The 55,477-nt window shown below is 51.8% G+C and carries 58 protein-coding genes (1 of these 58 cut by a window edge); 36 read left to right on the top strand and 22 right to left on the bottom strand.

What is annotated here, in order from left to right:
- Both PsAD26_RS28140 and PsAD26_RS28135 read left to right on the top strand, forming a co-directional pair.
- Positions 1 to 349 carry the 3' portion of an energy-coupling factor transporter transmembrane protein EcfT gene (locus PsAD26_RS28140; protein ID WP_063313041.1) on the top strand. The gene continues 269 nt to the left of window position 1, outside the view, so the window shows 349 of its 618 coding nt (coding positions 270-618); its start codon lies beyond the left edge, outside the window; its stop codon occupies positions 347 to 349.
- A 5-nt stretch (positions 350 to 354) separates the two neighbouring features.
- Entirely contained in the window at positions 355 to 921 is a 567-nt protein-coding gene (locus PsAD26_RS28135; protein ID WP_063313040.1) for a biotin transporter BioY, read from the top strand.
- A gap of 99 nt (positions 922 to 1,020) precedes the next feature.
- Here the strand turns inward: PsAD26_RS28135 and PsAD26_RS28130 are convergent, their stop codons facing one another.
- Positions 1,021 to 2,229 carry an ROK family protein gene (locus PsAD26_RS28130; protein WP_063313039.1) on the bottom strand — a complete coding sequence of 403 codons (1,209 nt, stop codon included), beginning with the start codon at positions 2,227 to 2,229 and terminating at the stop codon, positions 1,021 to 1,023.
- A 200-nt stretch (positions 2,230 to 2,429) separates the two neighbouring features.
- Positions 2,430 to 3,650: an MFS transporter gene (locus tag PsAD26_RS28125; RefSeq protein ID WP_275507212.1), complete on the bottom strand. Its 1,221-nt coding sequence runs from the start codon at positions 3,648 to 3,650 to the stop codon at positions 2,430 to 2,432.
- A 147-nt stretch (positions 3,651 to 3,797) separates the two neighbouring features.
- Here PsAD26_RS28125 and PsAD26_RS28120 point away from each other — a divergent pair, with 147 nt between their 5' ends.
- From PsAD26_RS28120 to PsAD26_RS28100, 5 genes are all read left to right on the top strand, one after another.
- Positions 3,798 to 5,066: an SLC13 family permease gene (locus PsAD26_RS28120; RefSeq protein ID WP_063313037.1), complete on the top strand. Its 1,269-nt coding sequence runs from the start codon at positions 3,798 to 3,800 to the stop codon at positions 5,064 to 5,066.
- Between the two features lie 89 nt (positions 5,067 to 5,155).
- Positions 5,156 to 5,746 carry a hypothetical protein gene (locus PsAD26_RS28115; RefSeq protein ID WP_063313036.1) on the top strand — a complete coding sequence of 197 codons (591 nt, stop codon included), beginning with the start codon at positions 5,156 to 5,158 and terminating at the stop codon, positions 5,744 to 5,746.
- Between the two features lie 97 nt (positions 5,747 to 5,843).
- On the top strand, positions 5,844 to 6,371 hold the full coding sequence (locus tag PsAD26_RS28110; RefSeq protein WP_244278352.1) for an adenylate kinase: 528 nt from the start codon (positions 5,844 to 5,846) through the stop codon (positions 6,369 to 6,371).
- Positions 6,372 to 6,519: 148 nt separating this feature from the next.
- Entirely contained in the window at positions 6,520 to 7,116 is a 597-nt protein-coding gene (locus tag PsAD26_RS28105) for a hypothetical protein (RefSeq protein ID WP_063313035.1), read from the top strand.
- A 69-nt stretch (positions 7,117 to 7,185) separates the two neighbouring features.
- Positions 7,186 to 7,599, top strand: a complete 414-nt coding sequence (locus tag PsAD26_RS28100) for a hypothetical protein (RefSeq protein ID WP_063313034.1) — start codon at positions 7,186 to 7,188, stop codon at positions 7,597 to 7,599.
- A 75-nt stretch (positions 7,600 to 7,674) separates the two neighbouring features.
- Here the strand turns inward: PsAD26_RS28100 and hppD are convergent, their stop codons facing one another.
- On the bottom strand, positions 7,675 to 8,787 hold the full coding sequence (gene hppD, locus PsAD26_RS28095; RefSeq protein WP_063313033.1) for a 4-hydroxyphenylpyruvate dioxygenase: 1,113 nt from the start codon (positions 8,785 to 8,787) through the stop codon (positions 7,675 to 7,677).
- 135 nt (positions 8,788 to 8,922) lie between these two features.
- On the opposite strand from hppD, the gene PsAD26_RS28090 reads away from it, so the two are divergent.
- The 5 genes from PsAD26_RS28090 (at position 8,923) to PsAD26_RS28070 (ending at position 13,219) form a co-directional block, all read left to right on the top strand.
- Entirely contained in the window at positions 8,923 to 9,390 is a 468-nt protein-coding gene (locus tag PsAD26_RS28090; RefSeq protein ID WP_008551672.1) for an Lrp/AsnC family transcriptional regulator, read from the top strand.
- A 134-nt stretch (positions 9,391 to 9,524) separates the two neighbouring features.
- Positions 9,525 to 10,304, top strand: coding sequence for a tellurite resistance TerB family protein (locus PsAD26_RS28085; protein WP_063313032.1), 780 nt, complete (start codon positions 9,525 to 9,527; stop codon positions 10,302 to 10,304).
- An 85-nt stretch (positions 10,305 to 10,389) separates the two neighbouring features.
- Positions 10,390 to 10,857 carry a DUF1203 domain-containing protein gene (locus PsAD26_RS28080; RefSeq protein WP_063313031.1) on the top strand — a complete coding sequence of 156 codons (468 nt, stop codon included), beginning with the start codon at positions 10,390 to 10,392 and terminating at the stop codon, positions 10,855 to 10,857.
- A gap of 83 nt (positions 10,858 to 10,940) precedes the next feature.
- Entirely contained in the window at positions 10,941 to 12,551 is a 1,611-nt protein-coding gene (locus PsAD26_RS28075) for a GMC family oxidoreductase N-terminal domain-containing protein (protein WP_063303926.1), read from the top strand.
- Between the two features lie 29 nt (positions 12,552 to 12,580).
- On the top strand, positions 12,581 to 13,219 hold the full coding sequence (locus PsAD26_RS28070) for a VOC family protein (protein WP_063313030.1): 639 nt from the start codon (positions 12,581 to 12,583) through the stop codon (positions 13,217 to 13,219).
- A gap of 128 nt (positions 13,220 to 13,347) precedes the next feature.
- On the opposite strand, the gene PsAD26_RS28065 is transcribed toward PsAD26_RS28070, so the two are convergent.
- Complete coding sequence (locus tag PsAD26_RS28065; protein ID WP_084403861.1) at positions 13,348 to 14,034, bottom strand: YafY family protein; 687 nt, start codon at positions 14,032 to 14,034, stop codon at positions 13,348 to 13,350.
- Positions 14,035 to 14,178: 144 nt separating this feature from the next.
- Here PsAD26_RS28065 and PsAD26_RS28060 point away from each other — a divergent pair, with 144 nt between their 5' ends.
- Positions 14,179 to 14,667, top strand: coding sequence for a RidA family protein (locus tag PsAD26_RS28060; RefSeq protein WP_063313048.1), 489 nt, complete (start codon positions 14,179 to 14,181; stop codon positions 14,665 to 14,667).
- Between the two features lie 170 nt (positions 14,668 to 14,837).
- On the opposite strand, the gene PsAD26_RS28055 is transcribed toward PsAD26_RS28060, so the two are convergent.
- The 3 genes from PsAD26_RS28055 to PsAD26_RS28045 are packed head-to-tail and all read right to left on the bottom strand — an operon-like array spanning position 14,838 to position 16,019.
- A complete protein-coding gene (locus PsAD26_RS28055; protein WP_063313028.1) occupies positions 14,838 to 15,239 on the bottom strand; it encodes a GFA family protein in 402 nt (133 codons plus the stop codon).
- On the bottom strand, positions 15,236 to 15,700 hold the full coding sequence (locus PsAD26_RS28050) for an SRPBCC domain-containing protein (protein WP_063313027.1): 465 nt from the start codon (positions 15,698 to 15,700) through the stop codon (positions 15,236 to 15,238). Before PsAD26_RS28050 ends, PsAD26_RS28055 begins: the two co-directional genes overlap by 4 nt.
- Complete coding sequence (locus tag PsAD26_RS28045; RefSeq protein ID WP_063313026.1) at positions 15,693 to 16,019, bottom strand: metalloregulator ArsR/SmtB family transcription factor; 327 nt, start codon at positions 16,017 to 16,019, stop codon at positions 15,693 to 15,695. Before PsAD26_RS28045 ends, PsAD26_RS28050 begins: the two co-directional genes overlap by 8 nt.
- A gap of 176 nt (positions 16,020 to 16,195) precedes the next feature.
- On the opposite strand from PsAD26_RS28045, the gene modA reads away from it, so the two are divergent.
- From modA to PsAD26_RS27980, 13 genes are all read left to right on the top strand, one after another.
- On the top strand, positions 16,196 to 16,981 hold the full coding sequence (gene modA, locus PsAD26_RS28040) for a molybdate ABC transporter substrate-binding protein (RefSeq protein WP_063313025.1): 786 nt from the start codon (positions 16,196 to 16,198) through the stop codon (positions 16,979 to 16,981).
- The gene (gene modB, locus PsAD26_RS28035; protein WP_063308292.1) at positions 16,978 to 17,682 is read left to right on the top strand and encodes a molybdate ABC transporter permease subunit; all 705 of its coding nucleotides are present in this window, start codon (positions 16,978 to 16,980) and stop codon (positions 17,680 to 17,682) included. The genes modA and modB overlap by 4 nt, the downstream gene beginning before the upstream one ends.
- Positions 17,675 to 18,742, top strand: coding sequence for a molybdenum ABC transporter ATP-binding protein (gene modC, locus PsAD26_RS28030; protein WP_063313024.1), 1,068 nt, complete (start codon positions 17,675 to 17,677; stop codon positions 18,740 to 18,742). The genes modB and modC overlap by 8 nt, the downstream gene beginning before the upstream one ends.
- 93 nt (positions 18,743 to 18,835) lie before the next feature.
- Positions 18,836 to 20,665: an ATP-binding protein gene (locus PsAD26_RS28025; RefSeq protein ID WP_063303916.1), complete on the top strand. Its 1,830-nt coding sequence runs from the start codon at positions 18,836 to 18,838 to the stop codon at positions 20,663 to 20,665.
- Between the two features lies 1 nt (position 20,666).
- Entirely contained in the window at positions 20,667 to 22,034 is a 1,368-nt protein-coding gene (locus PsAD26_RS28020; RefSeq protein WP_063303915.1) for a sigma-54 dependent transcriptional regulator, read from the top strand.
- Positions 22,035 to 22,213: 179 nt separating this feature from the next.
- Positions 22,214 to 23,215, top strand: a complete 1,002-nt coding sequence (locus PsAD26_RS28015) for a DctP family TRAP transporter solute-binding subunit (RefSeq protein WP_063303914.1) — start codon at positions 22,214 to 22,216, stop codon at positions 23,213 to 23,215.
- Positions 23,216 to 23,336: 121 nt separating this feature from the next.
- Positions 23,337 to 23,969, top strand: coding sequence for a TRAP transporter small permease (locus PsAD26_RS28010; RefSeq protein WP_063290431.1), 633 nt, complete (start codon positions 23,337 to 23,339; stop codon positions 23,967 to 23,969).
- A gap of 5 nt (positions 23,970 to 23,974) precedes the next feature.
- Positions 23,975 to 25,375 (top strand): TRAP transporter large permease subunit, encoded by a 1,401-nt coding sequence (locus PsAD26_RS28005; RefSeq protein WP_057460816.1) that lies wholly within the window; start codon positions 23,975 to 23,977, stop codon positions 25,373 to 25,375.
- Between the two features lie 152 nt (positions 25,376 to 25,527).
- Positions 25,528 to 26,541: a DctP family TRAP transporter solute-binding subunit gene (locus tag PsAD26_RS28000; RefSeq protein ID WP_063313023.1), complete on the top strand. Its 1,014-nt coding sequence runs from the start codon at positions 25,528 to 25,530 to the stop codon at positions 26,539 to 26,541.
- A gap of 82 nt (positions 26,542 to 26,623) precedes the next feature.
- Positions 26,624 to 27,808 carry a citrate synthase family protein gene (locus tag PsAD26_RS27995; RefSeq protein WP_063313022.1) on the top strand — a complete coding sequence of 395 codons (1,185 nt, stop codon included), beginning with the start codon at positions 26,624 to 26,626 and terminating at the stop codon, positions 27,806 to 27,808.
- Between the two features lie 346 nt (positions 27,809 to 28,154).
- Positions 28,155 to 29,087, top strand: coding sequence for a LysR substrate-binding domain-containing protein (locus tag PsAD26_RS27990; protein ID WP_063291799.1), 933 nt, complete (start codon positions 28,155 to 28,157; stop codon positions 29,085 to 29,087).
- Between the two features lie 331 nt (positions 29,088 to 29,418).
- A complete protein-coding gene (locus PsAD26_RS27985; RefSeq protein WP_057460812.1) occupies positions 29,419 to 31,065 on the top strand; it encodes a U32 family peptidase C-terminal domain-containing protein in 1,647 nt (548 codons plus the stop codon).
- A gap of 348 nt (positions 31,066 to 31,413) precedes the next feature.
- Positions 31,414 to 32,793 (top strand): methyl-accepting chemotaxis protein, encoded by a 1,380-nt coding sequence (locus PsAD26_RS27980; protein ID WP_063313021.1) that lies wholly within the window; start codon positions 31,414 to 31,416, stop codon positions 32,791 to 32,793.
- A 136-nt stretch (positions 32,794 to 32,929) separates the two neighbouring features.
- Here PsAD26_RS27980 and PsAD26_RS27975 read toward each other — a convergent pair whose 3' ends face one another.
- Positions 32,930 to 34,012: a MaoC family dehydratase gene (locus PsAD26_RS27975; RefSeq protein ID WP_063313020.1), complete on the bottom strand. Its 1,083-nt coding sequence runs from the start codon at positions 34,010 to 34,012 to the stop codon at positions 32,930 to 32,932.
- A 531-nt stretch (positions 34,013 to 34,543) separates the two neighbouring features.
- Here PsAD26_RS27975 and PsAD26_RS27970 point away from each other — a divergent pair.
- The 3 genes from PsAD26_RS27970 to PsAD26_RS27960 all read left to right on the top strand — a co-directional run bounded on the left by PsAD26_RS27970 (position 34,544) and on the right by PsAD26_RS27960 (position 36,054).
- Positions 34,544 to 34,735: a hypothetical protein gene (locus PsAD26_RS27970; RefSeq protein ID WP_063313019.1), complete on the top strand. Its 192-nt coding sequence runs from the start codon at positions 34,544 to 34,546 to the stop codon at positions 34,733 to 34,735.
- Between the two features lie 108 nt (positions 34,736 to 34,843).
- A complete protein-coding gene (locus PsAD26_RS27965; protein ID WP_063313018.1) occupies positions 34,844 to 35,227 on the top strand; it encodes a RidA family protein in 384 nt (127 codons plus the stop codon).
- 149 nt (positions 35,228 to 35,376) lie between these two features.
- Positions 35,377 to 36,054 (top strand): carbonic anhydrase, encoded by a 678-nt coding sequence (locus tag PsAD26_RS27960; protein ID WP_063313017.1) that lies wholly within the window; start codon positions 35,377 to 35,379, stop codon positions 36,052 to 36,054.
- A 62-nt stretch (positions 36,055 to 36,116) separates the two neighbouring features.
- Here PsAD26_RS27960 and PsAD26_RS27955 read toward each other — a convergent pair whose 3' ends face one another.
- The 4 genes from PsAD26_RS27955 to PsAD26_RS27940 all read right to left on the bottom strand — a co-directional run bounded on the left by PsAD26_RS27955 (position 36,117) and on the right by PsAD26_RS27940 (position 39,779).
- Positions 36,117 to 37,556 (bottom strand): APC family permease, encoded by a 1,440-nt coding sequence (locus PsAD26_RS27955; RefSeq protein ID WP_063313016.1) that lies wholly within the window; start codon positions 37,554 to 37,556, stop codon positions 36,117 to 36,119.
- Entirely contained in the window at positions 37,556 to 38,986 is a 1,431-nt protein-coding gene (locus PsAD26_RS27950) for an amino acid permease (protein ID WP_063313015.1), read from the bottom strand. The genes PsAD26_RS27955 and PsAD26_RS27950 overlap by 1 nt, the downstream gene beginning before the upstream one ends.
- A gap of 119 nt (positions 38,987 to 39,105) precedes the next feature.
- Complete coding sequence (locus PsAD26_RS27945; RefSeq protein ID WP_063313014.1) at positions 39,106 to 39,441, bottom strand: hypothetical protein; 336 nt, start codon at positions 39,439 to 39,441, stop codon at positions 39,106 to 39,108.
- Positions 39,438 to 39,779, bottom strand: coding sequence for a helix-turn-helix domain-containing protein (locus PsAD26_RS27940; RefSeq protein WP_063300284.1), 342 nt, complete (start codon positions 39,777 to 39,779; stop codon positions 39,438 to 39,440). The genes PsAD26_RS27945 and PsAD26_RS27940 overlap by 4 nt, the downstream gene beginning before the upstream one ends.
- Positions 39,780 to 39,861: 82 nt before the next feature.
- On the opposite strand from PsAD26_RS27940, the gene PsAD26_RS27935 reads away from it, so the two are divergent.
- Positions 39,862 to 40,752, top strand: coding sequence for a DMT family transporter (locus PsAD26_RS27935; protein WP_063313013.1), 891 nt, complete (start codon positions 39,862 to 39,864; stop codon positions 40,750 to 40,752).
- A 47-nt stretch (positions 40,753 to 40,799) separates the two neighbouring features.
- Here the strand turns inward: PsAD26_RS27935 and PsAD26_RS27930 are convergent, their stop codons facing one another.
- The 3 genes from PsAD26_RS27930 to PsAD26_RS27920 all read right to left on the bottom strand — a co-directional run bounded on the left by PsAD26_RS27930 (position 40,800) and on the right by PsAD26_RS27920 (position 44,677).
- Positions 40,800 to 42,620 (bottom strand): hypothetical protein, encoded by a 1,821-nt coding sequence (locus PsAD26_RS27930; RefSeq protein ID WP_063313012.1) that lies wholly within the window; start codon positions 42,618 to 42,620, stop codon positions 40,800 to 40,802.
- On the bottom strand, positions 42,617 to 43,096 hold the full coding sequence (locus PsAD26_RS27925) for a CesT family type III secretion system chaperone (RefSeq protein ID WP_063313011.1): 480 nt from the start codon (positions 43,094 to 43,096) through the stop codon (positions 42,617 to 42,619). Before PsAD26_RS27925 ends, PsAD26_RS27930 begins: the two co-directional genes overlap by 4 nt.
- Positions 43,097 to 43,297: 201 nt before the next feature.
- Complete coding sequence (locus PsAD26_RS27920) at positions 43,298 to 44,677, bottom strand: MATE family efflux transporter (protein ID WP_063313010.1); 1,380 nt, start codon at positions 44,675 to 44,677, stop codon at positions 43,298 to 43,300.
- Positions 44,678 to 44,982: 305 nt separating this feature from the next.
- Here PsAD26_RS27920 and PsAD26_RS27915 point away from each other — a divergent pair, with 305 nt between their 5' ends.
- Positions 44,983 to 45,378, top strand: coding sequence for a VOC family protein (locus tag PsAD26_RS27915; RefSeq protein ID WP_063313009.1), 396 nt, complete (start codon positions 44,983 to 44,985; stop codon positions 45,376 to 45,378).
- Positions 45,379 to 45,390: 12 nt separating this feature from the next.
- Here PsAD26_RS27915 and PsAD26_RS27910 read toward each other — a convergent pair whose 3' ends face one another.
- Positions 45,391 to 46,314 carry an NAD-dependent epimerase/dehydratase family protein gene (locus PsAD26_RS27910; protein WP_084403860.1) on the bottom strand — a complete coding sequence of 308 codons (924 nt, stop codon included), beginning with the start codon at positions 46,312 to 46,314 and terminating at the stop codon, positions 45,391 to 45,393.
- A gap of 189 nt (positions 46,315 to 46,503) precedes the next feature.
- On the opposite strand from PsAD26_RS27910, the gene leuB reads away from it, so the two are divergent.
- Positions 46,504 to 47,625 (top strand): 3-isopropylmalate dehydrogenase, encoded by a 1,122-nt coding sequence (gene leuB, locus PsAD26_RS27905; RefSeq protein WP_063313008.1) that lies wholly within the window; start codon positions 46,504 to 46,506, stop codon positions 47,623 to 47,625.
- A 62-nt stretch (positions 47,626 to 47,687) separates the two neighbouring features.
- On the opposite strand, the gene PsAD26_RS27900 is transcribed toward leuB, so the two are convergent.
- On the bottom strand, positions 47,688 to 48,812 hold the full coding sequence (locus PsAD26_RS27900; protein ID WP_063313007.1) for a choloylglycine hydrolase family protein: 1,125 nt from the start codon (positions 48,810 to 48,812) through the stop codon (positions 47,688 to 47,690).
- 217 nt (positions 48,813 to 49,029) lie between these two features.
- Here PsAD26_RS27900 and PsAD26_RS27895 point away from each other — a divergent pair, with 217 nt between their 5' ends.
- Both PsAD26_RS27895 and PsAD26_RS27890 read left to right on the top strand, forming a co-directional pair.
- Positions 49,030 to 49,446 carry a hypothetical protein gene (locus PsAD26_RS27895; protein ID WP_063313006.1) on the top strand — a complete coding sequence of 139 codons (417 nt, stop codon included), beginning with the start codon at positions 49,030 to 49,032 and terminating at the stop codon, positions 49,444 to 49,446.
- A gap of 73 nt (positions 49,447 to 49,519) precedes the next feature.
- Entirely contained in the window at positions 49,520 to 50,014 is a 495-nt protein-coding gene (locus tag PsAD26_RS27890; RefSeq protein ID WP_063313005.1) for a hypothetical protein, read from the top strand.
- Positions 50,015 to 50,032: 18 nt separating this feature from the next.
- On the opposite strand, the gene PsAD26_RS27885 is transcribed toward PsAD26_RS27890, so the two are convergent.
- The 3 genes from PsAD26_RS27885 to PsAD26_RS27875 all read right to left on the bottom strand — a co-directional run bounded on the left by PsAD26_RS27885 (position 50,033) and on the right by PsAD26_RS27875 (position 51,872).
- Positions 50,033 to 50,542 (bottom strand): N-acetyltransferase, encoded by a 510-nt coding sequence (locus PsAD26_RS27885; protein ID WP_063313004.1) that lies wholly within the window; start codon positions 50,540 to 50,542, stop codon positions 50,033 to 50,035.
- A 70-nt stretch (positions 50,543 to 50,612) separates the two neighbouring features.
- The gene (locus PsAD26_RS27880) at positions 50,613 to 51,110 is read right to left on the bottom strand and encodes a hypothetical protein (protein ID WP_208985916.1); all 498 of its coding nucleotides are present in this window, start codon (positions 51,108 to 51,110) and stop codon (positions 50,613 to 50,615) included.
- 198 nt (positions 51,111 to 51,308) lie between these two features.
- Positions 51,309 to 51,872, bottom strand: a complete 564-nt coding sequence (locus PsAD26_RS27875; protein ID WP_208985915.1) for a murein L,D-transpeptidase family protein — start codon at positions 51,870 to 51,872, stop codon at positions 51,309 to 51,311.
- Positions 51,873 to 52,131: 259 nt separating this feature from the next.
- Between PsAD26_RS27875 and PsAD26_RS27870 the strand changes: the two genes are divergently transcribed.
- On the top strand, positions 52,132 to 52,842 hold the full coding sequence (locus PsAD26_RS27870; RefSeq protein ID WP_063313002.1) for a 2-phosphosulfolactate phosphatase: 711 nt from the start codon (positions 52,132 to 52,134) through the stop codon (positions 52,840 to 52,842).
- Positions 52,843 to 52,886: 44 nt separating this feature from the next.
- Here the strand turns inward: PsAD26_RS27870 and PsAD26_RS27865 are convergent, their stop codons facing one another.
- Together PsAD26_RS27865 and PsAD26_RS27860 are read right to left on the bottom strand one after the other, a co-directional pair.
- Positions 52,887 to 53,591 (bottom strand): hypothetical protein, encoded by a 705-nt coding sequence (locus tag PsAD26_RS27865; protein ID WP_063313001.1) that lies wholly within the window; start codon positions 53,589 to 53,591, stop codon positions 52,887 to 52,889.
- Positions 53,592 to 53,811: 220 nt separating this feature from the next.
- Complete coding sequence (locus tag PsAD26_RS27860) at positions 53,812 to 54,090, bottom strand: hypothetical protein (protein WP_063290353.1); 279 nt, start codon at positions 54,088 to 54,090, stop codon at positions 53,812 to 53,814.
- A gap of 113 nt (positions 54,091 to 54,203) precedes the next feature.
- On the opposite strand from PsAD26_RS27860, the gene PsAD26_RS27855 reads away from it, so the two are divergent.
- Positions 54,204 to 55,241, top strand: a complete 1,038-nt coding sequence (locus tag PsAD26_RS27855) for an aspartate-semialdehyde dehydrogenase (RefSeq protein ID WP_063290352.1) — start codon at positions 54,204 to 54,206, stop codon at positions 55,239 to 55,241.
- Positions 55,242 to 55,477: the final 236 nt, after the last annotated feature.

Genomic DNA, 55,477 nt, shown 5'->3' with positions numbered 1-55,477 from the left:
TGCTGTGTTGCGTCTATTGGCGATGGTGCTCCTTGCCAATTTTATTAGTATAACAACGCATATGGAGGCCTTGATGGATGCGGTGGAACCGTTGTTCCGGCCTTTGCGTGTGTTTGGCATCTCCCCAAGACGCGTCTCGCTGGCAGTAGCCTTGGTTATCCGGTTTGTTCCGGTGCTGCTGGCGGTTTATGCGTCCCTGCAAGAAGCGTATAAAGCCAGAACAGCCCACGCCAACAGCTGGCGCTTGCTTGCCCCATTTGCGTTACACGCGATTAAAATGACAGATCATGTTGCCGAAGCTTTGACAGCCCGAGGCGGGGCTGACGGCTTTGACCGTGATAAGAAATAGATAGGATGACTATGTCTAGCGATCGTTCTCTTGTTCAGATTGCATTTTATGCGGCGCTGATTGCTGCTCTGGGTTTGGTACCTAAGATTGAGTTGGGTCTTGCTGGTGGAATTCCAATTACTGCACAGTCGCTTGGCGTGATGCTGGCTGGTATGATGCTTGGTCCGGTTCGCGGTGGGCTTGCCGTTGCTTTGCTGCTGTTCCTCGTTGCGCTTGGCCTGCCGTTCCTGGCTGGTGGTCGCGGTGGCATCGGCGTGTTTTATGGCGCGACTGCTGGTTATCTGGCTGGTTACATTGTTGGTGCGATTGTCACTGGTGCGATCATGAAAGCCATGCGCAACATGAACGTCGTGTTTGGCGCGGTTGTTTCCGGCGTGATTGGCGGCATTGTTGTGGTGCATGCGCTCGGCGTGCCGGTGCTGGCCTACAAAGCTGGTATGACGCTCGACAAAGCGATTATGGTTGGCAGTTTACCGTTTCTCCCGGGTGACCTGATCAAGGTTGCTCTTGCTGCTGTTGTTGCGCACACAATTGCGCGCGGTTTGCCTTCTGCAATGCTGTCTCGCAAATAAGAGAGCTACAATGAGTTTTGAGAGAGTTGCTTCCTTTGGGACCGGCTTTTTCGTGCGTACTCTTATCCGAAAACCGGAGCCACTTTTCGGGAGTACGCCTTAATGGATCAGTGCCTCATCCAGATGCTTCAGGGCTTTGATCAATAAGCCCTGAAGGATGAAGTCTTCATCCCATGGCAGGACTTCCAGATTGACGGCATCAAGCAATGGGGTGAGAAGGCTGCTTTCCAGTCCCTTGTTCATGCCATGCTTGAACAGGTCGTAGGCTTGCATGGCTTTGCCGGTGAGGACGATGCGGCTTGGGTCCAGCAAGGAAATAGTGCGGGCGAGGCTGACGCCCAGAGCGAAGCCTGCATCTGTGAAGACCTTTTGCGCCTGCGCGTCACCTATGCGGGCTCTGGCACGCAAGTTCTGAATGTACTCCGGCCCGTAGAACATGGCGGAGGGAGAAGTTTCCTTGGGCAGCTTCTGGGCTTCACGGTAGAGCGCATAGTCGGCGATGTAAGCTTCCAGACAGCCCTTCTTGCCGCATCTGCAGGCTGCTCCATCTGGCGTAAATGGTGAGTGGCCGTATTCAGCGGCGGCTCCGGTTTCACCACGGTAGAGCGCGTTTTTGATGAAGATGCCCATGCCGACGCCGCGGTCGATATACACCACCACAAAGTTGCCGCTGTACTTCTCAGCGTCCTGCCGGTGCAGGGCCTCGGCAATCATGTTGGTGTCGTTGTAAAGCGTGCAGGTGATGCCGAGGGTCTTGGAGAGCTTGGCGGTGAGTTCCACCTGTCGTTCTGCTATGGTGGGTGACCAGATGATTGAGCCATTGCGCTTACCGACGATGCCCTGCGTTGCCACGGTGATTTCCATGACAGTGCGGGCAAGCAGCGGTTCTGTTTTCATGAGCGCTTTGATTTCGCGGGCGAGCAGGGTGATGAATGCCTCTCCACCCATATCTGAGGACTCCACCATGAACTTGGCTTCTGCATGCTGGTGACCTGTGTAGTCCACCAGCGCAAGAGAAACGCGGTCTACTGAGAGTTTAACCGTGACCACATGGGCGACATCATCACGCAGACGCAGATAGGTGCGCGGGCGACCACGGGTGTTGGCATCCGGATTGGGTTGCTCTTCCACCTCTGTGATCAGGCCGCGGTCCTTCAGGTCTGCGGTGATGGAGGTGACGGCGGCAAGAGAGAGGCCTGTTAGCCGGCCAAGGTCGACACGGGCCAGAGTGGTGTGACGCCGCAACGTGGACAACACCACGAACCGGTTTTGGCGACGAACCTGCTCTCTACTGGCTTTTTCGATCATTCGAGTACTGGCCTGCACTGTGTGTTCAAAGCATGTCCGCGTTCATTTGAATTCACGCTTCAGGCTCTGAACATTTGTTTTCTAGCGCGTTCTTTTTGTTTGACGAGATAAGCATAAGTATTTGAGGACCAGTAAATAAAGGGAGTAATCGTATAAATCAGTGTTTTCACCTGAAAGTTGAGGTGACCTATTCGTAAGTCCTAGCTCGTTTGTTGAGGTGCTGTTCCGTCATCTTTATCTGTTTGAGCCGGCAAAGTTTCCGGCATCAGGAACAGGTACATAGTGCCGCCGATGAAGGCCAGAATCGCGAGGGTGATGAAGGCAGGGGAATAGCCGAAGAACTGGACGATTTCTTCTGCCAGCAGGTTGGAAGCGGCGGAGCCGATGCCCACCACAGCGGCGAGCGCGCCTTGCACCAGATTGAAGCGGCCTGTGCCGCGGGTCAGATCTGCTGCAATGAGCAGGATAATCACGCCAAAGATGCCGTTGGCGATGCCATCCAGTGATTGCACGGAGATGAGTGCAACGGGATCTTCCAGCCACATGAACAGCATGCCGCGAATGGGCAGAATGAAGAAGGCGAGCAGGAAGAGCGGCTTGCGGCCCCATATATCGGCTCTGGCAGCGCAGATGATGGACATGATGGTCATCCAGAACTGTGCCACGACGATGCAGGTTGCTGCGAAGGCGACGCCGATGTTGACGTTGGAATTGACTGAGAGTTTTTGCCCGACCAGCGGCAGCATGGCAGCATTGGCGAAATGGAACATGAACACGCAGAGCACCAGTGTGAGCAGGCGTTTGTCTGAAAGGATGGTGCTGACGGTGGACGGTTCATCGCCATCGTTGGGAGTGTGGTGCAAGCCACCTCGTGCCGCGTTGTGGTTGATGGCCGAGCCGCTGACCATGCCGATGCTGATGGCCATGCCGACGGCCATGAGGGCAACAAGCCAGAATACGCCTTCTGCCGAGATCCACAGTGCGAGGCCTGCGCCCAGTATGGCGGCAAACACATTGCCGGAGTGGTTAGCAGCCTGGTTAGCGCCCATTTGCACGGTGAAATGGTCTGGCCCTGATATGCCCAGAGTTATGGCGGCGATGCAGGGGCCGACAAAGGCGACGGCAATGCCCATGAAGATCTGCGCAATGTAAATCACCGCCGGATACTGCGAGAACAGCAGGATCGAGATGGTTGCGAAGCCGATGAGCAAGGCGCAGGAGGCGAGGAGCAGGCGTTTTTTGCGGGTGCTGTCGATGAAGGCACCTGCTGGCGTTTGCAAGGCGACGGTTGTCAGCGAGCCAATGGCGAGGACCATGCCGATGTTGCCGGGGGACCATTGCAGGCCCGTGAGCAGGTAGATTGCAAGATAAGGTCCAATTCCACCCACGACATCGCCGGCGAAGAAGTTCGTCGAAAGCATTGCCTTGTTGAGTTTCATGGAGACCCTGGATTGTTGCGTGATCTGCGTTGAGAATAGGTGAGAGTTCTCTCCAAGCCCCCAAGGATTTTGGTCTATTGTCGAAGTGGCGGTTAAGCTGCTGTCAAACCACGGTGGCTACGGTGGGGCATGTCGGTTTCTCTTGCTGTTTCCGCCCTCATTTTCCTCGGAATTGCCGTGCGCCAGTGGCTTCCGCCCATGGTACGGATCTGGCACATCATGCTGGCGGGCGCGATTGTGCTGTTGGTGCTGGGGGAGATCAGGCCTGTGGCCGCGTTTCATGCGGTGGACTGGCAGCTGATCTTCTATCTGTTTGCCGTGTTCAGCATTGCCTCGTCGCTGTATGACACCGGTCTTTCGCAGGAAATTGCGGATATGCTGCTGAAGCGGGCCAATGCTGGCGTCGTGCTGCTGTGGTTCATTGTGGCCTCAGCGATTTGTGCAGCGGTGTTGACCAATGATGCAGCGGCGGTGATTGGGGTGCCCATTGCTATTATCCTGAGCCGTGCCTTCAGGTGGAAACTGGCGGTGGTTCTGGTGACGCTGTGCGCGGCGGTGACGGTTGGTTCCATGGTCTCACCCGTTGGCAACCCGCAGAACATTCTGGTGGTGAATGCTGCTAATTTTCAGAATATGCTGGCGACGTTCATTGTGTGGGCTCTGGTGCCCGGCGTGATCTGCCTTGTGGCTGTGTTCTTCCGCTTCCACCAGCTGGTGCAGAAGAATGGGTCAGATGAGAGTGCGTTGGTCTCTGAAGACGTAGAAACGCAGGCAGAAGCGGTTGAGGTGAGCCGGCGGCAATGGCCTGCGATGGTTTCTGTTGTGCTTCTGGTGGGCATCATAACAGGCGATAGTTTGGGGCGGACGTACTTTCACCTTGGCCCGCTGCCGTTTGGCTGGGTTGGGCTGTTGTCCTGCCTGCCGATCTATGTGGCAGGAGATGAGCGCCTGCGGGTGTTCAAGGAGGTGGACTGGGCGACGCTGATCTTTTTTGTGGTCATGTTTATCGTCACTGGCTCACTCTACCAATCCGGCTCCCTGCAATATCTTCTTGGCTCCTTGCAAGGAGAGCTGGCAGACCTAACGATAACCGCTGTTGTGAGCTTTTGGGCGAGCCAGCTGTTCTCCAACGTGCCTGTGGTGGAACTTTACCTGAAGCTGCTGGATGGCGGTGGCACCGGCACCTTCATGATGCTCTCCACCATCTCCACCGTGGCCGGAAACCTCTTCATCATCTCTGCAGCCAGCAACGTCATCGTGGTCCAACAAGCCGAGAAGTTCGGCGCCACCCCCTTCACCTTCTGGCAATTCTGCTGGTGGATGCTCCCGATTACGGTGTTCTGCGTGGTGGTGAGCTATGGATGGATTGTGGGGCTGACGTGGTTGGGTGTGGGGTGAGTTTTGGGCTTTGGTTGGGTGGCATCCTTCCAAGAAATTTGTTTATTATCTCTCCATACTTAGTGTTTTTATAGTGCTTGGGGGCGAACATGTTGAGATTGTCAGGTTTACTAGTAATTGCTGGAATTAATGCTGCTGCTGCCTGCCCGCAGCAACTGCCTGAAAGTGGACTGCGGTTGACACGAACAGCCGATGGTTATTCTGCAGTTTATAAGAAAACGTCTGCAGGGCTTGTTGAAGAGCGTGTGATGACCCGAGACGGGAAGCAAGAGAAGGTCACCACGATCTACCTTCATCCGCTGGTCACCGGTCAACGGATCAGTTCTAAGGGAACACTCTCTCTGGAATACTCTAAGTCCCTGTCAAATGTGGACTCCGTAAAACAATCCGGCCAGTGGTTCTCTGATTTTGTCTTGAAATACAATGCAAACGAAGTTGACCGTGGTGTAGCCAGATTATCTTATCTGGATGAGGGGCAAGTTGAGGTTGGTAAGTGCAGCTATGATGTTTGGCGTATTGAATCTCGCCTTGAGTTGGAAGGACGGGCAGCGCCAACCACCTTTGATAGATACTATTCCCCAAAGCTAGGTCTGGTGCTCAGAGCAATTAAGCTGACACCGGATCGCGAAACTATTAATGGTGTTGTCTTTGATAATATTGAGGTTGTTGAGCCCAATTAGCCTGGCATTTAATGGTTGGTTTGAGTGTTGAACATGATGATTTAGTTGATATGAAACGTACCCGAATTCAGGACCTCGTATTTTTAGCAATTGCTTGATGACAGAGACTCGGGAGCGAAAAGTGCAGCGGGTGATGGTTGTTGGATGTCCGGGGGCGGGGAAGTCTACGGTGGCTAAGAGGTTGGCTGCTGTTACGGGATTGCCGCTTGTGCATCTGGATTTTCATTACTGGCAGTCCGGATGGGTTCGGACTGAGAAGACTGCTTGGGCAGATAAGGTGGAGACCTTCGCTGCTCAGCCGTGTTGGATCATTGATGGAAACTATGGTGGCACCTTGGAGAAACGCATCTCCCGTGCTGATACGGTGATCCACCTCGACTTCCCGACCCGCATTTGCCTGTATCGTGTGTTCCGGCGGATGTTGGCTGGTTTGGGACAGAGACGAGAGGCTGAGTTCGTTGAAGGCTGCGAAGAGCGCTTTGACTGGAAGTTTCTCTGGTTTGTCCTCAACTACAAGCGGACAAACCGGCCACGCGACCTTGAGAAACTATCGTGTTTTGAAGGGCAAATGCTGCGATTTGAGCATCCTAAAGAGCTGGATCGGCTCTGGGGGATGGTTGGTTGAGAAGGGGAGAAAGAGTATTTTAGTTTCTGATCGAATAAGTGTGGGTTTTGAGCTAAGGGCATTTTTCTAAAGCTTCGAACGACTTACGATACTTTAAGCTACTAAATTTTTACATTGCATTTTTACTCTTCGCAGAAAGCATCGAAAGATGACCCATCCCTTAAAGTTAATTGATTATCGCGTAAACGAGCGTGGTGAGGTCTCAGGTGTTTTGTTCGAGAACCCACGGACTAGCGTTCGGCGGAATCTTTATTGGTCTGCTTGTATTGAGTTATCCCGATTCACTTATTTTGGAGAAGACTGGAAAACGATCTTAAGTTTTGACTGGCTGGTATTGCCCTCAGAGAAAACATCCTTTGAGATATCTGACCAGAATATCGATGTCGTGGAGTGCTCATGGTACTTCATTTATCAGCACATCACTGCGAAGTCGGGAACTCTTACGTTGGAACCAGTAGACGAGTATCGCGCTTTTGAGATCTCATTCTCAGTAGTTGTCGACTCCCCCGGATGGGACGATGATCCCTGTCAAGATATTGAAATCGCAGGTACAGTGAAACTCCCTTGTTCCGGGATATCACTCATGCGGAACAGTTTTTTCCCGAAACCCAACTCAGAGATTGAGGCTCGAGAGATGATTGCACCTTTCTTTCCTGAGATTGTCGATTTCACCCTTAAACAGCAGGAAGATGAAGACGGCTGGCCAATCCAAGAGAAAACTAAGTTTCATTTTGTTCCGCAATAAGTGTTTTGCTAATTTCTATCTCTGGATTGAGCGTAAGTTGATGTCGTTGAGGTTCGTGTTTGAGGGACTATGCTTCAGTTGGTTAAAATCCTCGTCAGAAGTGTTCTAGCAATAACTATTGTTTCCGGAATTACATTCTACATTCTTGTAAATCATTCCACAGATGCCATGAACCTTACCTGCAAAGGAAAATGGCTGCAGTCTGGCAAAGGTGAAACTCTGTTTGCTGCCTTTGAATTTTATCGCCCTTGGATTTTGTGGGCTGAAGCAGATGGAAATGTTAGAGTAGAAACGACCCAATTCCCATTATCTTCATACTTTTCTGAAGTAAAAACTATCGGACGAGAACCGCTGCGATTGTTTGAAATTACAGATTCTTATCGAGCAGGGATGATCGGAGGGTATCGTGAAGCTAGCAAAGAAATTGCGATAAACTTCTCAAAAGGTCTTACTTTTACGGGGAACTGTCGAGACGGGATTTGATTATCAATCCTACACAAAAAAGACCGAAAGCGCCCCCGTCGCTTTCGGTCTTTTTTCTAGCAGGTGTACTGCTAGTTATTCGGCTGCGTCGTGTTTTATGACGCCGCGTTGGATTTGGTCTTCTTCTATGCTCTCAAAAAGGGCGCGGAAGTTGCCTTCGCCGAAGCCTTCGTCGCCTTTGCGTTGGATGAATTCGAAGAAGATTGGGCCGATGACGGTTTTGGAGAAGATCTGTAGCAGGATCTTTGTCATGCCACCGCCAATGACGCCTTCGCCATCAATGAGGATGCCGTGTTTGGCCATGCGGTCGAGTGGCTCGGTGTGGCCGTGGACGCGCTCGGCGCTGCGGTCGTAATAGGTCTGTGGTGGGCCGGGCATGAATTTGAGGCCATCATCTGCCAGTTTGTCGGTGGCTTCATAGATGTCGTCGGTGCCCACAGCGATGTGCTGGATGCCTTCGCCTTTGTACTTCTTCAGGTACTCTTCGATCTGGCTGGTGTCGTCCTTGGACTCGTTCAGCGGAATGCGGATTTTGCCACATGGGGATGTGATCGCGCGGCTGACAAGGCCGGTGATGCGGCCATCAATATCAAAGAAGTGGATCTGCTTGAAGTTGAAAAGTTCGCGGTAGAACGTCCACCACTTGTCCATGTTGCCGCGATAGACGTTGTGGGTCAGGTGGTCGAGGTAATAGAAGCTCTTGCCCGTTGGTTTGGGGTCTGCTTCGCCCAGCCAGTCGAACTCTTCTGAGTACGCAGAGCCTTTATCGCCGTATTTGTCGATGAAGTAGAGCAGGGAGCCGCCGATCCCTTTGATTGCGGGTGCATCAAGGGTTTTGTCGGAGCCGGTGTAGGCCTCTGCCCCGCGGTTGATGGCATGCTCAAAGGTCTGCTGTGCATCCACAACGCGCCATGCCATGGACGGGGCGCATGGGCCGTGCTCATCGATGAAGCGGGAGGCGAAGCTGTTTGGCTCAGCGTTAAGGATGTAGTTCACATCGCCCTGACGGTAGAGCGTGATGTTTTTGCTCTTATGCTTTGCGACAGGTGCAAAGCCCATGCGGCGGAAGAGGATGTCCAGCTTTTCCGGCTCTGGGTGGGCAAATTCAACGAACTCGAAGCCGTCGGTGCCAGCAGGGTTTTCTGCTGTAATCTCAGCTGGTCCTGCATCATGCGGAAATGGGCCCATTTGTTCCTCCTCAAACAAGGCATTTGCAATTTGGAACTATTCTGAAATATCTGTGGCGCGACAGGTTTGCATTCTTACGTAAAATCACGCAGTATATGCACAAATTGTGCGTCATATATTGATTTGGTGCGAATGATGATTGAGTTAGACCAGTTTGACCTTAAGTTACTTGCAGCGCTGCAGGAAGACGCCAGCCAGACCAATCAGGAATTGGGGGAGGTGATTCACCTTTCTGCCTCTCAAGTTTCGCGCCGGCGAACACGGTTGGAGCAGGAGCGGGTGATCCGCCGATATAAGGCTGATCTTTCGCCGGAATATCTGGGGCTGGATGTGATGGCGTTTGTTGGGGTGGCGCTGGCCACACACAACAAGGAGAACGCCCGCTTGTTTCGAGATTTGGTGCGTACCATCCCAAGTGTGCAGGAAGCCTACGCCATGACGGGGGACATGGATTACATGCTCAAGATCCGCGTGAAAGATCTGAAGGCCTTGAGCGAGGTGATCAACAATGATCTGCTGCCCCATGAGGCAGTGCAGAACGTGCGCAGCTCCATCGCGATGGATACTCTGCGGGACGACAACCATTTGCCGCTTGGGCAGTAGACAGGTTGCCAAACATTACAATTTTGTCAGGTTGTGTTTTTGCGGGATGGGGCATCTTGAAGTGAAAACTTTGGGTTCCCATCTCCATAGAGATTTGACGGGTAACGTCCAAAAGCAAAGGGATAGGTTTACAGATGTTCGACAGCAAGGCACTTCTTGATCAGTTCTTAGGTTCCAACGGTGGCAATCAGGCCCGTGGTGCTTTGGACAAAGGGCAGTCGTACATCAAAAACAATGCAGGTGGCCTTGCTGGTGGTGCCGTTGCTGGTGGATTAGCCGGATACCTTCTTGGCAGCAAGAAGGGTAAGAAACTTGGCAAAAAGGCCGTGAAATACGGCGGCATGGCGCTGGTTGGTGGCCTTGCGTACAAAGCATTCCAGACATGGCAAGACGGTAAGAACAATGGCGGCGGCGGCGGTGCAGCTGCGCCTCATGGTTCTGCGCAGACGCAGGCTCAGGCAGCGCCCGCAACCGTTGTACCTGTGCCAGAACCGCTTGCCTTGCCGGACCCGACTGGTACAGCGTTTGACCCGGATGCAGGTGCTGGTGATGCCAAAGAGTTTGCTATGGCGCTGATCGTTGCGATGATCCAGGCGGCCAAGGCAGATGGCACTGTGGACGGCGATGAAATGCAGCGCATCTTTGAGAAGCTGGATGAGCTTGGTCTGGGTGCTGAAGAAAAAGCGTTTGTGCTGGATGAAATGCGTGCGCCGCTGGACATTGACCGTGTGGTGGCGTTTGCGACCTGCCCGGAAACCGCTGCTGAGATTTACACTGCATCCCGTCTTGCGATTGACCCGAACCTTCCGGCAGAGCAGGCCTATCTGATGATGCTTGCCGCACGGCTGGAGCTGGATAGCGGTTTGGTTACGGAGCTGGACAAGGCGATTGCGGCGGCTCAAGCGCAAGCCTGAATGCGCTGATATTTGAATTGCTCGCAAATCGGGTGGTTACGGTTTGCGGAAGGCCATAGGTTGCTCCCAACTTGAGGAGTGACCTATGGCTTTTTTTATTTCCGGATTGAAATCCAACGAGTTTGACGCGCTGAACGGCCTGAGCGAAGAGCAACTGGCAGAGCGTAATGTGGTTGTTTATGTGGCTGATGAGAAGCCGGGCTTTCCGTGCCGTGTCACACTGGATGATGCCGAGGTTGGGGAGCGGGTGTTTTTACTGAACTATGCCTACCAGCCCAATGACACGCCCTACAAAGCGTCCCATGCGATTTTTGTACGCGAAAATGCAGCGGATGCAATGCCCTATGAGAATGAGGTTCCGGTGTCGCTGTCCTCCCGGTTGTTGTCACTGCGCGGGTTTGATGCAAACCACATGATGATTGAAGCGGATATCGCGCAAGGGTCTGACATCAAACCGATGCTGGAGGGCTTCTTTGAGAACCCGGATGTCTCTTATATTCAAATGCATTATGCACGGCGCGGGTGCTTTGCAGCAGTGGCACATCGTGGGTGATCTAAACATATCTTACTAGTGCAAACCTCCCGCTCAGTTTCTATCCTAGGCAGCATCGAGACTTAGGGCTTGGGAGGGCCGGCATGCGCGCATTGGGAACCTGGGATTACATCGTGGTTGGGGCTGGCTCAGCGGGCTGTGTTGTTGCAAACCGACTTTCTCAGGACCCGGATGTGAAGGTGCTGCTGCTGGAAGCTGGTGGGAACGATAAACATCCGTGGGTGCATATCCCTGTCGGCTATCTGTACTGCATGGGTAATCCGCGTATGGACTGGGGGTTCCAGACCGAGGCCGAACCGGGGTTGAATGGCCGCAAGCTGAACTATCCGCGCGGCAAACTGCTGGGCGGGTGCTCTTCCATCAACGGCATGCTGTATCTGCGCGGACAGGCGCAGGATTATGACAACTGGCGCCAGCTGGGTCTGACTGGCTGGGGCTGGGATGATGTGCTGCCGTACTTCCTGAAGTCAGAGGACCATTATGCAGGGTCTTCGGAGGTGCATGGGGAAGGCGGGGAATGGCGCGTTGAAGAGCAGCGTTTGTCGTGGCCGATCCTTGACCGTTTCCGTGATGCTTGCGAGGAAGTGGGCATTCCGAAAATTGACGACTTCAACGGCGGTGACAACTTCGGCTCCTCCTATTTTCAGGTGAACCAGCGCAAAGGCGTGCGGTGGAGTACGTCCAAGGGGTTTTTGAAGCCTGCTGAGAACAGGGGAAACCTGAAGGTTCTGACCAATGCACAGGCGACTGCGCTTGTGTTTGGCGGGCGTCGTGCGACTGGCGTTTGCATGATGGTGAACGGTGAGATGACCTCGGCTGCCTGTACAGGAGAGATTATCCTGAGTGCGGGGGCTATTGGATCGCCGCAAATTTTGGAACTGTCCGGTATTGGTTCTGGAGAGCGTTTGACCCAGCATGGCATCGACATGGTGCTGGACCAGCCTCAGGTGGGGGAGAACCTGCAGGACCATCTGCAGATCCGCAGCATCTATAAGGTTCAAAACACTGTTACGCTGAACCAGCGAGCCAACTCGTTGATTGGCAAGGCGAAGATAGCGGCTGAGTATGCGCTGAGCCGGTCTGGTCCAATGTCCATGGCACCCAGTCAGCTTGGGGTGTTTACGCGCTCTGACAGCTCTTATGAAACGCCGAATATCGAGTATCACATTCAGCCGTTGTCGCTGGATAAGTTTGGCGATCCGCTGCACGAGTTTCCGGCGATTACGGCGAGTGTTTGTAATTTACGACCAGAGTCTCGCGGTAGTGTTCATATCGGGTCCGGCAATGCAATTGCACATCCCAAGATCCAGCCGAACTATCTTTCTGCTGAGAGTGATCGCCGCGTGGCGGCAGACAGTTTGCGCCTGACACGGACAATCATGGAAACCAAGGCGATGGCCGAGTTTTCGCCGGAGGAGTACCTACCAGGTGCGCATGTCGTCAGTGATGAAGACCTTGCCATTGCAGCGGGGGACATCGGCACCACCATCTTCCATCCTGTGGGGACGTGTTCCATGGGGGCGGTGGTTGATGAGCGGCTGAAGGTGAAAGGCGTTGAGGGCCTGCGCGTCGTTGATGCTTCCATCATGCCTCGCATCGTCTCCGGCAACACCAATTCTCCGACAATTATGATTGCGGAGAAGGCATCGGATATGATCCGTGAGGACCGGAAAAATGCGGTGGTTGCCTGTTAGAGAGTTCACTGGAATGGAGAGGTCTGGATTTGTTGAAACTTGACCACATAACCGTCATTGCACCAACCTTGAAGGAGGGGGTGTCCCATGTTCGGAGTTGTCTTGATCTGGATATACCGTTTGGGACGCGCCACACCTATATGGGGACGCATAATCACAGGCTCCAGCTTGGGGAGAGTGTTTATCTGGAGATCGTTGCGCTTGATCCGAATGGAGTTAAGCCGAACCGGGCGCGATGGTTTGGCCTTGATGATCAGGAAAAAGTGCGAGCGGACTGGGAGGAAGGCCGACGTCTTCGGGGCTGGGTCGCAAGTTCGGAAGATATCGGCGGAATTTCATCCAAATACACTGGGATCTTTGGTGATGAAGTTTCGCTTCCTTTTGTCGATCCTGAATTTGCATTTTCGATCCCCAAGGATGGTTCCCTGCCGCTAGATGGGGCTTTGCCTTCGCTGATTGACCACCGGGGCGTGCCAACTTCCATGTCGGAAATTCCAGATATGGGTGCACGACTGCAAAGTCTGACAGTAGAGCATTCTGATCCAACTGAGATCGAAAGGCTCTACAACGAATTTGCCTTAGACCGTCCACCGTTGGTCACTGAAGGGCCAAAAGTGCGTTATCGGGCGCAAATCGAGACGTCTACTGGTGTTAAAGAGCTGAGTTAGCAAACAAAGGAGAAGCTGCCGGTGTTTTGGTCACCATTGGTTTTGTGCAGTGGGACACATCAGCACCAAGGTGTGAGGACCAGAAAAATGCGGTGGCAGCTTAGACGTGGTCTGACTGGGCCCTGTGGTTACTCGCATTCTTTTTCGCGCTCGAAGTAATCGCGCAGCAAGCCTACTCGTTTGGGGCGGAAGGATTCCTCCAGGAACTCGACTGACTGGATCCGGTCCAGCCGGAACATGCGGAAATCTTCTCGTAAGCAGCACCAGGAGATCAGGGCCTGTACCTCGCTGAAGAAGTAGATGGTGAGCGGCCAGACTTTGCGTTTTGACAGGCGGTCCTTCAGGTCCAGATAATTCAGAGACACCGCCTGTTCATTCCAAATTGCTTCGCGAAGACCGGGGAAGTCTGCCTCGGATGTGGGCGTGTTGCGCAAGATGTGACTGCCGACTGTCGCATGCCGCAATCGCTGGCGCATACTTTGCGGAAGGCTCGCTTCCAACTTCACCAAAGCATTTTGTGCTGCATAAGTGAATTCTATGTTGCCTAGTTTAGCGACGGTATGCAGGCCAAGAGCCAATGCTTCCACCTCGTCAGCTTCAAAATGCATTGGCGGCAATGAGGGGTCTTCTGTCAGCGTAAAGCCAAAGCCTGCTTCCCCATCAATGATTGCGCCGGAGGACCGAAGGCTTTGAATGTCTCGGTAGATGCTGCGCTGGGAGACTTCCATTTCCAAAGCCAGCCTTGATGCTGTCACCGGCGAAGGCAATCGCCGCAGGACTTGCATCAGACGAATTAGGCGGTCAGAGCGGCTCACGAACAGTCTCCAGTTTCAACATGTCTACGCATGATTGAGTTTAAGTATAACCATGCTGACAAGAATTGTCAGGAGCTCTTTCGTATTTAGGTGCAGCACAGAGCTAACACATCAAGTTCCAGGAAACTGGCCATGGAGACGGGCATGTCGCACCTAAAGAATATTTTTGTAATTGGAGGACTCCTCGCAATGTCTACTAATTTTTCAACCAGCACTTCAGCCGCTGAAACTGCGGATAAACTTAGTATCGTCAATCCCCAGAGCCTTTATGATCCGTCTGCCCATGGCTACAGCGTATCCGTGGTTGCGCCAGCTGGTGCACGGGTTGCTTATGTTTCCGGGCAAGGTGGGGCCGACGACAAAGGCGCTTATTCGCCAGAGTTTTCGGTACAGGTTAAACAGGCTTATGCCAATTTGAAAAAAGTGCTTGATGCGCTTGATGCCACACCAGCTCAAGTTGCCAAGCTCACCGTTTATGTGGTTGACCATGATCCATCGAAGCTTGGCGTGCTGACACAAAATGTCATTGAGATGTTTGGAGAAACGCTGCCAGCACAGACGCTGGTTCCTGTTCCTAAGCTGGCAATTGACCCGATGCTGTTTGAAGTGGAAGCGGTTGTTATTCTTCCATAGTTTTTGCCAGGCTCGCGTTTCCTCTGGGATGCGTGAGCAACTGCGATGAGGCTCTCTGTTTCCTCGCGCTCCACATTCGGTGGTATTTGCCGTTGGGGATAGTGGCTGGCCGGAATGCCGGTGCATCGGTGGTTGACCGACCCGGAGATATAGTGCGGGTCGGGCCGGACTCATTTTGGCGCGGCTTCAAGGTTTTTTATCGGTGGGTCCCAAGGCTGAGCGGCTTCTTCGAAGACGATGACACTGGGGGAGAAGTGGCTTGGGTCGTCCAATGTGGCAGCGTGGATGTAGATGCGGTTCGGGAAGCGCTCTGTGCGGCTGGTGAGTGGGGAACCGCAGGTTGGGCAAAAGCCGGAGTAGGTTGCAGCGCCGTTGTCGCTTATGGCTTTGTGTTCGCGGACTTCCCCTTGAAACTGGATACCTGCGACATCTATTGCGAAGGCGGAGGAGTGGCCGGTTCCGGTGGAACGCTGGCATTTACGGCAGTGGCAGTTGAAGGAAAACTCGATTTCGCCCTTCGCTTCATAGCGGACGGCACCGCAGGCACATCCGCCAGTGAGTTGCTCTGTCATTCTTCCAATCTCCTTAGCCATTCGCCAAAACAGGTGATGCCGCAGCCCCAGCCGTAGGTGAGAGCTTGGGCTGCTTCCCGTGTTGGAAGTTGTTCGTGAAGGATGGTGATGCGGACGCCGCCAGCTTCTTCGGTGAATGTCACGGTTACCAGTGTGTCGCGCCCGTTTGTGAGGTGTTTGTCTTCCTCACTTTCCCACGTGAAGATCAGCGTGTTCGGGTGAGAAATTTCAACATATCGGCCTGAGTGATGAGAGGGCTTGCCAGTGTTTGGTACCATGCGAAAGCGCCAGCGACCGCCGGGGGTAAGGTTTAGCTCCAGAACTTCGGCGGTATAGCCGGGTGGGCCGAACCAACTTGCGATGGCGTGGGGATCTGTCCAGCCTGTGAAGGCGGTTTCCAGATCAGTGGCAAGCCACATGCTTTCATTGACGCTGTAGTTGCTGTCAGCAGTGCTAGCCATCACCGTCCCCCTTTTTACCGAGATAAGCGCTGAAGGAGGCCAGTTTCTGATGCCAGAAAGCTTTGTGCCGCTCTGTCCATTCCAGAATTGGGTCGAGGCCCGTGGTGGTCAACTCACAGTGGTGCTCCCGGCCTTTGACAGTGCGCTTGATCAGCTGAGCTTCTTCGAGAACCTTCAGGTGCTGTGATATTGCGCCCGGTGTCATGTTGTGATTAGTGCTGAGTTGCTTGACGGTTTTATTGCCGTGAAGCAGGTCGTCCAGCATCTGGCGACGGACTGGATTGGCAAGAGCGGCGAATGTGGTATTCAGGTTAATCATGATTTAGTTTTTTCTATACTGTTTAGTTATATCTAAACTATATGTATCTCCTAGGTCAAGACCCCGATTGATTAACTGCTTGACGAAACCCACGTGGGCCTTGATATGAGTCAGTGGTTCGGGTGGGCTAGGTCTTTATAGTTCCAGTCGGACTCGCGAAATGGAGTATTCTGGCTGTGACTGGTTTCTGGCGTTTTCTTTCTGCTGCTGTTGTAAGCTTCGCGCTGATTGTTGGCGGCGGGGCTGCATCGATTGCGCAGGAGCCGGAGCGTATTCTGGTGTTTGCAGCCTCCAGCCTGAAAGATGTGCTGGAAGATGCCGGTGCGCAGTTTGATCAGACCCACAACACCAAGACCGAATTTTCCTTTGGTGGTTCGCAGACCATAACACGCCATGTTGTTGCCGGTGCGCCTGCTGATTTGCTGGTGACAGCGGATGATGAGTGGATGGCGTATGCCGTGAAGAATGGCGTGCTGGTGGAGGGCAGTGTTGTGGAGCTGGCCTCTAACGGGCTTGTGCTGGTTGGCTCTGAAATGCTGGGCGCTGAAGAGGTTGAGCTGAAGCCGGAAGCGTTGCAAGCTGCATTGGCGGATGGGCGTTTGGCTATGGGGGAGCCGGAGACAGTGCCTGCCGGGCGCTATGGCAAAGAGGCGCTGATTAATCTCGGTTTGTGGGAGAGTGTTGCTCAGCGTGTGGCGCCGATGGAGAATGTACGCATTGCTCTGGCCGCTGCTGCACGGGGGGAAGTGCCTTTGGCGCTGGTCTACTCTTCTGACGCGAAAGTGGAGCAAGGTGTGCGGGTGCTTGCGGAAATACCGCAGGCCAGTCATCGTGCTATTGTGATTCCGGGAGCCTTGACCTTAACGCACTCCAAGAGTAGCGGAGAGTTCATGGCGTTTTTGAAGAGTGCTGAGGGGCGCAAGATCTTTCAGGCTCATGGTTTCAAGGTGAGCGGCGATTGAGCTTTTATTTGACGGATGCAGAATGGGCAGCTATCCAGCTGTCGCTGCAGGTTGCGAGCCTTGCAATTGCGATTGCGCTGCCGCCTGCGGTTCTGCTCGGCTATGCTCTCGCGCGCTGGAAGTTTCCCGGTTATACGCTGGTGAATGCCTTGGTGCATTTGCCGATTGTGCTGCCGCCTGTGGTGACAGGTTATGTGCTGCTGGTGCTGTTTGGGCGGCAGGGCATGCTGGGCAGCTTTTTTGCCGATGTATTCGGCATTGTGTTTGCCTTTCGCTGGACGGGGGCAGCGCTGGCGGCTGGGATCATGGCGTTTCCGCTGATCATCCGTCCGGTAAAGCTTTCCTTTGAGCTGTCAGATGGCCAGCTGGAAGAAGCGGCGCATTCGCTGGGCACGTCTCGACTTAAAACCTTTTTGCTGATTACGCTGCCGTTGGCACTGCCGGGTATCCTGAGTGGTGCGATCCTCGGGTTCGCCAAGGCGATGGGTGAATTTGGGGCGACGATCACGTTTGTTTCCAATATTCCCGGAGAGACACGGACGCTGTCACTTGCGCTTTATACCGAGATGCAGAGCCTTTCCGGTGATGCGGGAGCGATCCGTCTGACGGTGATTGCAGTTGTGGTTTCCATCGGTGCTCTGGTGTTCTCCGAGGTAATCTCGCGGCGGCTTTCCCGCAAGTTGGGAGGTCAGCATGATTGAGGTTGATGTTGCCAGCCGGTTGGGTGATTTCTCGCTTTCCGCCAAGTTTGCGGTGAACAGCGGGATAACGGCAATCTTCGGCAAGTCTGGTGCTGGCAAGTCCTCGTTGATCCGCATGATTGCGGGCTTGAGCGCGCCGGATAGTGGACGCATTGCGCTGGGCGAGCGTGTTGTGTTTGATCGGGCAGCTTCCATCAATATGCCAATTCAGCAGCGCGGTGTGGGCATGGTGTTTCAGGATTCCCGCCTGTTTCCGCATATGAATGTGGAACGGAACCTGCTTTACAGCCAGTGGGCGGCGGGGCGGAAATCTGCAGTTGGTCTGGGTGAGATTGCAGAGCTGCTGGGGATCGCTCATTTGCTGAAGCGGCGGCCTTATGGGCTTTCCGGCGGTGAAAAGCAGCGGGTGGCGATTGGGCGGGCGTTGCTTTCCAATCCGCAGCTGCTTGTGCTGGATGAGCCATTGGCGTCGCTGGATGCTTCCCGTAAAGCGGAGATCCTGCCGTATCTTCTTAAGCTGAAGAACGAGTTCGGCATTCCGATGCTGTATGTGAGCCATAGCCTTGGTGAGATTGAGCAGCTGGCGGATACGCTGGTGTTGCTAGACGCTGGCAATGTGGTTGCGCATGGACCGATTGCGCAGATGCTGAGCAATTTGGAACTGCCGCAACTGGCAAGCGGGCCGGATGCCGGCTCACTGCTGTTTGCCACGCTGAACACCTATGATGAGCAGTGGCAGATCACCGAGTTTGGTCTGGAGGGGCAGACGTTGCAGCTTCCGGGGTTGCTCGGCCAGGCGGGGCAGGATGCGCGTGTTCGCATCAAGGCCAAGGATGTTGCTCTTGCGCGTAAAGCGCCAGATGCAGCTTCCATCCGCAATGTACTTTCTGTCGTGATTGAAGGCATTACGGAGACCTCCGGCCCATATGCCGAGGTGGATTGCCGGGTTGGAGAGCAGCATTTGCGGGCGCGACTGACACGCCATTCTGTACACGAGTTGCAGTTGGCTGCCGGACAACAGGTATTTGCTTTGATCAAAAGTGTTGCGCTAGACCAGTGAACGAACACGGGTTACACCGTAAGTGATTAAGCGCATTTGGTGATGCCTTGAGAGGCATTGCGGCTAGCTTCTAAGTTAAATCGGACAAGCGACGTGAACAGGACAAGCAGATCTGAGCGATGGCAGCGGGTCTCCAGTGTTGCACTGGTGACGTTTGCTATATTTGCGCTCGTGGTTGCCTGGGTCGCGATGCAGTTGAGTAGTCAGTTTTATATGGCTGACTTGCAAACGCGTGGGCAGGCGACCTTATCTGTGCAGGCCGCTGGGCTTGAGAAGTATCTCGATAAGTACCGCTTGTTGCCGCCACTGCTGGCGCGGCGCTCTGATATTGTGCAGATCCTTGCCAATAATGAACATGAGCGCGGGCAGAATGTTGCCAAGGTGATTGCAGGTATGTCTGGTGCGCAGGAAGTTTGGTTCCAAAAACCGGATGGCCAGATTGTTGCTTCCAACCTGGTTGATAACGCCAGTATGGCGGAGCAGGGCATGTCCTCTTATGCGGATGCGTTGCAAGCGGCGCGGCAAGGGCGGCTTGGGCGGCAATTGGTGCTATCGCGCAGTGGCGGACCAGCCAGCTATGTGTTTATCGCTCCGGTTCGGCAGGGGGAGCACGACTACGGCTTTATTGCGGTTCGTGTGAGCCTTGAAGGGGTTGAGCAATCCTGGGCGCTTTCAAAGGATCGCCTTGTTGCTGTTGATCAAAACGGTATTGTGGTTGCCACCAACCAATCTAGTTGGCGTGGAGAGCGGTTGTTTGCACAGCGTACAACGCGACGCGGACGGGTGTCCGCTACTCTCAATGGGGTGATTGAGCAGCGTTGGTATGATCTGGATTTCCAGCTTGTGCGATTAAGCCCACCTTTCAACAAACCCAACTTCCAGATGATTGAGCAGGAGCTGCCTGTGCTGAACTGGAAGGTGGTGTTGTTTGCCGATACCTCTCAGGTTCGACAACAGTCCATCTGGGCGGCGCTGGTGGCTTTGCTGCTGTGTGTTGTGAGTGGTGGTCTGTTCTGGATGGCGGGTGAGCGGCGACGCCGGTTGCTCGAGCGTATCCGGCAGGACAAGGTTTATGCGGCGCGGCTGGAAGAGCGCGTGCATGAGCGTACCCGTGAGCTTTCCACCATGAACGCCTTGCTGGCGCAGGAAGTGAAAGAACGTGAGGCTGCAGAAAAAGGCTTGCAACAGGCGCAGGCCAGTCTGGTGCAGTCTGCCAAACTGGCAACACTGGGCGAAATGTCTGCTGCGCTTTCTCACGAATTTAACCAGCCACTGGGCGCGATCCGCACGCACTCAGAAAATGCGCAGGTGTTGATTGAGACGGGTAAGTCAGACCGGGCGTTGAAGAGCCTTGGCAAGATTGTTGCTATGGTGGAGCGCATGGCGGCGATCAGCCAAATCCTGAAAGGGTTCACCCGTAAAGCGGGGCGTGATCTTACTCCGGTGAAGGTTTCTGCCGTTGTTGGCGAGGTGCTGATGCTGACGGGCCCCCGTTGCAAACAGATGGGCGTGCACACTGAGGTGGTGCAGGACGACAAATCCATTGAGGTTCTGGCTGGGCAAGTGCGTCTTGCGCAGGTGCTGATGAACCTGATGAGCAATGCGCTGGATGCCATGAAGGAGCAAGCTGAGCCGTGTATCCGGATTTTGGTTTCTCGCCATGAGCAGCAAGTGATTATCCGCTTTGAGGACAACGGTCCCGGTGTACCAGATGATGTTGTTGCGAGCATTTTCGACCCGTTCTTCACTACAAAGGATGTGGGTGAAGGATTGGGGCTTGGCCTTTCCATTGCCTATAAGATAATCGAGGATCTTGAAGGGCAGCTGCGCTATGAGCAATCTGAGCTTGGTGGTGCATGTTTTGTGATTGTGCTGAAGGATGCCACGGAGACTTCCGGCGATCTTGAGGAAGAAGAAGTTTAGTATGGACGTATGGGCGATCGATAAAGCCACCATTCTTCTGGTCGATGACGACGAAGATATGCGTGAAGCGCTGGTGGAAGGGCTAGAACTGGCAGACTATCACGTGGTGTCGTTTTCTCGCGCTGAAGAAGCGTTGGAGCACATCACGCATGAGTTCTATGGCGTTCTGGTCAGCGATATCCGTATGCCCAAGATGGGTGGCTTTGATCTGATGAAAGCTGCCTTCGAGATCGACAGTGCGTTGCCTGTGGTGCTGATTACGGGCCATGGTGATGTACCGCTGGCGGTGGAAGCCATGCGCGCCGGGGCCTATGATTTTAAAGAGAAGCCGTTTCCGGTTAGTGGGCTGGTTGCCGTTGTGGAGCGTGGGCTGGAAAAGCGCCGTTTGACGCTGGAAAACCGCGTGCTGCGTGAGGAGCTGGGCAAGCTCTCAGGTCTGGAAGAGCGCATTGTTGGCAAATCCCCGTCCATGGAAGAGCTGCGGAGTACGATTACCGCGCTGTCTGGCACGGATGCGGATGTGCTTATTCTGGGTGAGACAGGTTCTGGCAAAGAAGTGGTTGCGCGTGCTTTGCATGAGGAAGGTTTGCGTAAAGATGGACCGTTTGTGGCGTTGAACTGCGGAGCGCTGCCTGCTGATATCATCGAGAGTGAGCTTTTTGGGCATGAGAAAGGCGCTTTTACCGGTGCAAGTGGCTTGCGGATTGGCAAGCTGGAGCATGCGCATGGCGGGACGGTGTTTCTGGATGAGATTGAGTCCATGCCGCTCGACTTGCAGGTGAAGTTGCTGCGAGTTTTTGAGACGCGGACGATTGAGCGTCTTGGGTCGAACAAATCTATTCCGCTGGACCTGCGTTTTGTGGCAGCGACCAAAGAAGATCTGGAAGCGGCCTCCAACCAAGGGCGGTTCCGGAAGGATTTGTTTTACCGCCTCAACGTGATCACACTGGCTATTCCGCCGCTGCGAGAACGGCTGGAGGATATTCCGGTGCTGTTCCATTACCTCACCCGTGGGGCGCGGGCGCGTTACCGGAAAGAAGTGCCGGAGATTTCGCGAGAGTTTCTCGGTGAACTGATGCAGCGGGAGTGGCCGGGCAATGTGCGCGAACTGCGCAACGTGGCAGACCGGTTTGTGCTGGGGCTGGAAGGTCAGCCAAAGGCAGCTGGTGCGGCGGCTGCCGTTTCGGGCTCGCAGAGCGGTACGCTGGCTGAGCGCGTAAGTACCTATGAACGCGATATTATTGCTGCCGAGCTTGAGAAGAACGACGGCAAGATTAAGCCGACGTATGAAGCGCTGTCCGTCTCCCGCAAGGCGCTTTATGAAAAGATGAAGAAGTACGGGCTTGGTAAGGACGAGATTGGTGAATAGAAATGTGTCGAATTCGACACATCTTTGAGTAGTCAATGTTACTTATTCGTAACAAATGTAATTCGAATAATTAGGTAAATATCCGTAAGTATCTGAAAATACTAATAGTATTAAAACTGGCACGCAGATTGCTTTTGGTATCGCGAGGAGCTTCGCTCCGTTCCATCTGGGAGGATACTATGAAGAAATTGGTTACTGCTGCCACAGTTGCAGCTGGCATGTTCATCGCTACTCAAGCCGTTGCTGCTGAAGCGTGTGATCCGGGTGAAGTTGTTATCAAGTTCAGTCACGTTGTGTCTGCGACCGGCCACCCAAAGGGTGACTTTGCGACTGCATTGGCAGAGCGTATCAACACTGAGATGAATGGTAAGGCCTGTATGCAGGTTTTCCCAAGCTCCCAGCTGTTTGATGATGACAAAGTGATGGAAGCTCTGCTGCTCGGCGATGTTCAGATCGCTGCGCCTTCTCTTGCTAAGTTCGAAGCTTACACACTCAAGTACCGTGTGTTTGACCTTCCGTTCCTGTTCTCCGACATGGATGCAGTGAACAACTTCACACAGGGTGAAAAAGGTCAGGAACTGCTGGGCGCGATGTCTGACATCGGCTTTGTTGGTCTCGGCTACGTTTACAACGGCATCAAGCACTTCTCCGCCAACAAGCCTTTGCTGACACCTGCTGATGCTGCTGGCCTGAAGTTCCGTGTTCAGACCTCTGACGTTGCTGTTGCGATGATTGAAGCCATGGAAGCAAACGCGCAGAAGCTTGCGTTTAAAGAAGTATACGGCGCGCTGCAGACCGGCGTTGTTGATGGTCAGGAAAACACCTGGTCCAACATCTACACCAAGAAGTTCTTTGAAGTTCAGGACGGTATTACAGAAACCAGCCACCAGCTGCTGTCTTACCTTGCTGTGACCTCTCAGGAATGGCTTGATAGCCTCGATCCAGAAGTTCGCGACCAGTTCATCACTATCTTCACTGAAGTGACCAACGATGCGAACGCTCGCTCTTCCGCTATCAACGAAGCGAACAAGCAGAAGATCATTGAATCTGGTGTAGAAGTTCGCAGTTTGACACCTGAGCAGCGTCAGCAGTGGGTTGATGTGATGAAGCCTGTATGGGGCAAGTTTGCTGATGACATCGGTCAGGATGTGATCGACGCTGCTGTCGCAGCAAACAACTAATCCAATACATCTTGATAGGTCTGTCCGGCTATTGGTCGGGCAGACCCTGAAAAACCACAATGGTTTCTTTTTCGGTGCCGCAACACACTGAGAAATGAGAGTGCTGTTGGGGGAGGGCGCTTTGTCTCGACTAAATAAAATAATAGATGCTTTCGAAGAAGGCTTTATCGCCACCATCCTTGCGGTGATGACGCTGGTCACCTTCTGGCAGGTCGTCATGCGGTACGGCTTTAACTCGGGTTGGGGTGGCGCGCTACAGTTCACCCGCGTGCTGTTTGCATGGCTTATTCTCTTCGGCATGAGCTACGGCCTGAAAATTGGCTCGCACCTTGGCGTTGATGCTTTCATCCGCCTGTTTCCTAAACCGGTCTTCCGCACCTTCGGGCTGATTGGTGCGCTGGTGACGTTGCTGTATGCGGCGCTGCTGTTTGATGCAGACTGGTTTGGCTGGTTGCTTGGGCTTGATAATCGCGGGTCTTCCGGCGGTGCGTTTGATTACGTCGCCAAGTACTACAAGCTTCCAATCGGCATGGAAGATCTGAAGTTTCCTGAGTGGTATCAGGAGATGTTTGGCGTGAAAGAGCGTGTTCCACGGTGGTGGGGCTATGTCATCTTGCCAATCGGTCTTGCCCTTCTGGCTTTCCGGTCGCTGCAAATGTGCTGGTTCATTCTGACTGGCCAACGCGACACGATGATCGCCGCGCACGAAGCTGAAGAGCTCGTTGAAGAAAACAAAGACGTGCTGAAGGACTAAGCCCAATGGAAACCGCTGTTCTCTTTTTGCTGCTCTTTGGGCTGCTTCTTATCGGGGCACCAATCGCGATTGCGCTTGGCTTGTCTTCCGTTCTCTACATCGCATTGTTCTCTCATGACTCCATGAGCTCTGTGACCATTCAGATGTTCAATGCGTCGCAGAACTTTACACTGCTCGCGATCCCGTTCTTCATTCTGGCTTCCAGCTTCATGTCTACTGGCGGCGTTGCCCGCCGTATTGTGAACTTTGCTGTCGCTACTGTTGGCTGGGTGCGTGGTGGTCTGGCTATGGCTGGCGTGCTGGCCTGTATGATCTTTGCTGCGCTTTCTGGTTCGTCTCCAGCGACTGTGGTTGCTATTGGTACCATCGCGATTGCTGCGATGCGTCAGGCTGGTTACTCCAAGGAATTTGCTGCAGGCATTATCGCCAATGCTGGTACGCTGGGAATTCTGATCCCGCCTTCCATCGTGATGGTTGTTTATGCGGCTGCAACCAACGTTTCTGTTGGGCGCATGTTCCTGGCGGGTGTCATACCGGGCATTGTTGCTGGTCTGATGCTGATGGTGACGATCTACATCATCGCGCGTAAGAAAAACCTGCCTGCGCAACCGTTTCCAAGCATCAGGGTGCTGTGGTCCACGTTTGCTGAAGCTGCGTTTGGTATGTTCCTGATTGTGATCATCCTTGGCGGTATTTACGCAGGTGTGTTTACACCAACAGAAGCTGCGGCTGTGGCAGCTGTGTATGCGTGTCTGATTGCTCTGTTCATCTATCGTGACATGGGGCCGCTGAAGGACAAGAAATGGCGTAAGTCTGGTGAAGGACTGCTTGAGGCAATTGTCCGTAACATTGGATTGAGTGTTCTTTACTTCTTCCCTGCCTTCTTCCATCGGGATACCCGCAAGGTACTGGTTGAGAGTAGTAAGACCACGATTATGTTGATGTTCATCATCGTGAATGCGCTGCTCTTTGCTCACACACTCACTGCTGAGCGTATCCCGCAGGTCATTACCGACTGGATGCTAGGTGCAGGTTTCAACTGGTTCACCTTCCTGATTGCCGTCAACATTATCCTGCTGATTGGTGGTCAGTTCATGGAACCATCCGGTCTGCTGTTGATTGTGGCGCCTGTGGTGTTCCCGATTGCTGTGGAGCTGGGCGTTGATCCAATTCACCTGGGTATCATCATGGTGGTGAACATGGAGATTGGCATGATCACACCGCCTATCGGGCTCAATCTGTTTGTGACCTCGGGCATAACGGGTATGAGTCTGGTGCAGGTGGTGCGTGCCGCTGCACCGTTTGTGATGGTTCTGCTGGTGTTCCTCGTATTGGTCACTTACTTGCCATGGCTTTCCACGGCGCTGCCGACTTATATGATGGGGCCAGAGGTTATCGTCAGGTAGCTGGCACCAAGATATGTTTTGAAAGGCCGGGGCATCTGCTCCGGCTTTTTTGTTGCGGCTTATTCGAGGCAAATGCAGAGCAATAGCTTAGGCGGATTTTGGGGAGAAACTGCGATAATAGGCGGGTACCGTAATGTTGCCGTGAGGAGCTGATGAGGAGAGCGATCACCGCTGTAACTCTTGCTTTGGGCGTTGTTTTCGCCACACTTGCGTTCGCCCAGATTGACTGTAAGCCTGGTGAAGTTGTTATCAAGTTCAGCCATGTTGTGCCGCCGAGAGGCCATCCCAAAGGGGATTTCGCGCGCATGCTGGCCGAGCGGGTGAACATCGAGATGAACGGTGTGGCCTGCATGCAGGTGTTTCCCTTCTCTCAGCTTTATGATGATGAGAAGGTGATGGAGGCCCTGATACTGGGTGATGTGCAGCTGGCGGCGCCCTCTCTTTCAAAACTGGAAGTTTACACCAACAAGTTCCGACTCTTTGATCTGCCTTTCCTGTTTGAGGATATGGATGCAGTACAGCGTTTTACTGCCAGCGATAAGGGGCAGGAACTGCTTGATGTCATGTCTGATTTCGGGGTTGTTGGACTTGGGTATCTCTATGATGGATTAAAGCACTTTTCTGCCGATAAGCCGTTGCTCGTGCCTTCTGACGGGGCAGGGCTGAAGTTTCGAGTGCAGAACTCTGATGTGGCCGTTGCGATGATTGAGGCGATGGGAGCGAGTGCGCAGAAATTGGCGTTTAAAGAGGTCTATGGGGCTTTGCAGTTGGGGGTTGTTGATGGTCAGGAGAACAGCTGGTCCAACATCTTCACATCGAGGTTCTTTGAGGTTCAGGACGGGATTACTGAGACCAACCATCAATTGCTGGCTTATGTTGTGTTTGCACCCAAGGAGTGGTTGGAAAGCTTGAAGCCTGATGTGCGGGAGCAGTTTCTGACGATCTTCCAAGAAACGCTGGCCAAGGCCAATGCGCAAGCTGCGCAGACGAGCGACGAGAACCGGCAACGGATTGTCGATGCCGGTTATACTGTGCGTGAGTTGACGCCAGAACAGCGCCAGCAATGGGCGGATGTGATGCGACCTGTATGGGGTGAGTTTGAAGATGAGATCGGCAAGGATCTGATTGCTGCTGCTGAAGCCTCAAATGCGACCAAGGGCAACTGACGGTCTTCTGATTGGACATCTATAGTATTGCGTGTGCCAGCCTTATTCGTATGATCAACGTTGATCATGTAATAGGTGCACTATGTCTGAAGTTATTTATCTTTCCGCTAAAGAAGCTGCCAATGAGTTGGGGGTGCGCCCGGCCACGCTGTATGCCTATGTGAGCCGTGGGCTGGTTCGCTCGGTTCAAGGGCCGGGGAGGACGCGGCTCTATGATGCTTCAGATATCCGCTTCCTGCGAAGTCGTCGGGCTGGAGAAGGCTCTGAGGAACGGGATGGGCAGTCCCGGAGTGCTGCTGCAAAGGGCGTGCTTGAGACCAAGCTGACGCTTTTGACAGATGAAGGGCATTATTACCGTGGTCAATCTGCATTGGAACTCGCAAAAGCTGGGACGCTTGAGAGTGTGGCCACGCTGTTGTGGGATTGTGAGAATGATCCATTTGCTCAACCAGCTCCAGATGCGGTCGAGGTGGTGAACGGGCACCGGCGGCCAGTTGAGCGAGCTATTGTGGCTCTCTGTTCCTGGCCGGAGCAAGACAGCGCCGCCTACACATTGTCTCAGGAGCTGCTCAAGCGGAAAGGGGCGAGCCTCGTTCGCCTTGCAGCAAGTGCGTTGCTGATGCAAGCGCCGAGCACTGAGCCGATGCACAGACAGATTGCGCAGGCCTGGGGTGTGAAGAATGAAAAAGCCATCGATCTGATCCGCGCGACGCTTGTTTTGTGTGCGGACCATGAGCTCAATACCAGCGCATATGCGGTGAGATGTGCTGCTTCGACTCGGGCGCCGCTGCATGCTGTTCTTGTTTCCGGGCTTGGGGCGTTTATGGGGCCCAGACATGGAACAAACGCAGAGCGTGTGCTGAGTTGGCTGAAGCATATTCATGTAGTTGACGATATAGAGAAGGTGTTGCAAGAGCGATGTATGAACGGAGAATATCTGCCGGGACTTGGGCATTCCGTATACGGCGGGCCTGATCCAAGGGGCGAATTTCTATTAGACAAACTCATGCAAAGTGAGCTGGATCACCCGCTTGTTGAACTGATTCCACCATTGCTGGAAAGATCTCGTGAGCTTTTCGGAAAGCACATGAATGTGGATTTTCCACTAGCACTTTTGGAGCAGATTTTGGGCTTACCAAAAAATTCTGCAGGAATTTTGTTTTGTATTTCAAGAATTAGCGGCTGGATTGCTCAAGCGCTCGAACAGTATCAAATGCAAGAACAAATACGTCCGCGCGCTGCATATGTTGGTATTCGTCCGACCTAAAGCAGGCGTCAGTTGAATAGTTAATTTTTTTGATCTTTAACCTAGGCGTGTATCTAGGAGCTATTCTATGATCTCCTAGCGTAAAATTGATAATGTTATGTTCTTTCTCTGTAATGAAATTTATATCGATTATTTTATCTGTATATATAAAAGTATTCCGTAGATTATCAATAATTGAGTAGTTCATGTATGGTGTTATCTATTGTGGAAATGTGCTCTTTTACATAATTTTTGACGTGACCTATTTGATTTGAGGGTGTTCAAATTGGGGAGGCGCTATGTTACGTCTACATCATTAATCGGAATATTGGTTGTATCTCTCACTCTATCAAGAATAAGGCATTTCATGAATCGTTTGCCCCCTTTGAATGCTTTGGTCGCGTTTCGTGCAGTTATGGAAACTGGGAGTTTGGTTTCGGCGGCCCAAAAGCTAGCAATTACCGCTAGTGCGGTCAGTCACCGGCTCAAAGCGCTGGAAGATCACCTGGGACTGGAGCTGTTTGAGCGCCGTTCCAGAGCGGTTTTCCCGACTGCAGCGGCCTATCGATATGCCTCGGAGATTGCCGAGGCATTTGACAGAATCTCAACTGCGACGCGCACTATCGAAGCCGTCGGGAACAGAGATACTTTGAGTATCCATTGTTCTTCAAGCTTCGCTAGCAATTGGTTGTTGCGCCGTCTTCGTTCGTTTACCGCGCATAACTCAGAGATCACCGTGACTGTTTCCAGCAGTGGCTCTGATCAGAATATTGAAGGCGGGCTGTATGACCTTGTCTTCACACGTCAGTCCAATACTCCAGAAGAGTTTCAAGAAATCTCCTTAGGGCGCGAGAAGTTTCGTCCGCTGATTTCACCTGAACTGCTGGATAATCTTGGCTACCCGAAGAAGCCGAATGAGCTGCTGAAACTGCCGATTATTCGCAGCGAAGGTGCCACGGTTTCCTGGGAGACATGGCTGTCTGAAGCTGGTGTTCCAAACCCGATCGTCAATGAGATGATGGTGTTTGAGAATGCGGCTCTTTCTCTTGACGCTGCCGAAAAGGGGTTCGGCATTGTTCTAGAGTCCAATCTGCTGAGTGCCGAAGCTGAAACCGCCGGACGCCTTGTGCCGATCTTTCCTGAATATCAGCGGGATGGTCGTGAACATAAGCTGATGTGGCGTGAGAAGCGTGGAGCAGAGCCCAAAATTCGCAGCTTCCGTGATTGGTTTGAAAATCAGTTGCGCTACGATTTCGTAGATGAAGAAGCTTATGAACCAGTGGCTGCGCTCGTCGATTAAGCGAGTGTTGCTGTTTGTAGCTGACGGCGGGGGCAATTAACCGTCAGCTTACATGAGTGTTCTTATGATTTGGGTGGGTACTTAGGTATCCGCCCATTTCTTTGTAAGCATAGTTATACGGATTTGTTGGAGTGGTGTGTTGCTGAGCAATGGAATTGCTGTAGCCCATCAAACTGGGTGAGACAAAATTGTTCTGTTCATCCTTGATGAAATCCCTTAGAAGCACCCCTAAATACGCGCCCTTTTGCTGTTTCCCAAAGACACTGCCGAGGCGCTGGTCAATAGCTCGACAACAGAGCTTTAGAAAACACCAGAGAATTTGGTCGCCACTATGAGAACTTCAGAACTCCTGATGCCTGCGGGCAACCTTCAGAAGCTAAAGATTGCTGTGCTTTATGGAGCAGATGCGATCTACCTTGGTACGCCAGATATGTCCCTGCGTACGAAGGCAGAGTTTACGCTTGAGCAGGTTGTTGAGGGGATTGAATTTGCGCATAAGCATGGCAAGCGTGTTTATCTGACGCTGAACCTGTTTTCTCATAACAAAGACGTTCCTAAACTGAAGGAATATGCTGAGACCATTCGCGATATTAATCCGGATGGGTTGATCATTGCTGATCCGGGTGTATTCCAGTTTATGCGTAAAGAGCTGCCAAATGTGCCGCTGCATATTTCCACGCAGGCGAACGTTTGTTCGTGGCTTTCGGTTGATTTCTGGAAAGAGCAGGGCGCTGATCTGGTTGTGTTGGCGCGTGAAGTGTCCTTTCCTGAGCTTTCTGAAATTCGTGAGAAGTGCCCGGACATCCGTCTGGAAGCATTTGTTCATGGTGCGATGTGCATGACCTATTCTGGTCGCTGCCTGCTTTCCAACTTTATGGCAGAGCGTGGCGCGAACCAAGGGAACTGTGCAAACTCCTGTCGTTGGAACTACAAAGTGCGCATGCGCATGAAAGACGGCACGATCAATGAGCTTGAGCTGAACGAAGACAACATGGACATGTTTGAGTTCTTGCTGGAAGAGGGATGCCGCCCTGGCGAGTTGATGCCAATTCTGGAAGATGGTCGTGGTTCTTACATTCTGAACTCCAAAGACCTGTGTCTGATGCCGAAGCTGAATGACTTCCTGCGTATTGGCGTGGATTCTCTGAAGATCGAAGGGCGTGGCAAGTCCATGTACTACGTTGCGGTTGTTGCACGTGCCTACCGCATGGCGATTGATGATTACTATCGTGATCCTGAGAACTGGAACCCGCAGAAGTACATGGATGAGATGTATAGTGTTGCCAACCGTGGCTACACCACTGCGTTCCATGAAGGTCGTTTGAACAACTACGCCCATAACTATGAAGACACACATTCAATTGGGGAGTGGGAATTTGCCGGTATTGTTGAGAAGGTGACTGACGAAGCGTTCTACATGAAAGTGAAGAACAAGATCGTTGCCGGGGAAGTGCTGGAATTCCTACAACCTCTGTCCGACGACAGCGTCTTGCTGCGTATCTATGAGTTTGAAAACGCAAAGTCTGGTGAGATTACGGAGGAAGTGCACGCTGGCAAGCAGCCGCTGGTGCGAATCCCGTTCTCGCTGTTCGACAAAGACGATGCAGCTGACTTTAAAGATCGCTTCCCGGTGAACACTGTGGTGCGTAAAGAGCGTCCGTTGACACCTGAGCAGTGGAGTCGCCTGAAGCTGGACCGGACAGCAGAACGTATTGAAGCGCGTGGTGAGGCGACGAATGCGCAGCAGAACAAGTATGAGAGCCAGCGCGACCGACTGATTGATGCGATTGCTGAAGGCAGCCAGGATCGTAAGCCGAAGTCTCCTCGTCTTGGTTTGGAAGGCTGTTGTGGTCGCGGCTGTAACGGTTGCATGATCTTCTGGGAAGATCCGAAGTTTGAGAAGGCTCGCGAGATCCTGAAGACTAAAAAGCAGGGTGTGATGCTGGCGCGGAATGCGTTGAAGCACGAAGTGAGCTGATAGCTTAGTTAGGTTGATGCATTCAAAGCCCCGGTCCGAAAGGTCGGGGCTTTTATTTTGTCTGATCCTTATGAGAACCCATTGAATCTCAAAGCTAAAACCATGCTTATTAGGCCAGTAAGCTATTATTAGTAATAATTTATGTATGTTTTAAGCATGAGTCTTTCAAGCTCATGAGTTTGACGTTGGGATAGTTGCACTTGTTGTCTTGAATGATCTGTTGTGGGGTACGTAAATACGCTGATCTTACTTGCTCAGTCTCTCGTGACTTGGCTGGGTTGTGGTGGTGAGAGATTGGCGGCTAGGGAATTATCTGCACTGAATGTGCAGTTTGGAAGGTAATTCAAGATGAACTGGTCCGGAATGTTGAAGAGCGCACCTAAAGCTCAGGGATCACATCAGGCAGATGTGGGCGGCATCTATCGTGAAGGAATTGATGCACTTCTGTTGGCTTTGATGGAAGATCGTCCACTTCCCGAAGTGGAAGGAGTTCCAGCAGATCTTTATGAGCGCTTTGAATCGCTGAAGCAGAAGCTTGATGATCAGGACGAGCGTACCCTTGGTCAAACGGTAGAGTACTCCCTGCAAGCCAGTGAATCGATGGCCGCGATCTCCCAAATCACATGGCATATCCGCAAAACGGATGAAGGTGCGCAGACAATTGCGACCGGTGTTGAAGAGCTAAACGTTTCGTTTTCTGAAATAGCCTCCAGCGCTCAAGGAGCTGCGGATGCGGTGGAATCTGCAAATGAAGCCATGCAGCAGGGAGAAACAGCAACTCGAGAATCTGCAGATGCCAGCCAGCATATTGGCCGGTTCTTTGAAAGTATGACTGCTGCTGCAAATGAGTTGACCGCTGCCGCTGTTCAGATTGGGACCTTTGTTGGTACGATTGAAGGACTGGCCAAGCAAACAAATCTGTTGGCACTGAACGCGACGATTGAAGCCGCGCGTGCTGGTGAGGCAGGCAAGGGTTTTGCTGTTGTGGCTTCCGAGGTAAAGGACCTTTCCGGTCAAACACAGCAGGCAACAGATGATATTCGTTGCCGGATTGAGACCTTGCAGGCTCACGTGAACGATGTGAACTCAGCTGTGAATGATGCGCAATCTCTGGTCAGCAAGAGTATTGATAACTCACAGAATGCCGAGAGTTTGATCTCTGAAGTGCTGCGCGATGTAGGAGTTGCGAGTACGCAGATGCGTGAAATTGCACGCCAACTGACGCAACAGGAAGAGGCAACCAGCGAAATCAATCGCGGTGTCCATGCAATTGCAGGGCATGCACGCGATGTGAATGAGCGGATTGAACATGTGATCCAGACGGTTGCTCAATCTGAATCCATCGTGGAAGAGCAGTTTACTGAGTTTGATAAGCGAGGCGTACCGAACTTTATTCTGCATCGTGCTAAGGCTGATCACATAATCTGGAAGAAGCACCTTGCCGAAATGTCAGTTGGCCTCAGTCATTTGCAGGTGAGTGAGCTATCGGATCATCATCAGTGCCGTCTTGGCAAGTGGTATGACAAGGTGGATGATGCTCGTGTTCGCGATAGTCTGGCGTTTAAGAAACTGTTGCCTGTTCATGCTGAAGTTCACGAACAAGGCAAAGAATGCGCACGCCTCCTAGGAATAGCAGACCATGCAGGCGCAGATGCTGCCTACAAGCGCATGGAAGGTGGATCTGTTGAGGTACTGCGCTATTTGGACGAGTTGTTGACGAGGCGATGAGGTGTATTCTTCGAGCTGATTGAAAATCAGAAAAGCCCGGGCACATGGTGCTCCGGGCTTTCTTTTTGTGTTGTTTTATTTCTATCGTTTTGTCGCATCCTTGAGAGACCTTGGTTCCTCAAGGATGCGTTGAAGATCAAACCGGGATGACGACCCAGTAATCCAGATCAAGGATTACGCCGTCTTTGTATTTCCCTTTTTCCTTCTTGTATGGGAAATCTCCGCAAATAAGATCTTTTGTTGCGACGAGGCGCAGGCGTAATGCTGCGATATCGCTTCTTCCTTCAATCCGTTTTTTGTCCAAAACCTCAGACCACGCGTAAACGGTGTCACCTGCAAAGAGTGGTGCAACGTGTCGTCCTGCGTTGATGCCCGTGATATGGAAAGCATTGCCTAGTCCGTTGAAAGACAAAGCACGTGCAAGCGAGATGACATGGCCGCCATAGATCAGGCGTTTGCCAAAGCGGCTGTTTTTCTCGCTGTGATGATTGAAGTGGACTTTCGCAGTGTTCTGGTAAAGACGCGTTGCGAGCTGGTGTTCAGCTTCTTCCACGGTCATACCGTCGACATGGTCGATCTTTTCACCCACTTCATAATCATCGAAGCGGAATGGTGAACCAGACAGATCAAAGTCCCAATTGTCTATGGAAAGCTCTGGAACGGCTTGTCCCACGCAGTCCTCAGAAATTCCATCTGGAAGATCCGGTAGGGTTACTTCTGGCGCAGTCGCGGTTTCATCACGCTTCTTCACCATGACCCATCGGGTGTATTCCAGAACCTTCTCAGGATTCCCTGGCTCTTTGTGGCGATAGCCAGTAGAGCGCACGTAAACAACACCGGTTTTGCCGTTTGAATTTTCTTTCAGCCCGATGACTTCTGAAGTGGCGGAGACTGTATCTCCGGCATAGACGGGCATCAGGAACCGGCAGTCGGAATACCCCAGGTTTGCGACGGCATTCAGTGAGATATCTCCCACTGTTTTACCGAAGACCACGTGGAAGACTAGAAGGTCGTCCAACGGGTAATACGGGTATCCAATAGTTTCTGCAAAAGCAGTTCCCGACTGTACCGCAAATCGAGATCCGTATAATGCAGTATAAAGAGCTGTATCTCCTTCGTTTATTGTCTTTGGTGTTCCATGTCTTATGATCTGGCCCACGTGAAAATCTTCAAAAAAGTTACCGCAAGACGTCTTTGTCTTAACCGCAGTTAACGTCATGTATGTAGTCCCCCAACAACAACACGGCAGGCATTGAATAAGAAGTATTTTTAGTTATCAAGCAACACCTTAGAAGGTTGACACTTCGCATAGTATATGTCGCTTTTGATCTTTTTTCTTGTGCCCTTGTATTTTCCTTGGTTGTCCAATTGACTTGTTTAATTGAACAAATTCAATAGGTTGACGGATAATGTGGTGGTTGCCGCAATCCGTGCTTCAGATGATCGACAAAAATACTCGAGAGAAACAAGCAAGCTTTCTGTCCGTTTGAGACCCTTTATATCTCAGAATCAGTAGGAATGAGCAAATTAAATATAGAATATAATTAGGTAATTGTGTCGTGTTTTTAGCTAAACCTACATCCTGACGTTGAAATTGTAGGATTGTGCAAGCGAATCAGTAAAAATGTTAGCAAATATCGTCTGATTCACTTTGAGTGACTGAGCTGTGTTGTTCACTGTTTGCCCCCTAAAACCGTAGGTTTTTCTTCAAGATCAAAGCGTTACTATGAGTGGCAGGAGGTTTTCGCCCATGGTGAGCTTTTTCTGGCGGATTGTTGGTGTTGTTTTGCTAGCGTGGGTCGCGTGGGATCTCTACGCGGGATACACGCTTTTATATGATGTCATCTACAGAACAGCAGACCCGCTGATGTACTGGATTGGCATTGCGTTATGGACTGCGCTTGGGCTGAGCTGCTTTTTCTCATCAAGTAGTCAGGATTAAGGCGCCAATTTCTCAATTGATCTGAGCTGTCCCGGTCGTATTCTGCAAGTAATGAATGCTGCTGGTGGTTTACCGTGGCATGTTGGGTTGTAGTTGAGGGAGGTTGTTATGTCGGAGAGAACCCTAATTTCTTCAGGATCACCCTTTGAAAAGACGGCTGGATATTCTCGTGCAGTTGTAGATGGTGACTTTGTCCATGTCGCAGGTACGACCGGATATGATTATTCGACGATGCAGATGCCAGAGGATGTGGGCGCACAAGTCGTTAATGCACTGGAAACGATCAAAGATGCGCTTGGCGAAGCTGGTTGTTCGCTCAAGGATGTGGTCCGTGCGCGCTATTATGTGACTGATCGGAGTAACGTAGAGGCGGTTTTTGCCGTACTTGGTGAGTATTTTGATGAAATCCGTCCTGCAGCGACCATGGTTATCTGTGCCCTCATCAAGGAAGAGATGAAGGTTGAAATAGAAGTCATGGCTCGAAGAAGCTAATTAGGTTTTTGTCTTTCGAGAGACAGGTAAGGTACATTGTGGGGATGTACGCGGGAAGACTTTTAAGTTTCTGGTCTTTTCGCCAGTTGAAAGATCGTTTGTCTTAGCTATATAGGCAGACAATACCGACACTAACGAGATGGCGACGCATGACAGATTTTCCGAAAGAACTGCTGACTGGATACGGCCTTTATAAAGAGCGGATTTATCGCCAGTTTGAAGAGGAATATCAAAACCTCGCCATCTATGGTCAAGAACCTGAAGTAATGGTGATTTCCTGCTGTGACAGCCGGGTTACTCCTGAAGGTATCTTCCATGCGCAACCGGGTGAGCTGTTTGTGGTTCGCAACGTGGCGAACCTTGTGCCTCCGTTTATTCAAGGCGGCGGTACGCACGGTACCAGCGCAGCGCTTGAGTACGCTGTGACTGGCCTGAAGGTTAAACATCTTGTCGTGCTGGGGCATTGCAAATGTGGTGGTGTTCAGGCTTTCCGCGAAAGTAATGGCAAGCTCAGCAAGACTGGTCAGTTTGTCGGGCCGTGGATCAAGATGTTGGAACCGGCTGCAATCACGCTGGCTTGTACTCCGGTTGACAAAAATGAGGATCCTCAGCTTGCGTTGGAATATGCCGGTATTCGCCAGAGCCTGAAGAACCTTATGACATTCCCGTTTATTGAAAAGCTTGTCACTCAGGGGAATCTGGATATTCATGGCGCCTGGTTTGATATTGGTTCCGGTTCTTTGCGGGTTATGAATAAAGAAACTGAGCTCTTTGAAGACGCGCAGGATCTGCGTGCGCGGTTGAAAGAGCAGGAAGCAGAGGATTAAGCCTCTGTAGGGCAGAGAACCAATCAAAGTGTTGGTTTGATAGAGTTTTGGAGTGTCGCGTTCTATGGTGTGGGGCGCGGCTTTTTTGCTTGTTTGCGGGACTTCCAATTGGGGCGGCGGACCTTCCAGAGAATGAACGGAATACTGAGTGTGAGGAACACGCCTGGGATAATGATTGCCAGATAAGTTGTTGCCGGGAAGTCGGGTTCGTCTGGAGGTCGGAAGCCGATGATGAATGCGATGAGTGAGATACTGAAGCCGATGCTGCCCAACACCCAGATGCCCCAGTTGCCGAATGGGACCTTATAGGTCCGTGGAACATTGGGGTGTTTGTAGCGCAGCCGGATTGCGGTGCTGTAGAGCATTAAGTACATGACGGAGTAAAGCAGTACCGCTGTTGAGGTGAGGTACAAAAACACCTCGTTGGTCTTTACGTGAAGCAGGAAAGCGGTTGCTATGAGTGTGGCGATGGTGGCCTGCACCAACATGAGTGGCACTGGCATATCGTGAGTGTTTGAGCCATGCAGGAATTTGGGTAGCATGCCATCGCGGCCCGCGACTGCGAGGCTTTTCACTGGTCCTGCAATCCAAGTGCTAACTTGTCCGGCAGCGCCAACAGCAATGAACATGGCTGCAACGGGTAAGATGTTCGGCACGTCATAGTGATCCAGCAGTATTGTGAAGGTTTGCAGGACCCCAAGCGTGTTTGAGATCTCCGTTACCGGAATGATCATAGCAATAGTCAAACCACCCAGAAGAGAAATTGAGAAGCCAATCAGTGCTGCGATGAGGATTGCGATTGGATAGGTGCGTCGAACGTTCTGAACTTCTGTTGCGTGGCCCGCTGAAACTTCCATGCCGATGAAGCCGAAGAGGAAACTTAGGAAGAGGAACAAGGTTGAAGTTTGAGAGAGGGAGGGGATGATATTGGCGGTGGTGAAGCTGATATCAATAGCGGGTTGAGCAGGGCCAGAGACGTAGAGCAGGCCCAATGTAATCATAGTGAGAGATGGGAAGATAGTTCCCGCCAGCAGGCAGACGCTGGCAATGCGTTTTGTAATGCGAGTGCCTTTGAAATTTGCGAAGGTTGCGCCCCAGTAGATGATGATGACCCCCGTGAACATCAGCCATGGGTTTTCATCAAGAGGCCTGTCAAACACAAACGCGAGGGCTGCGGCGGTGTAGGCGACGGTTGCGACCATGGCGAAAATGGCCTGAAACCACTGTAAGAAGACTGCCATGAACCCGAAGGGAGCGCCGAAGGCTTCCTGCACCCAGGTGTAGACACCATGTTTGGGCCAACCTGTTGCTAGTTCAGCTGAAATGAGGGCTACGGGCAGGATGTAGCAGAGGATCACTGCTGTGTTGAAGAACAGAATCTTCATGCCGGTTTGTGCCATGAGTGGCATGTTCAGCATGGTCATGAAGAGCGCTGTGGTCATAAACACCAGGTGCCAAAGGGTGATGTGGTGCTTTGGCTGGTTGCGTGGTGTTTTGCCCATCACTCTTGCCCCTTACTTTTGGGGGAATGCAAGATCTGCTTGCGGTGTAGGAACCAGATGCTAAGCGGAATCAGCAGAGCCAGAACAACAGCCACCACCATAAGACCTTCAAAGCTCTCTAATGAGAATGGCAGGGTTGGCGGTGGGATGAAGCCAATTGCAAAGCAGCTTATGGCCGTTAGCAGGCCGATGATGCCGAGCAGCCAGATACCCCAATTGCCGCCGGGGACTCTGTAAGGGCGAGGGATATGCGGATGAGTGTAGCGCAAGCGGATGGCTGCTATGAACATCAGCAGGTACATTAGCGAATAGAGCAGTACCGCCGTTGAGGTGAGGACGAGGAATACCAAGTTGACGTCCTCAAATAAAATGAAGCTCAGGGCAATTAATGAAATGAGCGATGCCTGCAGGATCAGGAGTGCTGTCGGGACGTTGTTTTTGTTGGCTTTCGCAAAGCGTGCAGGCAGCAGGCCTTTTCTGCCAGCGGCCCACATCCCTTTTACCGGACCAACTATCCAGGTGCTGACCTGACCGGCAGCGCCCACGGCAACCAGCAGGGCAATGAAGGGCGTGAGAATGGAAAGGCTATAGGCGTTCAGATAAGCAGAGAAAGCCTGAAGGGCTCCGTTGATGTTGGAGATATTGCCTTTTTCGAGGATGAGTGAGACGGCAAGCCCACCTGCAAGGGTGATGACAAAGCCTGCGATAGCTGCTGTGAAGATGGCACGGGGATAATTCTTTTGCGGGTTTTCAACTTCGTTTGCATGGCATGCGGAAACTTCGATGCCGACAAAGCCAAAGACGAAGCTCATGAAGAAGACGAGGCTGGTGGTATCGGATAGTGAAGGAACCCAGTTTGCTACTGTAGCGGATGTGTTGAGGGCGATTGGTTCGCCAGAGATCAAGTAATAGATGCCAAAGAGGATCAGCAGTGCAGAGGGAAAGAAGACGCCGACGGAGACCGCATAACCCGAGATTTTCTCTGAGGTTTCTGTTCCTCTGAAATTGATCAGTGTTGCAGCCCAATAGAGGGCGAGCACCAAGAAGGTGATGTAGTAGCGATTTGAGCCCAGCTCAGGATCAAAGGCATACGTGAGTGTTGCGGTGGCATAGGCGACGATTGATGTGACGCCGAAGATGGACTGGATCCATTGCAGAAATACAGCCACGAAGCCGATAGGCGTGCCGAAAGCTGCTTCGACCCAATGGAATACGCCGTTTTGGGGCCAGCCTGTTGCAAGTTCTGCTGAAATTAATGCCGTTGGAATGAGGAAAGCAAACACTGTGATGGCGTTAAGCAGGACCATTTGCATACCGGTCTCTGCCATCATTGGCATGTTGCGCAGGGTCATGAACAGCGCTGTGGTGATCAGCACCAAGGGGATGAATGCGATTTTGTGTTCAGCGCTGGGCGGTTTTTCCTGCTGCATGGGCCACCGGCATAGTCTTTGATGCTCTAAACTTTAAATTGAGGGCCTGAAAAAAGACTGAGAGTGCAGGTGGGAAGCGCCTTGGTGGCATTAAGTTGCTGTTAGGTGTGAGCGCTGGGCTAGATGTCTTCTTTGCAGATGGTACGGTCAACTTCCATCAGCTCAACTGGAGCTCCATTTACCTCGATAAAGGCGACAGTGAGTCCGTCGATAGGGGAGTTGGGTTTGATGATAACCTTCTGGTCTTTCAACGCCTCTGCCAAATCGTCAACTTCAAACGCCACATGCGCCACTGTCTTCACGATTTCAGGGTAGGGCGCATCTTCATCATAGCGCTGCCATTGAATGCCGAAGGGATTGTTTTTGTGGTCGCTGACGGTCATGTGCAGGTGAGGCAGGGGAATCTCTTCCTCGAAATATCCCTTGGTTGGAATGCCGATATGGTTGAATTTCATTGGTCATCTTTCAATTTGGCTGCATGGGACCATGTTTGAGACCAGTGGCCTAAGGGTTGCAGGTAGGTGAACAGGTCTTCGCCTTCTGCTGTCAGTTCGTAGCCGCTTTCTCCATTCATGACGATCCCGCATTCTCGTAGTTCTTTCAAGCGCGTATTGAGCACAGTGGGGGAGACAGAGTCACAATTGGACTGGAGCGTGCGGAAGGTCTGCGGGCCAGTTGAAAGGTTCCAGATGATGCCAAGAGCCCATCGTCTACCCAGCAAATCAAAGAGAACCATGATTGGTTTGCCGGATTTTGAGCCACGAACCGGTTTGCCTGCCTTAGGTATTTTCACAGAAATGGGGCTTTCCTTTTTGCTATGATTGTTGTAGCGGTGTCTTGCTACTTTTATTGTAGCACGTTTGGAGAGTTTTGCTATGGTTGTTTTTGCGGTGTCGTCTGCTCTGGCGGCATCATTAGGGTGGGCATGTGGATCAATGTTGGCCCACCGACCGCTACAACGTGTTGGCGTTTTTGAATTTACGCGCATTCAACTGCTAACATCCGGCGCTATCCTGTGTGTGCTTTGCTCTGTGTTGGGGTACTGGCAAACAGTTGATTGGAGCCAGTGGCCTGCCTTTGTGGTGAGTGTTGTTGTCAGCGTGATTATTGGAAACCTGGCTTTGATGGCGTGTTTGCGCCGAGCCGGGCCGCGCCAAACGGAGCTGCTGCTATCGCTTAAAACGCCAATCGTTGCTGTGCTTGCTTTCGCGTTTCTTGGCGAAGAGCTGAGCTTTACCGAAATTGTTGGCATCGCAATCGCTCTTTTCGGCATTTGCTTGGCGATTTTGTTTGGAAGTTCTGATCAGGAAACTGAAGCTACTCGTCGCAGTGGCGGGTTGGTTGTGATTGTGTTGCTGGCGCTTGTTGCAGCTGCTTCGCAAGGGATTGGAATGCTTGTTCTTAAGCCGTTGCTTGTTGCTGGGACCGAGCCTCTGGCAGCATCAGCGGTGCGGGTTACCGGCGCTGCGTTTATTGTGGCCCTGGTTGGATTGATGCCTGTCTCGGCGGTTCAGTCTTCAACAGAGATGAGCTGGATGCTGTTGTTTCGCGTCGTGCTGCCCGGTTTCATTGGATATGGCATATCTGTTTCTCTGCTGCTCTATGCCTATGCTCATTATGATGCAGCAGTTGCCAGCATTCTTGGCTCGCTGTCGCCTGTCTTTATTCTGCCATTGCTCTGGATGCGAACAGGAAACATGCCAAGGCCCCTGGCCTGGGGTGGTGCTCTGCTTTCGCTTGGCGGAACAGCAGTGATTTTGCTGTAATAGGATTGGTGCCAGCAGCTATGCTGCTGCTGGCACGCATTGCTTTATTAGAAGCTGAGCTGCAAGTCGTGTCTCTCAAAGAGATTATGGAAGTTCTTTACAAGACCGTTTGCAATTTCAGTTGCGTTTTCCGATGGTTCATTTGGGAAGAAGAAGGCATCTGTTACTGCCTGCTTTTGCTCCAAAAATTCGCCTTCTGCGACTGAGTTTTCATCAAGAGAATCTAGCGAGTCCAACAATGGTGCAAACAACTGAACGAATGGGCCTTTCAGTGTGGATGAGATCACTGAAGCCGTCGCATAAGCTTCTGTCGGGTGCTTCCCAGCTTGCTGAAGGCGGTTGACCAGCTGTTCTTCGACATTTGTTGAAATGAGCTCGATAGCCTCACTCACAACTTGCGAATTTACCTTGAGCTTCTCGGAGCGGAAAGCGTTGTTCAGCTGTTGCTGGATCTCCGGGTGCTCCTTGAAAATCTTCGTGAAGTGACGTTCAGCAGCGAACTTGTTGTCGTCACCGCCCAAACCATCCGCGTTGTTGGAGTGCTTTGCTATGAACACGGTCAGCAGCTCTGCATTGATTTCATCAGCGGTCAGGTGTTCTACAAAGCCTTTGATGATTTCATTGGCGCTTTGAGCTGTCTCTATCTGCTTGCCAAGCTCAGCCTTTGCTGCATTGACGATGCCGCCTTGTTCCTGAAAGTCATTGCCGTCTTTTATTGAGCGTACAATTTCTTTGGCAGCCAGATCAGGCAACCATTTCTGCGCGGCTTTTATTTCTTTTGGAGTTCCTTCAGGAATAAACGGGGCAATCTGGGAGCTGAACTCATCTGTTTGGGCTGTTTCTCTCAGTGTCGATTTCAGCACGTCCTGAACAGCGCTGTTGATGATGCTTTTTTGGAGAATATCTTCGATCTGATCAGTAATGTCGTTCGTGCCTTCAGGACCGGAAACCGTGTTGAAGACGCCGTTCAATACGGTTGCGATTTCACCGAATGCCCCTGCGCTTATCTTCTCTGCGGGCAGGCCCAGCTCTGAGAAGACGCTTTCTAGTGCAGCTCCGCCTGCGCTTGCTGATTGCAGTGCTGCGATGGCTCGTAGCTGATTGCCTACTGCCTGTTGTACCTGTTCATCCTTCAAACTGCCGCGAATAGAAGAGCTTGATTTGTTTGGTCTGGACTGCTCTTCCAGTTTGATTTTCGTGTTTTCCTGCAGTTTTGTGATCTGCTCAGGGGAGACATTGTCCCAGTCGATCTGGATGCCAGCCTCTGAAGCAGCAGCTGTCAGGTGTTCACGATCGCCTAATTTCTCAATGTGGGTTGCAATGTTCGCATCTGTTTGGGCAGCCAGATTCTGAGCAACATCTTTTGTGATCTCTGAGACTGTCGCTTTGATTTGCTCAGGATCTGCTCCGGCATTTGCAAACTCGCTTGAGCCTTCCAGCAATTTGGTGACATTGGCCGCGACCTCTGTACCATGTGTTTTGGTGATGCTTGCGAGGATAGCCGCTCGTGCGGTTACATTCTGCTCCTCGATGTTGCTTTCCTGAGCACTCAACGCGAACTCAACGGACTCCAGAACCTGTGCTTTGGTCAGGCTGTGGGATTTTCCATCACTTAGTACGAAAGCCTTGTAAGCGGCTTCACCGACGTCTTTGCCGAATTCTGATTTCAATGCTTCCTGAAAACGGGTCTGATCTGCAGATTTCTGGCCATCTCCAGTGATATGGAGCTTGGCCCAGGAGAGTACCTTTCCGCCAACCGATGTATGAGAAGTGCGCTGTGTAACGGTCTCTTGCGTGGTGTGCAGTTTGTCCAGACCGTTGTCGAGTTGGGCTGCGGTTACAAAACTGGAGAGTTCAATGTTGCTCATACTCTTGCTCCAAAATCTGCGAAATTATCGGTCTGGCAGGGGTTGGTGTGGTTTGGGTTATCCCAGTTTGGGCTGAGACTTTCAGGGTTTTTGAGGCGCTCGTGCCAGAACGCAGCTGTGCGGATGAACATGTCCAGCTTGTTGTGCAGGGCAAAGGAGGATCTGTCAGAGATCGTCACTACCATGGAGAGGTTTACGCAACTTGCTTTTGGGCTGATGTTGAACGCCATGGCATGACTGTCTGCAAACACGCAATTGGCCTGCATCAGAGCTTCAAGGACTTGCGGGTTGTTGGTGTCGCGTTTGCTGATAACTGAGTTGAAAAGTAGGGTTTGGCTTTCGTCTCGCCAGACGATGCTCATGGCGAGGTCCTGATCAAGACCAAGGAAAATCTGGTCGTTTTCGTTCAGAGAGAAGTTGTCAAAGCCAATTCTGTTGCCGAGTTCGATCAGCAGTGCGTTTACCAAATCAGTCATGCAGTCTCGCGCGCCTCACCATAGGACTTGTATGTCGTTGATGCTGTTCCTTGCAGTGAAGACGGTTTGTCTGCTGCAAGGAACAGCATCTGTAAGGCTAGGTTTAGCGAGGGTGAGGAGAGACTGCTGTCTTGTTTGGTACAGGTTGCCGACAAACTTGTGCCCCTCGCATACTTTGATGCGTATGCGAGGGCTGGTTGGTTATGTATTCGCGAGAACTGTAGCCGGAGCGGCGGCTCGTTTGTGGGCAAACACGATGACAAAGGTGAGCCCCAGTAGCAGAACCTCGGAGAACACACTGGCGTACCAAATACCGGCTTCTCCCATTGCATAAGGCAGGATGAGAGTAAGCGGGACTGCGAACAGGTAGGTTTTGGCCAGCATCAGAATACCTGCGCGGGCAGCGTCACCGATTGCCTGAAAGAATGTGCCTACCATCATCAACGGACCAGACAGAAAGAACATCATAGACACGATTGGGATGATGCGTTCGACGTCTGCAATTGTGGCTGCATCATCGACAAAGATCGCGCCCAGTTGGGAGCTGAACAGGAAGTAGATTGCCTGAACTCCACCGCAATAGATGAGCGAGATTATGATCGCGATTTTCAGGGTTTGTGCAGTTCTGTCGTGCTTTTGGGCGCCGTAGTTGTTTCCTGAAATGGATTGCAGCGCCATGCTGAGACCCAGCAGAGGCAGGAACGTGAAGGTCATCATTCTGGTGATGATGCCATAGGCTCCAGCGGTGACTTCATAGTTGCTTCCGGCCCAAAGCTGAATTGCAAACAGCGTGACGGCTGCAGCCAGAGAAACACCCGTATAGCCAAGGCTTTGGGGGACACCAAGGGCGATGAGGGATTTCCATTGGAAGCTCACTGGTCGCCAGTTCAGGAAGGAAAGTTTCCCGCGTTTGGATGTGTAGTAGACGACCAGCACAACTAGGGAAATCAACTGTGCTGTCAATGTTCCATAAGCAGAGCCGGCCACGCCCCAGCCGAATTGAACCACATAGAGCCAATCAAAGAAGATGTTCAGGAATGCAGAACTCAGGGTGATGACTGTCATGAGGGGCAGTAGTCCCTCACAACGGAGCCTGTCGATGTTGATGGATAGGACGAACCCTAGCGGTGAACCCAGAATGAGGATCGCCATGTATTGATAGCCAATACGAGCTAGTTCGTCAGAGCCGTTGGTCAGGAACAGAGCGAGCTGAAATCCTGCGACCAGAAAGCTCACTATAAGGCTGCCGCAGACGATCAATGCGAGGGCGATTGCGCTGTCGATGATCTTCTTTGCGATGCGGTGGTTGTTGGCGCCAAAGGCCCTTGCGTAGATGCTGGCGAAACCGTTGGACACGAGCGTGAACAGGGAAACCAAGATCATGAAGAGAGGGAACATGAGTGTGACGCCAGTCAGGGCCTGTGTACCCACATAGGTTCCCAGAAAATAGGCGTCGACGACCGTGTGCAAGCCGTTGACCATCATGACAAGGCTGAGGGGGATTGCGGTTTTTGCAAAGAGTATAGGTATGGAGCCGGACAGAAAAATATTGTCCGGTTTGGAAGAAGAAACGTCAGACATCAAAACTGCTTTCAGTTCAGAAGCGGGAAAATGCTGGAGCTCGCGTTGCCAGTAAACCGCTGAAATTATGCGGTTTGATGCAGAAAATATGGAGCTTCACCAGAGCGGTATGCTTGCGAGCGGCGGGTGTCCTAACCACACCGCGATCATAGGTGGAGTGCATTTTTACTGCAAGTGGATGCGCTCAATTGAGCAAGATTTGTGAACTGGTATATGGCAGTTTGAATTTGTGTCGTGTTGCGGTTGACGGGGGTAGCTTGCGCGACCTACTCCTCTTGCAGTCAATTCTGCTGAGAGGTCCTTCCATGGCAAAAGCAATTCACATGATGATCCGGGTTTTGGATGAAGAGCGTTCGCTTGCGTTTTACCGCAAGGCGTTTGGTCTGGAGGTTGCTGAGCGACTGGATTTTGACAGCTTCACACTGGTTTATCTGCGCAATGCTGAAAATGATTTTGAGGTTGAGCTCACTGTCAACAAAGACCGCAGCGAACCGTACTCCTTAGGTGACGGTTACGGCCACATCGCGTTTTGTGTGGATGGACTTGCTGCTGAGCATAAGCGCTTTCAGGAGGAAGGGCTTGCACCTGAGGACATCAAAGAGTTCTTCGTGGAAGACAAGTTGCTGGCACGGTTCTTCTTTGTAACTGATCCCGATGGCTACCGAATTGAGATGCTGGAGCGGCACGGGCGATACCAGTAACCGCTCTCTTGCTTAGTACTCAATCGCCTTTTCAGCGAAAGTCGGAGGGGAGCTTTTGGCGAGCTCCTCTTTGCTGTGGCTTTTGAAGGTGTGCGTAAAACCTTCCCGCAGTTTGTAGTGCGGCTGCCAGTCGAAGTTTTCCAGATATCTGGTTACATCTAGCGCGCAATCGTAGTCGCGGAAGGGGAAATACTCGCGAGCCGGGATGCCGGGGGCCATGTGACTCCCATAGAGAATTTCCGGCTCGATTTCCGCAATACTGCAGAGCATCTTCACCCACTTTTCGATGGTCAGGATATGCGGGTCGGCCAGATTGACGGCTTCGGTCGGCATGGCATGCATAGCCAGCAAATAAAGAATGAAGCTGGCGAGATCTTCTTCATGCAGAAACTGCAGTTTGGTCTGGCCATCACCGGGCAAGATGATCGGGCGTTCTGTTAAAGCACGCGCCCAAACAAATTGCTCTCGGTCAATATCGTTGTTGGGGCCATACAGGTAAGGCGGGCGGATGGCGACGGCAGGCGTATGTTCTTGATTCAGCAGGAAGTGATCGGCTTCAGATTTGTCTCTGCCATAAACACCCCACACAGACGCTCCACCGATCGGGTCTTTTTCGCTCGGTAAGTGCCCTTTGGTTTCTTTGTAAACCGCTGCGCTGGAGAGATGAATCCACTTTTTGGCATGGATGCCGAAGGTGTTGAATGCAATCCTCGACTGCTCTCGCGTATAAGCGCTTGTATCGATTACCGCTTCAAATTTATCGGTGATCTGCTGCATGGCAAAGGGATCGTTTCTGTCTGCAACCAACTGCCTGGTTCCCGGAACAGGGCGTGTGCCTCTGTTGAGCAGGGTTACATTATATCCCTTCGAAAGTAGCGCCGGGATGAGAGACGCACCCACGAAGCCCGATCCGCCTATGACTAACAAGTTATGCATATTTTGCAGTGCCTTAGAACTTTCGACTCTCAGTCTCAGAAACCTAGCATAGTGGGATTAAAGAAACCTGTCTGCGTGGCAATAGTTGAGCACCCATCCATTTTCGTTGAAATATTGAACCTTGCAATGACTGGTGTGAGGCGGCACAAATGGTCAACTTCAATTTATAGAATACGGGGATATTGACCCATGGCATCCAACAAGCTCTTGCTTCTTCCTGGTGACGGAATTGGTCCTGAAATCATGGAGGAGGTGAAAAAGGTTATCGCTTGGCTCAACGAGCAGGGCGAAGATACTTACGAGTATGACGAAGGCCTTGTTGGTGGTAGTGCCTACGACGCACACGGCGTTTCCATTTCTGAAGAAGATATGGCGAAAGCGCAGGCAGCTGATGCTGTTATCTTTGGTGCTGTTGGCGGCCCTAAATGGGACGACGTACCTTATGAGGTGCGCCCTGAAGCTGGTTTGCTGCGCCTGCGTAAAGACCTTGGCCTGTTTGCAAACCTTCGCCCTGCGATTTGCTATCCAGCGCTGGCTGACGCGTCTTCCTTGAAGCCGGATGTCATCGAAGGATTGGACATTCTGATCGTTCGCGAACTGACCGGTGGTGTTTACTTCGGTGAGCCGAAAGAGATCATCGATCTGGACAACGGCCAGAAGCGCGGTATCGACACGCAGGTTTACGACAGCTACGAGATTGAGCGTATTGCTGGTGTTGCCTTTGACCTTGCACGCACCCGTGACAACAAAGTCTGTTCCATGGAAAAGCGCAATGTGATGAAGTCCGGCGTGCTTTGGAATGAGGTTGTAACTGCCACACACAAAGCAAACTACGCTGATGTTGAGCTGGACCACATGCTGGCAGATGCTGGCGGCATGCAGCTGGTGCGTTGGCCAAAGCAGTTTGACGTTATTGTAACGGACAACCTGTTTGGTGACATGCTGTCTGATGTTGCGGCGATGCTGACTGGTTCTCTGGGTATGCTGCCTTCCGCATCATTGGGCGCGCCTGATGAAACTACCGGAAAGCGTAAAGCTCTTTATGAGCCAGTACATGGTTCTGCTCCAGACATTTCTGGTACAGGTGCTGCTAACCCAATTGCAATGATTGCAAGTTTTGCTATGGCGCTGCGCTACTCCTTCCAGAAGATTGCAGAGGCCGACATGGTTGAAAAAGCAATCTCCAATGCGCTGGACAAAGGTCTGCGCACAAAAGACATTGCGAAGGATGGCGAAGCAACCATTACCACCGCACAAATGGGCGATGCCATTGTTGCTGAACTGACTGCTCTTGCAGGTGTTTCAGCATAAGCTGGCAAGTCAGAGTTTAAAAATTTGAAACAGGGCTTCCGTTGGTTCGGGAGCCCTGTTTTTTATTGCATTGGTGGCAGCAGCGGCTGAGTGGGTTTGGGGCTTGGCAGGTTCACGTATTGTATTTGTGGTCCTGTGACATCGAAGTCTTCAAAACTCACGCCATGCAGGGTCGGGTTCTCGTAGGTTTTGATGTAGTAGATCTTGTTTTCGATGTCGGCAATCGTTGACCACTGGGTGTAGTCGTTGGCTTCTTGTTCCTGCTCCACTGGAGAAATTGCAGGCCTCACAAAGCCTTTTGGAATGTCGAAGTTGTTCAGAACATGCTCCATGGTCACGAGCCGCCCCTTGTTTAGTTCAGTGCTATCAATGGTGGAGATCAAGCCCAATGCGCGGATAAACCGGGAGGGTGGGGTTGGATCACCCGGAATGCCGAGCAAGCCTGAGCCCTGACCGAAGGGAGTGAGTTCCTGTCCCATAATTTCGGTTGATCTGATGTTGAATGGAGAGAGGAACAGGTAGTTGCGGATGTTCTGGACATGCCATTCGAAGTCTGGCGAGTTGGTGAGCACGGTGTAGGGATTATCGTAGACTTTCAGCTCACCATTTATGGGCTCTATGACGATAGAAAAGCCAGCTGCATCATGCAGGGTGTAGTGGAGCGGTGGGATTTCATCCATGCTCGCGTAGAAGGTTCCAACGAGTGAGATCTGATCCAGATTGACTTTGATTTCTTCGACTGTTTTGAAGGTTGAAAGCAACCAGGAGAGGAAGTCTATCTGATTGATTTCCTTGGCGCGCTGAGCTGCATCATTGGATGGATTTTTGAATCCCGCAAATCCGGGAAAGTAGAGGGCGCCGCCAGACAGGCCGTACTCATTCATGCCATCCACCAAGGCCGGGCTGTCGAAGATGCTGGCGCCAATGACTGCAATTTTGCCAGTCCAGCTGTAACCCGGCTCATCATTGATTTGGGACTGGAACTTGTAACCGCGTGGGATGAGACCAACTTTAGTAGGAATTTGCTTGCCGAACTCCATCGTACGGCCATACATTTTGATGTTGTCGACGGTGGACAGGACGAAGCTGGTGCAGGCATTTGCCGCCATTGGCTGAAGAACAAAAGCGAGCAGGGCTAAGCTGATCTTGAGAAAGGCAATCGGTTTGCTGGCAATACGCTTGAGCATGAGGCCTCCTGAATGAGTTCTTTTGCTTGTGATTGTCAGCGAAGAGCGCAAAGGTTCCGTTAGATGTGCCTGCTGCTTTAAGATTGGTTTTTTGGCAGTTTGGCCACTGGATGTTAATCACGGGAGTTAGCTGTGTGATTTGGTTGCGCGAAAAACCCGTGTGCGGCATAAGCCTGAGCCAAGACAAATTTTGAGAAGCATTGCTGAAAGACAGAGCATGGATGAACGTTTAAGACCCTTCCTCGGAACCTGGATTCTGGATCCTGATACCTCAAACTATGAGCAAGGTTCTGTGCCTTGGGGCGGCAGTTTGAAAATTGTCGAGAAGAATGGCGAGATCGGTTTCTTCATGAAAACCGTTGAAGGCGAAGGCGAGACAGTTGAGGCCAACTTCTCAGGCATTCCTGATGGGGAAGATCGCCCTATGCCGCAAAACCCGTTTGCGGATACGCTTTCCCTCTCTTTGAACACGGATGGAGATCTGGTTTCTGAAGCAAAGCGCGGCGGACTAAGCATTATGGTTGCCAAGCGCGAGCTGAATGAAGACGGTTCTCAGCTCACGGTTTATCAAACTGTACACCTGTTGGATGCTGGTTCGTTTACCAACGAAGCGGTCTATATGAGAGCACAGTGAGTGGTTTAAACCTGCATTAGCTTGTCTTTGTTGAACTTGGTTGTGTGATTTAAAAACGTAACAGGACACAACCATGTTCAATCGAAACAGGCTCGCTGGAGCCTGCGCAATACTGGCGGTTTGTGGCGCATCAAGCGCCAATGCCCTGGTGTTTGATGGCATTCCTTACATGGATGACCGCAGCACACCCCAAGCGGTGATTGAAAGCTATTATAATGCTATCAACCGCAAAGAGTATGTGCAGGCGTATAGCTACTTCAACACCCCACCTAAGAACTTTGAGGAGTGGAAAGAAGGGTTTCGAACAACGGAGTCTGTGCAGCTGCGCTATGGGTCTACTCAGCCAGATGCAGGCATGAGCCAGCTCTATTGGCCGCTTCCGGTAGCGATTGAAACGCACCTTTCCGACGGCACTTCGCAGGTTTATGCGGGCTGCTATGTTTTACATATGGTTGTGCCGGGTACGATTACCGATCCGCCTTACTCACCCATTGCGATTAACAAGGCTGAGTTGAAGCCAACGGATAAGCCTTTGAGCCAGGCCCTGCCCGACAATTGTGATGAGTAGCCGTAATTCTTCATCATATTAGCTTGCTGCGAAGGCTGCGGAATAAGCGAGAGTGCCTGTTGGTGTCTCTCCCTCAAAGGTGTGCTGCATAAAGTACTGCGCTGGCACGCCGGGGAAGACGAGGTCTTCTGTTTGTTGAAAGCCGAAGCGGCTGTAATAGTCCGGCTCCCCAAGCAAAACGACACCTTTGGCACCAATCTGCTTGATTTGCTGCATTCCTTCCATGATCAGGGCTGAGCCAAAGCCCTTGCCTTGATGTTTCGGAGCAAAGGCCACTGGGCCAAGACCATACCAGCCCTTATCCTCACCATCGATGGTTACTGGAGAGAAGGCGATATGCCCTACCATGCCGCCAGCTTGCCCTCCAATGAGTGACAGTGTCAGTTCACCATTCGTGCGCAGCTGGTCGATGATCAGGTGCTCGGTTGGCTTTGCGCCGGGTTCATGGTGTGGATGATTTTCGAAAGCTGCGTAAACAAGGTTGCGGATTGCTTCGATGTCAGATGGTAGCTCTGTGCGGATGATCATTGGTATTGCCCGTTATGTTTAGCTTAGCTTTTGTGCCACAAAGAATGGGAAATCTCTCTGATTTATCGGACTAGAGATACCCAAACATGCGACCGCAAATGAGAACTCCGAGCCAGCTGAACAGGGAAATGAAGCCAGCGGATTTGAAGCGGGGGATGGTTCCGCGAGAGTCGACTTGTGCCAGATAGCGCCACGGTTTGTTGAAGCGCAGGAAGAGTGCGTTGAGCAGGGCGAGAGTGAAAAAGCCTGACTTGGCCCAGAATATAGGCGCGTTGACGTATACTTGCGCTTTGACTGAGAGCAGGAAAACGCCGGTTGTGATTGCGATCAGACCTCCCAGAAGGGCAATGCGCGTGAGAGGGCGTGCAAGGTCGTATAGCGGAATGGAGCGCCACATACCCATCATGCGCAGGTCAAGTGGGACGAGGGAGCCGAACAGCATCGCGAGCCCAACGATGTGGCCTGTGTTGATTGCCGGATAGACCCACCATGCATACTTGAAGACCTCTGACAGCTGAGAGCGTTCGAGATCCGCAGCAAGTGCTTGCAATTGAGTAAGGAGGTCCATCATTATTCCGTTGTGATTTTGATCGCTCTGTTCAACCTGAGTGCAGACGCGATGCCATGCAAGGATTGATTGGCACACTTATTCCGGTGCCCACGATTTTATTATTCTGAGGTTGTTTATGGCTGACTTTGTGCATTTGGAATGGGGGCGAAACGCCTGCAGTGATGGTTATGCTGCGACTGTGGACTTCAGCAATTTTCACTTAAAGGCGTAAGACTTTGCGACAACAGATACTTGCGGTGGGACGCCTTTTTGACTGAAATGAGAGTAGCCTTTTTGTAAGTTTTTCCAGTAGGAGAACCAACGATTGCTGGCATGGGGAGCCATATTGGCCTCAGTCATATGGAAAGGGAAGATATGAACAGCTACGGAATTTTGACCACTTAGTAAGGCATGCTCGACCAGTAAGTAAATTTCTTCCATTCCCTTGTCAGTCATTGCATAACAGCCTGCTGATAAACAGTTGCCGTGAACCATCAGGAATGATCCGGTTCGATTATTGGATTTGTCAAAGGCGTTTGGGAAACCGAGATTGAATGCAAGGTGGTTTACGCTTTTTGGATTTAGCTGATGCGCTGTTACTTGATAAAATCCTTCAGGCGCTTGCTTGTCACCTTCCTTCAGTTTGGGTCCTAATTCTCCAGAATAAGAGCAGATGTCGTAGGTTTTGAAGAGCTTGTAAACGCCGTTAAGCTGTTTCCAAACCTCTAGCTGAGCCTCTTCTTTGAAAATACGTAGGAAAATAGGCTGCTTGAGACTCATGTTCTGTTCTCTCAGTTCCGCAACAAGATACGGGGTGAGAGTCTTTCTTACTTCTTTGATATTTGCCGTCTTGGCAAACCAATAGGATTCTGAGGAGAAGTAGGGTTGGGAGGAGTCGTATCTGGTTGCGATTATGATTGATATTGCGGTGATGGGGGCAACTATACAGAGAGCAAGCAAGTACTTAAGGAGACGCATTGAGAAATCTTTCAAAAGAAAATTTTAGAGAAATACAAATTACATCATCTAGAGGTTGTTTATGGCTGACTTTGTGCATTTGGAATGGGGACGAAACGCAAGCAGTGATGGCTTTGCTGCGACTGTGATTGTTGATTGCCTGAGCTTCTCGACAGCGACTTCTGTTGCGTGTGGCAGAGGGGCAAAGGTGGTGCCCGTTGCTGACCGTGATGAGGGGAAAGCGCTGGCTGTTGAGATTGGCGGAGTTTGTGCCGGGAAGCGCCGGGAGGGTGGCTTCTCATTGTCTCCACCAACGCTCATGGGGCTGTCGGCTAGCGATGTGTTGGTGTTGCCCAGCCCCAACGGTGCGACGCTTTCTGCTTTGCCAAGAGAAGGGCGGGTGTTTGCTGCTGCACTTCGGAATGCAGCAGCGGTGGCGGCTTATCTTAAGGTGATTTCCGGCAAAGTCTTGCTGGTTGCTGCGGGTGAGAAGTGGCCGGATGGCAGTTTGCGGCCTGCCTTCGAGGATCAACTGGCCTGCGGTGCACTTGCGCATATGCTGGACTGCCCGATGTCGCCAGAAGCCTCGATTGCTCGGGCGGGTTATCTTTCGTGTGCTGATGATTTGCTCGGTGCGCTAAAGGGCTGCGTGAGTGGGCAGGAACTGACGCACTATGGCTATGCGGCTGATGTGGACTGGGCAGCTGAACTGGATTCGGAAAGCTGCGTGCCTGAACTGCGGCAAATTGAGCTTGGCGGGAAGGCCGTGAATGCGTTTGGGGATGTGGTTTAGAGGCATCCATGGATGCCTCTAAAATCGGCTGATGAATGAAGCGTTTATTTTGGTTCGAAGTCGATTGTACCGATTACATCGGAGCCTTTTGTGAAGAGATATTGAGCACCAGCATCTGAAAGTTTTACCTTGATGTTAGCGCGTTTCGTCATCGCAAGATTTACTAAAACATTTCCATATGGAGTTCCGTTTACGAAGAAGTTGCTGCCACTAAACGTGATTTTCTGGGGCATGTCATTATGAAGTTCGAGTGTGATTCCTGCCCCGTCTTTGGACATTTTTGAGCCTGGGAGTGCATTGTCGAGTTCTTTTGCAAAATAATCGTAGCTTGCGCCTTTGATGAACATGACCTTCTTTATATTTGGTATTTCCTGCTCGTAAGCCACGAGCAGCCCATATGCTCCCTTAAACTCGCTTGAACCGATTTTGTCTTCCCATGAGCCGACATAAACAGGTACGCTTGCACTGAATGAAACTGTGCGATCGATACCGTCCGGAGCTTTTGCGCAACCTTTGAACTCTGCGTTTTGAAATGAGCGTTGGACAGCTGGTTCGACCTTGCCGCGAATTTTCTCACAGTCGTCTTCTGAGAATGTTCCTTTGCCCACGAGCGTGACTGGAGCGAGGATCGGTTTGCCTTCTGTGTCTTTCGTCAAGTCACTCGCATATAGGCTAACTTCAGTCTCGTAGTTACACGCGGTTACGGTCAGGCTAATAATCAAGGCTGATAATATCTTAGAGTACTTCATTGTGTATTCTGCGTCGCCAGTTGTAGTTTGGGTTTGCTCATGACCATGCAGCTCAAGAGCAAGCGATCCGGAAGATTAAATTGCGTTTAAAATATTACTAGTTGCTGCATATGATGCATGCAAGCCATGGTTGATGCGATTTTTAGGACAGCTCCAGATTTCATCTGCCGCGCAGATGACGCTTATTTTTGAGATTATGTCAGCCTTACTTCGGTGATTGTTAAGTGTTTCTCTGAAAACTGACTGAAATCCGTGGTTTCCCGGTGCGCTGGGGTGACTGATCGTTGCGCACTTTAAATTGCGTGAGATATGCCTGTTGACAAATGATGTGGTTATAGGCAGGTTCTGCGCGATCAATTTTGAAGGTAGTGTTTAGCAGCATGATGTTTGCGATGACCAACATGAAGAAAACCATGAAACGTGCGATGACCGCGCGCATGGCTTCTGTTGCGCTTAAAACAACTACCAAGACAATCACCACGAAAACGACAAAGACCACCGTCTAAGGTGCCTCTCTTTCCCGCGCTCTCCCCGGGACGGAGGGCGCCAGAGGGCTCACCGGGCGCAGTCAGCCTCCGGAAGCCAGCGGGGGAGACGAAGAGGACAAAACCAATGGGTTATAAGATTGCAATTGCAGGTGCTACCGGCAATGTGGGCGCGGAAATGCTGGATATTCTGGCAGAGCGTGGTTTCCCGGCTGATGAAGTGATTGCATTGGCATCTCGCCGCTCTCAGGGCAAAGAAATCTCCTTTGGTGACAAGACGCTGAAAGTTAAAGCGATGGAGAATTTTGATTTCTCCGATGTTGATATCTGTCTCATGTCTGCCGGTGGCTCTATTGCAAAAGAGTGGGCACCAAAGATTGCTGCCAAGGGCTGTGTTGTCATCGATAACTCTTCTGCATGGCGCTATGATCAGGATGTTCCGCTGATCGTGCCTGAAGTGAACGCCGATGATATTGTTGACTTCAAAAAGAAAAACATCATCGCGAACCCGAACTGTTCCACAGCACAGCTGGTTGTTGCACTTAAGCCAATTCACGAAAAAGCTGGCATCAAGCGCCTCGTTGTTTCCACTTACCAGTCTGTTTCTGGTGGTGGTAAAGATGCGATGGATGAGCTGTTCAACCAGACCCGCGCAGTTTTCGTAAACGACCCGATTGAGCCTCAGCAGTTCACCAAGCGCATTGCGTTTAATGTGATCCCGCACATCGATGAGTTCATGGAAGATGGTTACACCAAGGAAGAGTGGAAGGTTCTGGCTGAGACCAAGAAAATGCTCGATCCAACCATCAAGGTAACCTGTACTGCTGTTCGCGTGCCTGTGTTTGTTGGTCATGCCGAGTCCGTGAACATGGAACTGGACAGCCCACTTTCTCCTGAAGAAGCTCAGGACCTGCTGCGCGAAGCGCCGGGTATTCTGGTTGTCGATAAGCGTGAAGACGGCGGCTATGTCACTCCTTACGAGTGTGCTGGCGAAGATGCGACTTACGTTTCCCGTATTCGTGAAGACGCGACCGTTGAGAACGGCCTGAACATGTGGGTTGTTTCCGATAACCTGCGTAAGGGCGCAGCGCTGAACACCGTTCAGATCGCTGAGGTTCTGGTGAACCGCGGCCTTATCAAGCCAAAAGCAGAAGCTGTTGCATAAGCTTTTCAGCAATTGCTGAGATTAGGAAGGGCACCTTTTAGGTGCCCTTTTTTGTTAGAGGCCACCACGTTCTCCCATGAACATCCTGCGCGGCACGTAGCGAAGATCCGGCAACTGTGTTTATGCATTGAATGGAACATTGTCTCTGAGCAGTGCATTGGCTGTGATGAGTATCTTTCGCGCCAGAGCAATCATAGCCGCTTTGAAGGGCTTTCCTCTTTTGATGAGTGCTTGAG

It is taken from the genome of Pseudovibrio sp. Ad26 (genome assembly GCF_001623285.1).
GTDB classification, from domain to species: Bacteria; Pseudomonadota; Alphaproteobacteria; order Rhizobiales; family Stappiaceae; genus Pseudovibrio; species Pseudovibrio ascidiaceicola.
The sequence above is the reverse complement of the archived record's forward strand: the minus strand, read 5'-3'. Positions and strand labels throughout refer to the sequence as shown.

Coding starts and splice junctions, on each gene's coding strand:
- hppD (WP_063313033.1), bottom strand. CDS start 8,787: ATGGGCCCATTTCCGCATGATGCAGGACCAGCTGAGATTACAGCAGAA.
- PsAD26_RS28050 (WP_063313027.1), bottom strand. CDS start 15,700: ATGGCTAGCACTGCTGACAGCAACTACAGCGTCAATGAAAGCATGTGG.
- PsAD26_RS28090 (WP_008551672.1), top strand. CDS start 8,923: ATGATTGAGTTAGACCAGTTTGACCTTAAGTTACTTGCAGCGCTGCAG.
- PsAD26_RS28085 (WP_063313032.1), top strand. CDS start 9,525: ATGTTCGACAGCAAGGCACTTCTTGATCAGTTCTTAGGTTCCAACGGT.
- PsAD26_RS28005 (WP_057460816.1), top strand. CDS start 23,975: ATGGAAACCGCTGTTCTCTTTTTGCTGCTCTTTGGGCTGCTTCTTATC.
- PsAD26_RS28000 (WP_063313023.1), top strand. CDS start 25,528: ATGAGGAGAGCGATCACCGCTGTAACTCTTGCTTTGGGCGTTGTTTTC.
- PsAD26_RS28110 (WP_244278352.1), top strand. CDS start 5,844: ATGACAGAGACTCGGGAGCGAAAAGTGCAGCGGGTGATGGTTGTTGGA.
- PsAD26_RS28120 (WP_063313037.1), top strand. CDS start 3,798: ATGTCGGTTTCTCTTGCTGTTTCCGCCCTCATTTTCCTCGGAATTGCC.
- PsAD26_RS27915 (WP_063313009.1), top strand. CDS start 44,983: ATGGCAAAAGCAATTCACATGATGATCCGGGTTTTGGATGAAGAGCGT.
- PsAD26_RS27985 (WP_057460812.1), top strand. CDS start 29,419: ATGAGAACTTCAGAACTCCTGATGCCTGCGGGCAACCTTCAGAAGCTA.
- PsAD26_RS28075 (WP_063303926.1), top strand. CDS start 10,941: ATGCGCGCATTGGGAACCTGGGATTACATCGTGGTTGGGGCTGGCTCA.
- PsAD26_RS28125 (WP_275507212.1), bottom strand. CDS start 3,650: ATGCTTTCGACGAACTTCTTCGCCGGCGATGTCGTGGGTGGAATTGGA.
- PsAD26_RS27885 (WP_063313004.1), bottom strand. CDS start 50,542: ATGATCATCCGCACAGAGCTACCATCTGACATCGAAGCAATCCGCAAC.
- leuB (WP_063313008.1), top strand. CDS start 46,504: ATGGCATCCAACAAGCTCTTGCTTCTTCCTGGTGACGGAATTGGTCCT.
- PsAD26_RS27960 (WP_063313017.1), top strand. CDS start 35,377: ATGACAGATTTTCCGAAAGAACTGCTGACTGGATACGGCCTTTATAAA.
- PsAD26_RS28100 (WP_063313034.1), top strand. CDS start 7,186: ATGCTTCAGTTGGTTAAAATCCTCGTCAGAAGTGTTCTAGCAATAACT.
- PsAD26_RS27945 (WP_063313014.1), bottom strand. CDS start 39,441: ATGAAATTCAACCATATCGGCATTCCAACCAAGGGATATTTCGAGGAA.
- PsAD26_RS27990 (WP_063291799.1), top strand. CDS start 28,155: ATGAATCGTTTGCCCCCTTTGAATGCTTTGGTCGCGTTTCGTGCAGTT.
- PsAD26_RS28015 (WP_063303914.1), top strand. CDS start 22,214: ATGAAGAAATTGGTTACTGCTGCCACAGTTGCAGCTGGCATGTTCATC.
- PsAD26_RS28045 (WP_063313026.1), bottom strand. CDS start 16,019: ATGATTAACCTGAATACCACATTCGCCGCTCTTGCCAATCCAGTCCGT.
- PsAD26_RS28115 (WP_063313036.1), top strand. CDS start 5,156: ATGTTGAGATTGTCAGGTTTACTAGTAATTGCTGGAATTAATGCTGCT.
- modC (WP_063313024.1), top strand. CDS start 17,675: ATGATTGAGGTTGATGTTGCCAGCCGGTTGGGTGATTTCTCGCTTTCC.
- PsAD26_RS27955 (WP_063313016.1), bottom strand. CDS start 37,556: ATGGGCAAAACACCACGCAACCAGCCAAAGCACCACATCACCCTTTGG.
- PsAD26_RS27895 (WP_063313006.1), top strand. CDS start 49,030: ATGGATGAACGTTTAAGACCCTTCCTCGGAACCTGGATTCTGGATCCT.
- PsAD26_RS27980 (WP_063313021.1), top strand. CDS start 31,414: ATGAACTGGTCCGGAATGTTGAAGAGCGCACCTAAAGCTCAGGGATCA.
- PsAD26_RS28105 (WP_063313035.1), top strand. CDS start 6,520: ATGACCCATCCCTTAAAGTTAATTGATTATCGCGTAAACGAGCGTGGT.
- PsAD26_RS28020 (WP_063303915.1), top strand. CDS start 20,667: ATGGACGTATGGGCGATCGATAAAGCCACCATTCTTCTGGTCGATGAC.
- PsAD26_RS28060 (WP_063313048.1), top strand. CDS start 14,179: ATGTCGCACCTAAAGAATATTTTTGTAATTGGAGGACTCCTCGCAATG.
- PsAD26_RS27855 (WP_063290352.1), top strand. CDS start 54,204: ATGGGTTATAAGATTGCAATTGCAGGTGCTACCGGCAATGTGGGCGCG.
- PsAD26_RS27930 (WP_063313012.1), bottom strand. CDS start 42,620: ATGAGCAACATTGAACTCTCCAGTTTTGTAACCGCAGCCCAACTCGAC.
- PsAD26_RS27950 (WP_063313015.1), bottom strand. CDS start 38,986: ATGCAGCAGGAAAAACCGCCCAGCGCTGAACACAAAATCGCATTCATC.
- PsAD26_RS28080 (WP_063313031.1), top strand. CDS start 10,390: ATGGCTTTTTTTATTTCCGGATTGAAATCCAACGAGTTTGACGCGCTG.
- PsAD26_RS28055 (WP_063313028.1), bottom strand. CDS start 15,239: ATGACAGAGCAACTCACTGGCGGATGTGCCTGCGGTGCCGTCCGCTAT.
- PsAD26_RS27900 (WP_063313007.1), bottom strand. CDS start 48,812: ATGCTCAAGCGTATTGCCAGCAAACCGATTGCCTTTCTCAAGATCAGC.
- PsAD26_RS27910 (WP_084403860.1), bottom strand. CDS start 46,314: ATGCATAACTTGTTAGTCATAGGCGGATCGGGCTTCGTGGGTGCGTCT.
- PsAD26_RS27920 (WP_063313010.1), bottom strand. CDS start 44,677: ATGTCTGACGTTTCTTCTTCCAAACCGGACAATATTTTTCTGTCCGGC.
- PsAD26_RS27935 (WP_063313013.1), top strand. CDS start 39,862: ATGGTTGTTTTTGCGGTGTCGTCTGCTCTGGCGGCATCATTAGGGTGG.
- PsAD26_RS27925 (WP_063313011.1), bottom strand. CDS start 43,096: ATGACTGATTTGGTAAACGCACTGCTGATCGAACTCGGCAACAGAATT.
- PsAD26_RS27965 (WP_063313018.1), top strand. CDS start 34,844: ATGTCGGAGAGAACCCTAATTTCTTCAGGATCACCCTTTGAAAAGACG.
- PsAD26_RS27975 (WP_063313020.1), bottom strand. CDS start 34,012: ATGACGTTAACTGCGGTTAAGACAAAGACGTCTTGCGGTAACTTTTTT.
- PsAD26_RS27880 (WP_208985916.1), bottom strand. CDS start 51,110: ATGGACCTCCTTACTCAATTGCAAGCACTTGCTGCGGATCTCGAACGC.
- PsAD26_RS28130 (WP_063313039.1), bottom strand. CDS start 2,229: ATGATCGAAAAAGCCAGTAGAGAGCAGGTTCGTCGCCAAAACCGGTTC.
- PsAD26_RS27870 (WP_063313002.1), top strand. CDS start 52,132: ATGGCTGACTTTGTGCATTTGGAATGGGGACGAAACGCAAGCAGTGAT.
- PsAD26_RS27875 (WP_208985915.1), bottom strand. CDS start 51,872: ATGAGTCTCAAGCAGCCTATTTTCCTACGTATTTTCAAAGAAGAGGCT.
- PsAD26_RS28135 (WP_063313040.1), top strand. CDS start 355: ATGACTATGTCTAGCGATCGTTCTCTTGTTCAGATTGCATTTTATGCG.
- PsAD26_RS27865 (WP_063313001.1), bottom strand. CDS start 53,591: ATGAAGTACTCTAAGATATTATCAGCCTTGATTATTAGCCTGACCGTA.
- PsAD26_RS27995 (WP_063313022.1), top strand. CDS start 26,624: ATGTCTGAAGTTATTTATCTTTCCGCTAAAGAAGCTGCCAATGAGTTG.
- PsAD26_RS27890 (WP_063313005.1), top strand. CDS start 49,520: ATGTTCAATCGAAACAGGCTCGCTGGAGCCTGCGCAATACTGGCGGTT.
- PsAD26_RS27970 (WP_063313019.1), top strand. CDS start 34,544: ATGGTGAGCTTTTTCTGGCGGATTGTTGGTGTTGTTTTGCTAGCGTGG.